The sequence below is a fragment of the Azospirillum brasilense genome, assembly GCF_003349955.1.
Lineage (GTDB): Bacteria > Pseudomonadota > Alphaproteobacteria > Azospirillales > Azospirillaceae > Azospirillum > Azospirillum brasilense_B.
This window is the reverse complement of sequence record NZ_QLKQ01000055.1, coordinates 1-49,873: the sequence shown is the minus strand read 5'-3', so window position 1 is coordinate 49,873 and position 49,873 is coordinate 1. Positions and strand designations below refer to the sequence as shown.

Below are 49,873 nucleotides of genomic sequence, written 5' to 3'. Positions count from 1 at the left end.
CGGCAGCGCTTCGATCGGGTTCGGCGGCTGGAAATACGCCTGGTCCAACGGAACATGGTCGGGGTGGGTCGCGGCGGGAGGGGCCTCGGGCGTCCGCAGGCCGGGGAACGGCTCCGCGCCGCGATTGACCTGGAAGGGGTCGCCGAAGGAATCCTGGAACACGCCCTCGTCCCAGGGGCTGACCGCCGCCGGAACCGCCGCCTGGGCGAGCGACACGGCCATTTCATAATCGCCCAGGACCAGCGAGTCGCCATCGGCCAGGGCGACCGAGCCGCCCCGCCCGATCGGATGTTCCGAGTGATTGTGGTAGACGCCGTTCGAACTGGTGTCGGTGAGCACATACTGCCCGTCGACCCAGGAAATCCTGAAATGCTGATTGGACAGGATGCACTCGGCGTCGGGAAGGATCCAGTCGCAGGAGTTGCCCCGGCCGGCGATCAGGCCCGTGCGGTCCAAAGTGCGCGTGGCCCCGCACATCCGACCCCTTGTGATACGCAGAGTAAGCATGAAGCGTGCCGCCCGGTCTCGCCTATTGCATGTGTGCGTTCGGTTGATCGCCGCTTATTGGTGCGGCGTTTCGTTAAATTCGCCAGAATTTATAGGCGATATTGACACCTGAGCGCCAGTGGTATTATGCCATTGAGCGTGAGGAGCGAATTCCAGGCAATATGCGCCATTTGTAATCACGGTGGATAACGGCCTTGGCCGCGGGGGTCGTGCGTTCTCATGTTTTCAAGCAACTGACGGCGTGTGGCCGGTCCTGAACACGCCCTGCGGGCGATCGATGGGCTTTCAGCGCCGTGCAAAAGTGCATGGAGAAGGTCTTGGGGACCGAATTCATTGACGTCGAGGCGCTGCTTCGGGAGGTCGATCCCTCGACGCCGGAAGGCGAAAACTGCGAATACGACCCGGTGTTCACCGAGCTTGAAAAGAAAGCCGAGGGACAGCCGGAGCGCCAGTTCGGCGACATCGTCCAGCCTGCCGTGCCGCCGGAATGGCGGGATGTCCTTGCCCTGACGACCGAGTTGTTCGGGCGCACCAAGGACATCCGCGTCGCCCTGCATCTGTGCCGCGCCCTGCTCGGCCTGCATGGGCTCCCGGGGTTGGCGCAGGGGCTGGACGTCTTCCACGGCCTGCTGGAGCGATTCTGGCCGACGCTCCACCCCCAGTTGGATCCGGACGACGACGACGACCCGACCATGCGGGTCAACATCATCGCCGGGCTGGCCCATCACGAGACGATGCTGCGCGGCGTGCGCGAGAGCATCGTCGTTTCCGCAAGAACGGTCGGACGGTTCAGCCTGCGGCAGGTGGTTGCGGCAAGCGCCGCCCACCCTCCGGAAGGCGCGCCCGATCCGTCGCTGGTCGAAGCGGCCTTTCAGGAATGCGGCATCGACGACCTGCGCTTCACCGCGGAGGGTGCAAAGCGCAGCTACGACCGCATCCGCCGCATCGAGATGTACGTCACCGATCAGGTCGGCGCGTCCAACGCCGTGGATCTGTCCGCCATCTCCGGTGTGCTGCGCGAGGCCTCGGCCCTCCTGAACGCCCGTCTGGCGGCGCGCGACGCCGGCGGCGGGGAAGCGCCGGCGGCGGGTGGAGCAGCCTCGCCGGCGGCGGAGGACGCGTTCACCGGCGCGTCCGTTGCCGTCGCCCCCACCCCCGCTCCCTTGCGGGTGGCCGGTCCCGGCGTCATCGCGTCGCGCGAGGACGTGACGCGGACGCTCGACAGGATTTGCGAATACTACGCGAACAACGAACCCTCCAGCCCGGTGCCGCTGATCCTGCAGCGGGCGCGCCGCTTGGTCGGTCTCGATTTCATGGATCTGCTTCGCGACCTGACTCCGGACGGGGTCGGCCAATTCGAAACCATCAGCGGCCTCCGCCGCGACGACTGACCGCGACCGTCCGGCGGGACGTTTCGCACCCGCACGACCGTCTCGAGCCTGATCGGCAAAGGACTGGAAGAGGAACCGAGGAATGGCGACACAAAGCAGTCAGAAATTCATTGCCCGCAACCGCGCTCCGCGTGTCCAGATCGAATACGATGTCGAGCTGTACGGCGCCCAGAAGAAGGTGCAGTTGCCGTTCGTAATGGGCGTGATGGCCGATCTCAGCGGCACGCCGGCCGAGCCGCTGCCCAGCGCCGCCGAGCGCAAGTTCCTCGAAATCGACGTCGACAACTTCAACGATCGCCTGAAGGCGATGAAGCCGCGCGTCGCCCTCCAGGTGCCGAACACACTGACCGGCGAGAACAACCTCAGCGTCGACATCACCTTCGAAAGCATGGACGACTTCTCGCCGGCGGCGATCGCCCGCAAGGTCGAGCCGCTGCGCAAGCTGCTGGAGGCGCGCACGCAACTGTCCAACCTGCTGACCTACATGGACGGCAAGGCCGGCGCCGAGGAACTGATCCAGAAGACGCTGAGCGACCCGACTCTGCTGAAATCCCTGGCGTCCGCCCCGAAGCCCGCCGACACGACCACCGAAACCTCGTCGGAGGGTTGATCTCATGACCGACACCAGCATTCTGCAGCAGGGTCAGGCGTCCCTCGGCGTTACGGAACTCGACGAGTTCTCGTCGCTCCTCCAGAAGGAGTTCAAGCCGCGCTCCGACAACGCGCGGAGCGAGGTGGAGAGCGCCGTCCGCACCCTCGCCGAGGAGGCCGTCCGTTCGGCCAACCTCCTGTCCGGCGACGCTGTCGGCACGATCCAGGCGATCATCGCCGAGATCGACAAGAAGCTGACCGAGCAGATCAACCACATTCTGCACCACAAGGACTTCCAGGCTCTGGAAGGCTCCTGGCGCGGTCTGCACTATCTCGTCAACAACACCGAAACCGACGAGATGCTGAAGATCCGGGTCATGAACATCTCCAAAAAGGAGGTTGGCAAGACCCTTAAGCGGTTCAAGGGAACGTCCTGGGACCAGAGCCCGATCTTCAAGAAACTCTACGAGGAAGAGTTCGGCCAGCTCGGCGGACAGCCCTACGGCTGCCTGGTCGGCGACTATCACTTCGACCACAGCCCGCCGGACGTCGAAATGCTGGGGCAGATGGCCCAGGTCGCCGCCGCCGCTCACGCGCCGTTCATCGCCGGCGTGTCCCCGGCCGTCCTGCAGATGGACAGCTGGCAGGAGCTGAGCAACCCGCGCGACCTGACCAAGATCTTCCAAACCCCCGAATACGCCTCCTGGCGGTCGCTGCGCGAGAGCGAGGACGCGCGCTACATCGGCCTCGCCATGCCGCGCTTCCTGTCGCGCCTTCCCTACGGCGCCAAGACCAACCCGGTCGAGGAGTTCAACTTCGAGGAGGAGGCCGAAGGGGCCGATCACGGGAAATACACCTGGTCCAACTCCGCCTACGCCATGGCGGCCAACATCAACCGCTCCTTCAAGACCTATGGCTGGGTGTCGCGCATTCGCGGCATCGAGTCCGGCGGCGCGGTCGAGGGCCTGCCCGTCCACAGCTTCCCGACCGACGATGGCGGCGTGGACATGAAGTGCCCCACGGAAATCGCCATCAGCGACCGCCGCGAGGCGGAACTCGCGAAGAACGGCTTCATGCCGCTGGTGCACAAGAAGAACACCGACTTCGCGGCCTTCATCGGCGCGCAGTCGCTGCACAAGCCGGCCGAGTACGACGATCCCGACGCCACGGCCAACGCCAATCTGGCGGCCCGCCTGCCCTACCTGTTCGCGACCTGCCGCTTCGCCCATTACCTGAAATGCATCGTCCGCGACAAGGTCGGCTCCTTCAAGAGCCGCAAGGAAACGGAGCAGTGGCTGAGCGAGTGGATCCTCCAGTACGTGGATGGCGACCCCGCCAATTCCAGCGAGACCACCAAGGCGGAAAAGCCCCTGGCCGCCGCGGAAGTGGTGGTCGAGGAGGTCGACGGCAACCCCGGCTACTACACGTCGAAGTTCTTCCTGCGCCCGCACTACCAGCTTGAAGGCCTGACCGTGTCGCTGCGGCTGGTGTCCAAGCTGCCGTCGGGCCGGGCGGCCTGACGCCGGACGGCGCTTCATCCTGATCGTTGCGTTTCAACCAGCCCATTGGAGTTCAAAACATGGCCTATGACGTTTTTATTGATATTGACGGCATTCCCGGCGAGTCGCTGGATGCCAAGTACAAGGACAAGATCGCCGTCCGCAGCTTCTCCTTCGGCGTCGCCCAGGCCGGGACTTTCGCGCACAACAGCGGCGGCGGCGCGGGCAAGGCGGATTTCACCCTGCTGAAGTTCCTGAAGCACACCGACAGCGCCACCCATCTGCTGTTCCTGCACTGCGCCAACGGCGCGCACATCAAGCAGGCCACCCTGATCGTCCGCAAGGCCGGCGGTGAGCAGCGCGAGTTCCTGAAGGTCGTGCTGACCGACGTGATCGTCCAGAGCTTCAACAGCGTCGGCGATCCGAGCGGCCCGGAAAGCCAGCCGCTGGAGGAGGTTGCGCTCGGCTTCTCCTCCATCAAGGTGTCCTACTCCAAGCAGAAGCAGGACGGCAGCATGGAAGCCTTCAAGGACGCCGGCTGGAGCCTCAAGGAAAACAAGAAGCTCTGATCCCGTTCGGCGGAAGGGGCGTCGCGTGGTTCTCGCGCCGTTCCTTCCGACCGCGAAGGAATCGTGAAACCGGCAGGGTGGGCGACGATGGGCGGGATGGAACTTGGCGCGGATGTCCGTCAGAGCCTGAAGGGCGGCGATCTCGCGAAAGCGTTGGAGCAGGCCAAGACCCTGGTGCGCAAGGACCCCGCGTCCGCGAAGCCGCGCATCCTGCTGTTCCAGCTGTTCGCGATCTGCGGCGACTGGGACCGTGCGCTCAACCAGCTCGCCGTGGCGGGCGACATGGCCGCCGACACGGCGTCGATGGTTGCCACCTATCGGGAAATGCTTCCCTGCGAGCCATTGCGCGCCCGGATCTTCGCCGGACGGGAAACCCCGGTCGTTGTGGGCACGCCGGAGGGCTGGATCGCCCTGCTGATCGAAGCGTTGCGTCTCGACGGGCTGGGAAAGGCCGAGGAGGCCGCGGCGCTGCGGGTGAAGGCGTTGGAGGACGCCCCGGCCACCACCGGAACCATCGACGGCGTGCCCTTTTCCTGGATTGCCGACGGCGACCAGCGGCTGGGACCGGTTCTGGAGGCGGTCGTCAACGGACGCTACGGCTGGATCCCGCTGTACCGCATCCGCAGCATCGAGGTCGCCCCCCCCACGGATCTGCGCGACTTGGTGTGGACGGCGGTCACGCTGACCTTCGCCAACGGCGGGGAGGTCGTCGGGCTGGTGCCGACGCGTTATCCCGGCAGCGCCGAAAGCGGCGATCCCCTTTTGAGGCTGGCCCGCCGCACGGACTGGGTGGAGACGCCCGGGGGCCTTTACACCGGGTTGGGCCAGCGCATGCTCGTGACCGACGCGGGTGAACACGCGCTGATGGACATCCGCCGCATTGACCTGGATGTGGCCGAGCCGGCGGGGGACGGCGGAGACGCGGCGGCCGGGATGGCCGAAACCCATCATGGCTGAACTGACGGTCCAGGAACGGCTTCAGCCATCGCTGCTCGACCGCCTGTTCGACGACGAACCGGATCAGCGGCAGGAATCCCGCGACCGCCGGGTTCTGTCGCTGCGCCGGCTGCGCGAAAGCGTGGTGCGCGACCTGGCGTGGCTTCTGAACGCCAGCAACCTGGGCGCCGAGCTGGACGAGGAGCGGCATCCGGAGGTCGCCCGCTCCGTTGTGAATTACGGGATGCCGCCGTTGGCCGGCCTGTCCGGGATCGGTGTGGAGCTGCCGGATCTGGAGCGGCGGATGTTCGACGCTATCCGCCGCTTCGAGCCGCGCATTCTGCCCAACACCCTCAACGTCAAACTCATCCTGCAAGGAGAAGAGCACAACAGCCGCGCCCTGACCTTCGACATCGAGGGCGAGTTGTGGGCGCAGCCGGTGCCGATCCGGATTTTCCTGCGCACCGAAGTGGACCTGGAAGTGGGCGCGGTGAGGGTCTCCGACAACGCGGGCTTCCGCTGATGCACCCCCAGCTTCTGCGCTATTACGACGACGAGCTGCGCCACCTGCGCGAGGTGGGGGCGGAGTTCGCCGAGGAGTTTCCCAAGATCGCCGGGCGGCTGGCGCTGGAGAAGTTCGAGTGCGCCGACCCCTATGTCGAACGGATGCTGGAAGCCTTCGCCTTCCTGACCGCGCGCGTGCAGATCAAGATGGAGGCGCAGTTTCCGCGCTTCATCAATCATTTGCTGGAGGCGGTCTATCCGCATTATCTGGCGCCGACGCCGTCGATGGCGGTGGTGCAGTTCCAGCCGGATCTGAGCGAAGGCGGGCTTGCGCAAGGTTTCCTGATCCCGCGCGGCGACACGGTGCTGCGCAGCGTGGCGGGCAAGGGGCAGGCCACCGCCTGTGAATACCGGACCGGCCACGATGTGACGCTGTGGCCGATCGAGCTGATCCGGGCCGATTATCTGCCCACGCCCGGCGCGGTCGCCGCGCTGGAGGTGCCCGACGTCCGCGGCGTGCGCGCCGGCCTGCGCCTGCGGCTGAAGACGACGGCCGGCCTGACCTTCGACCAGTTGGCGCTGGACCGGCTGCCGCTGTTCCTGTCGGGGGCCGGGGGCCTGCCGGTCGCCCTGTGCGAGCAGATTCTCGGCGCCGGCATCGGCATGGTGATCCGGCCGGCGCAACGCCCCGCGCCATGGCAGGAGGTCCGCCCCGCGGCCAGCCTGGCGCGCTGCGGCTTTTCCGAGCGGGAGGCGCTGCTGCCCACGTCGCCGCGCTCCTTCGAAGGGTACCGCCTTTTGCAGGAGTATTTCAGCTTCCCGGCGCGCTTCCAGTTCGTCGAACTGCGCGACCTGTCCGCTGCCGTGCGCCGCTGCGCCGGGCCGGAGCTGGAGATCGTCATCCTGTTCAACCGCGCCAACCCGCAACTGGACGGCGTGATCGACCGGCAGAACCTTCAGCTTTTCTGCGCGCCCGCCATCAACCTGTTTCCCAAGCGTGCCGACCGGATCCACCTGAACACCCGCGAGACCGAGTACCACATCGTGCCGGACCGCACGCGCCCGCTCGACTTCGAGGTGCATTCGGTGCTGTCGGTGGCCGGCTACGGCGCGGGCACGGAGGTGGCGCAGGAGTTCAAGCCCTTCCACGCCGCGCGCGACCAGCACACCGTCGGGTCGGATCACGCCTTCTACGCGCTGTCCCGGCAACCGCGCGTGCTGTCGGCCAAGCAGAGGCGCAACGGGCCGCGGTCGAGCTACATCGGGTCGGAGGCTTTCGTCTCGCTGGTGGACGGCGAGGAGGCTCCCTACAGCCACAACCTGCGCCAGCTCGGCGTCATGGCGCTGTGCACCAACCGCGATCTGCCGCTGCACGTGTCCTTCGGACAATTGAACACGGACTTCACCATGGACCAGGGGGCGCCGGTGGACTCCATCCGCTGCGTCGCCGGCCCGTCCAAGCCGCGCCCCTCGAACGCCGAGGGACCCACCGCCTGGCGGCTGATCAGCCACCTGTCCCTGAATTACCTGTCCCTGGCCGACAGCGACCCGCAGCGGGGTGCCCAGGCGCTCAGGGACCTGCTGAAGCTCTACACCGACCGGGAGGACGCCTCCGCCGCGAAGCAGGTGGACGGCGTCCGGCATGTCCGGACCGCGCCCATCGTGCGGCGCGTCCCCGGGCGCGGCCACATCGTCCATGCGCGCGGCCTGGAAGTGGCCGTCACGTTTGATGAGCACGCGTTCGACGGCAGCGGCATCTTCGTGCTGGGCGCCGTTCTGGAGGAATTCTTCGCCAAGTACGTGTCGCTGAACAGCTTCACCGAAACGGTGATCCACAGCCTTGACCGCGGAGAGGTGATGCGATGGCCAGCCCGGATCGGCCGCCGCGAGCTGCTGTAGATATGCTGGAGGCGATACGGGCCGAACCGCACGCGTTCGGCCTGTACCACGCCTTGCGCCTGATCGAGTGCGCCAATCCCCAGGCACCGCGGTTGGGCCGGCAGAAGAGCCGCGTGGCCGACGAGGCCGTGCGCCTGGGGCAGGAGCCGACGATGGGCTTCGCGCCGGCCACGCTGGCGGCCGTCGCCGGCGGTGATGATGGCCGGCCGCACCGTCTGCTGACGTACGGCTTCGGCATCTTCGGCCCGAATGGTCCGATGCCCCTCCACATCACCGAGACGGTTCTGGAGCGGCGGCTCTATCACGGCGACGACACGCTCGCGCGGTACGCCGACCTCTTCCACCACCGCCTGCTGTCGCTGTTTTACCGCGCCTGGGCGGACGCCGAACCGACCGTCAGCCACGACCGCCCGGACAGCGATCCGTTCGCCATCTATCTGGCGTCGCTGATCGGCCTGGGAATGCCGTCGCTGTCCGGCCGCGACGCGCTGCCCGATGGCGTGCGGCTGCATTTCGCCGGCCGGCTGGTGGGGCAGGCCCGCAACCCCGAGGGGTTGTGCGCCATGATCACCAGCTTTTTCGGCATCCCGGCGGCGGTGCAGGAGTTCGTCCGGGCCTGGATGGACCTGCCGCCGGAGTGCCGCTGGCGCCTGGGCGGCGATCGCAGGTCCGGCACCGCCCTCCCCGCGCCGACCTTGGGGGAGGGGCTGACGCTGGGCGCGCGGGTCGTGGACGCGCAACATCGCTTCCGCATCCGCCTCGGCCCCATGGGCATGGACGACTACGCGCGCATGCTGCCGGGCGGACGCAGCCTGGATCGGCTGGTCGCGCTCGTGCGGGGCCACGCCGGCGACGAATTCGCCTGGGATGTCCAACTCGTGCTGCGTGCGCCCGACGTGCCGCCCTTCCGGCTCGACGGGTCCAACCGGCTCGGCTGGACCTGCTGGCTGGGGCGGCGGCGCGCTGATGTTCAGGGCGCCGTTGACGACGCCGACGATCTCGTTCTCGACCCTTTCGCCGCGCGGCCCGCCAGGGCTGCGCCCGACCGTCCGCAGGAGTGTGACCATGGCAGGGATTAGCCGCGTTTCGCTGTTCGGCAAGCTCAACCCCGTGGCCTACCGAGCCATCGAAAGCGCGACCGTGTTCTGCAAGATGCGGGGCAACCCCTACGTCGAGCTGGCGCATTGGATCCACCAGATCCTCCAGCTGTCCGACAGCGACCTGCACCGGGTGGTCCGCCGCTTCGACCTGGACCCGTCGCGGCTGGCCCGCGATGTGATCGAGGCGCTGGACCGCCTGCCGCGCGGCGCCACGGCGATCAGCGACCTGTCTCCGCAGATCGAGGAGGCGACGGAGCGCGGCTGGGTCGCCGCCTCGCTGATGTTCAAGGCGCCGCGCGTGACGACCGGCCACCTCGTGGTCGGCATGCTGCAGACGCCGGGCCTGCGCAACGCTCTGCCCGCCCTGTCGCGCGAGTTCGCCAAGGTCAAGCTGGACGCTCTGATCGAGGAGTTCGCCGCCATCACCGCCGGCTCGCCGGAAGACGCCCCGGCGGACAACGCCGACTTCGGCGGCGCCGCGCCCGGCGAGGCGAGCGGCGCCATGGCTCCGGCGGCGATGGGCAAGCAGGAGGCGCTGGCCAAATTCTCCGTCGATCTCACGGAAAAGGCCCGCAAGGGCGAGATCGACCCGATCGTCGGCCGCGACGACGAGATCCGCCAGATCGTGGACATTCTGATGCGCCGTCGCCAGAACAACCCGATCCTCACCGGCGAAGCCGGCGTCGGCAAGACCGCCGTGGTGGAGGGCTTCGCGCTCCGCATCGCCGCCGGGGACGTGCCGCCGCCGCTGCGCGACGTCACGCTGCGTACGCTGGACGTCGGCCTGCTCCAGGCCGGCGCCAGCATGAAGGGCGAGTTCGAGAACCGCCTGCGCCAGGTGATCGAGGAGGTGCAGTCGTCGCCCAAGCCGATCATCCTCTTCATCGACGAGGCGCACACGCTGATCGGGGCCGGCGGGGCCGCCGGAACGGGCGACGCCGCCAACCTGCTGAAGCCGGCGCTGGCCCGTGGCAATCTGCGCACGGTCGCCGCCACCACCTGGGCCGAATACAAGAAGTATTTTGAGAAGGACCCGGCGCTGACCCGCCGCTTCCAGACCGTGCAGGTGGACGAACCGAGCGAGAGCAAGGCCATCCTGATGATGCGCGGCCTGTCCTCCACCCTGGAGACGCACCACAAGGTGCAGATCCTCGACGAGGCGCTGGAGGCGGCGGTCGGGCTGTCGCACCGTTACATTCCGGCGCGCCAGCTTCCGGACAAGGCGGTCAGTCTGCTCGACACGGCGGCCGCCCGCGTCGCCATCAGCCAGCACGCCGTTCCGGCCGAGGTGGACGACAGCCGGCGCCGCATCGAAGCGCTGCGCACGGAGCTGGCGATCATCGCCAAGGAGGCGGCGGTCGGCGTCGACACGGCGCGGCGCGCCGCCGAGGCGGAGGGAAAACTGGCCACCGAGACGGAGCGCCTGGCCGGGCTCGAAACGCGCTGGCAGAGCGAAAAGGCGCTGGTGGACCAGATCCTGGCCTTGCGCGGCCGCCTGCGCAGCGGCGGGGCGGCCATCGAGGGCACCGGCTCCGATTTGGAGGCCCGCGCCGCGGCCGCGGCGGAAGCGGCGCCGGCCCTGACCGACCCGGAACGCGCCGGCCTGCTGGCCGAGCTGAGGGCCCGGCAGGCCGAACTGGCCGAACTCCAGGGCGACGCGCCGCTGATCCTTCCGACGGTGGACGAGCAGGCCGTGGCGTCGGTGGTCGGCGACTGGACCGGCATCCCCGTGGGCCGCATGATCAAGAACGAGATCGAAACGGTGCTGAAACTGGCCGACACGCTGAACCAGCGTGTCATCGGCCAGTCGCACGGGCTGGCGATGATCGCCAAGCGCATCCAGACCTCGCGCGCCAAGCTCGACAACCCGAACAAGCCGGTCGGCGTCTTCATGCTGTGCGGGCCGAGCGGCGTCGGCAAGACGGAAACCGCGCTGGCGCTCGCCGAAACGCTGTACGGCGGCGAGCACAACGTCATCACCATCAACATGAGCGAGTTCCAGGAGGCGCACACCGTCTCCACGCTCAAAGGCGCCCCCCCGGGCTACGTCGGCTATGGCGAGGGCGGCGTGCTGACCGAGGCGGTGCGGCGCAAGCCCTACAGCGTCGTGCTGCTGGACGAGGTTGAAAAGGCCCACTCCGACGTGCACGAGATCTTCTTCCAGGTGTTCGACAAGGGCATCATGGAGGATGGCGAGGGCCGGCTGATCGATTTCAAGAACACGCTGATCCTGCTGACCTCCAACGTCGGCAGCGACCTGATCATGAACATGTGCCAGGATCCGGAGCTGCTTCCCGAACCGGAGGCCATCGCCAAGGCGCTGCGCAATCCGTTGCTGAAGGTGTTCCCGGCGGCCCTGCTCGGGCGCATCGTCACGATTCCCTACTACCCGCTCAGCGACGAGATGATCGGCAACATCATCCGCCTGCAGCTCGGCCGCATCCAGAAGCGCGTCCAGGCGACTCACCGCATCCCCTTCACCTACGACGACGAGGTCGTGAGGCTGATCGCCGGCCGGTGCGGCGAACTGGAGAGCGGCGGGCGCATGATCGACGCGATCCTCACCAACACCGTGCTGCCGACCATCAGCAACGCCATGCTGGAACGCATGCTGGAAGGGGGCGCCGTGCCGCGCATCCATGTCGGCGTGAAGGAACAGGAATTCGCGTATGATTTCGGCTGAGCCGGGAACCACCGGAGTCCGGCATCGGGGGCGTGAACCGGAATGCTGACGCAAGCCTACCGTGACATCGCCGTTTCGTCGCCGTTGGGCGAGGACGTGCTGGTCTTCCGCCGCATGACCGCGGTGGAGGGGATCAGCACGCTCTTCCGCTTCGACATCGATCTTCTGACCGCCCGTCCGAAGATCGACTTCGACGCCATGCTCGGCCAGAACATGACGGTGCGGCTGAAGCTCGACACAGGGGAGCGTCATTTCAACGGGTTCGTGTCGGCCTTCTCCCACGTCGGATCCGCCGGCCGGCATGGCCTGTACCGGGCGGTTCTGCGGCCGTGGCTGTGGTTCCTCACCCGCAACCGCGACTGCCGCATCTTCCAGGACAAGACGGTTCCGGACATCGTGAAGGCCGTACTGCGCGAGCATGGCTTCACCGACATCCAGGACCGGCTGTCCGGCAGCTACCGGGCATGGGAATATTGCGTCCAGTACCAGGAAAGCGACTTCGACTTCATCAGCCGGCTGCTGGAGCACGAAGGCATCTACTATTACTTCACGCACCAGAACGGAAACCACACGCTGGTGCTGGGCGACGGGGTTGGAGCCCACGACCATCTGACACCGACCGACCGGCTGCGCTACAACCCCGGAGCGCGCCACCGCGAGACCGTGCCATCCGTCGACGCCTGGACCGTCGGGCGGGAGGTGTCGAGCGGGGCCTACACCGTGGACGACTTCGACTTCGAACGGCCGAAGGCGGTGCTGCGCACCGGCCTGTCCATGGCGCGCCCGCACGCACTGTCGGGCATGGAGGTGTTCGAGTATCCGGCCGACATGGCCTATATGAAGACCGGCCAGCGCAGCAGCATGGGGTCGTTCTACGCCCGCACGCGGCTGGAGGAAATCCAGTGCCGGTATGAGACGGTCGAGGCCGCGACGACGGTCCGCGACCTGCGCTGCGGCCAGCTCTTCCAGCTGACGCACCACCCGGTCGACGATCAGAACCGCGAGTATCTGGTGCTGTCCTCCGTGTCGGAGATCGTGTCCGACGAGTTCGAGGGAGGCAGCGACTCCGCGTCGCCGGACGAACCGTACCGCTGCCGCTTCACCGTGCTGAACAGCCATGAGCAGTTCCGGCCGCCGCGTGCGACTCCCGTCCCGGTGATGCGCGGGCCGCAGACCGCCATCGTCAGCGGCAAGGCCGGCGAGGAGATCTGGACCGACAAGTACGGCCGCATCAAGGTGCGCTTCCATTGGGACCGCACGGGCAAGGCGGACGAGACCAGCTCCTGCTGGATCCGCGTGGCGCAGAGCTGGGCGGGCAAGCGCTGGGGCGCCCAGTTCCTGCCGCGCATCGGCCACGAGGTGATCGTCGACTTCCTGGACGGTGACCCCAACCGCCCCGTCGTCACGGGCAGCCTCTACAACGGCGACGCCACGCCGCCCTACGAGCTGCCCGCCAAGGCGACCCAGTCGGGTGTGCGCACCAACTCGGTCAAGGGATCGGGGGCCAACGAGCTGCGTTTCGAGGACAAGGCGGGCGGCGAGCAGATCCTGATCCACGCCCAACGCAACCAGGACAACCACGTCCGGAACGATTCGCTGGAACGGATCGGCCGGAACCGGCACCTGATCGTCGGCGGAAGCCAGTTCGAACGGGTCGATTCCGACAAGCATCTGACGGTCAAGGGCGACCAGAACGAGAAGGTCACCGGCACCGTGTCGCTGACCGTCGAGCGCGACCTGCACCAGACGGTTGCGCAGAACGCCGCCATGCAGTCAGGCATGGAAATCCACCTGAAGGCCGGTATGGACCTGGTGCTGGAAGCCGGGGTGTCCGTCACCATCAAGGCGTCCGGCAGCTTCATCACCATCGGCCCTTCGGGCGTCACCATCAGCGGCCCGATGGTGATGATCAACAGCGGCGGGTCCGCGGGGTCCGGCGGTGGCTCCCATCCGGACGCGCCGCAACCGCCGAAAGCCGCCGACTCGGACAGCCACGGCAGCGTGACGACGGTCGAGCCGAAACCCAAATACACGCCGCCGAAGCTGGCGCTCAGCTCGCACCCGGTCGCCCGGCAGCTGAAGGAAGCCTACGAAAACGGCACGCCCTTCTGCGAGCAGTGCGAGGCGGCCCGCAAGGCCGCGGCCATGAAGAACGGAGGCTCCTGATGATTGCGGAACCGGCGCTCCGGACATTGGCCGGTACGCTGTTCACCGATCGCGTGCCGGTCTACGCCGTGATCGACGGCGCCGGCTGCCCGGCGCTGCTGCCCATGCTGGACCGGCACGGGGTGCCATCCATCTGCCTCTATCGGGGAGAGCTGGAGCCCGAGCTGGCCGAGGCCGCGCCCTATCTCGCGGAACTCGTCCCGGACTCCCCCTTCACGCGCTGGTTCCTCGGCGAAGGGTGGGACCGGCATTGGGGCATCCTGTTGAAAACGGAGGCGGGGCTGGCCGAAATGCGGAGCCATCTGCGCCATCTGACCATGGCGCGGCTGCCCGACGGACGGGTGGTCTATTTCCGCTTCTACGATCCGCGCGTGATGCGCGTCTATCTCCCGACCTGCACGCCGGAGGAGGCGGCCCACATCTTCGGCCCTGCGGACTCGATGTTCATGGAAGGCGAATCGCCGGCCACGCTGCTGCGCATGGAGTCCGGTCCCAAGGGCGTGCTCGCGGCCCATGTGCCTCTCGGGGGGTGAGGCTCTCCGCCTCGACAAGACCCGTCCCTCCCAAAAGCCCGTGTCGAAGAGGAAACAGCCGACATGCCGATGCAGGTTGTGAACGGAGCCACGCTTCAGTGCAGTTTCGGCATGGCGCCGTCGACGCTCGTGGTGTTGCCGGTGCACCGGACGATGGCCGGCAACCAGCCGGCGGCCAACATCATGGATCACCAGCCCATGGTCAACATCCTGCCGTTCGGGATGTGCACCAGCCTCGCCAACCCGGCGGTCGCGTCGGCCACCGCCGCCGCCATGGGGGCTCTGACACCCATGCCCTGCGTTCCCAACACCCCGGCGCCGTGGGTTCCCGGCGCGCCGACGGTCATCCTGGACAGTGCGCCGGCCCTCGACCACCCATCCAAATGCATGTGCGTCTGGGCCGGCGTGATCTCCATCGCCAATCCAGGGCAGACGACCACGATGATTCCCTGATAGATGGCGGGTTTGCGGTTCGAAATCTCCTCTTATGGTTCGAAAAGCGTCCGGCACCAACTCTTCCGGGTGGAAATTCCAGCTAAATTGGATTAGAGTTTTTTCAAATTCTGGTCATGTCCACAAGAAAGAGACGGCCCAGCCATGTTCCACCGAAAAGGGATGCCGATGAAGGCCGCCGTTGTCGCGGTCATGATCGCTTGGTCGGGCGCTGCGCTGGCCGCCGGCGCCAACGATGCCCCGATGTCCGTCAACGGTATCGTGGACGCGTTGACGCTGAAGGAGCAGCCCGTGATCAGCAACGCCCGCGCCAAGCCAGGTGTGGAGCGCGGCCTGAATCTGGCGCGCGGCACCAACGACAAAACCGCGGTCGAGCCGTCGTCGCAGATCCGCAAGCTCGATTTCAAGGTCGAGTTCGAGTTCAATTCGGCGACCTTGCTTCCGTCCGCGACAGAGGTGCTCGATCTGCTTGGGCAGGCGCTGACGACGTCCGACCTCAAGGGCTATCGTTTCCGCATCGGCGGCCACACGGACGCCATCGGCAGCCCCACCTACAACAAGCAGCTTTCGGCTCGTCGCGCCAACGCGGTCAAGGACTACCTGAGCGACCGCTTCGGCATTTCGCCCGATCGTCTGGAGATCATGGGCTACGGGTCCGAGATGCCGCTCGATCCGCGCAATCCAAAGGACGGCAGGAACCGCCGGGTGGAAATCGCCAATCTCGGCCACCGAACGGCGGGCGTTGCAGATTAAGGAGTTTTTTGACCGTCGGGAGTCCCGCTTTGGCGAACTCCCGACGGTCAAACGTGTGAGTTCGCCGCGCACTCAACCAGTCAAGGTTATGAATGACCGAGCCGTCGCCTGCCTCGTCGGAACCGCAGGGCATCGCGATGCCCTTGTTCTACAACAGAGTGTTTTCTCTTGATCCAGCCCGAGACCAGGGGCTGCGCCTTGCTTCGACGCCGAACGCGGCGTTCGCGCGCCAAACCAGCCTGATCCCGCTGCTTGCCTCCGAATTCAGCGCCGCGCTCGCCGACTATCCGATCGTCTTCACGTCCGGGGCCGCCGTTGACGCCGTGGCGATCGTGGGCATCAAGGCTGACGAGAACCTGTTCGTCGACGCCGCCGGACGCTGGAAAGCAGGCTGCTACGTTCCAGCCTACGCGCGCCGTTACCCGTTCATTCTCATCGACCTTGCCGATGGCGACACCGCGGCCCTGGGCTACGATCCGGACAGCGCGCTGATCGGCCCGGACCAGGAGGTGCCGCTGTTCGATGGCGCCCAGCCGTCCGATGCGGCGCGCCAAGCGTTGAACTTCTGCGCCACCTACCGGAACGAAGCGCGGACGAGCGCCAGCTTTGTGAAGGCCATCGTCGAAGCCGGCGTGCTGACGGAAAAGGCGGCGCAGATCAGCTTGGACGGCGGAGCCCAGGCCCGCGCCGAGGGTTTCCAGGTGGTCGACGAGGAAAAGCTGCGCGCGTTGCCCGACGACACGTTGCTGGACTGGCAGCGCAAGGGCTGGCTCGCCTTGATCCACGCGCATCTTTTCTCTCTGCAGCGCTGGCCGGGACTGGTCGCCCGGTCGCGGGCCTGAAGCGCCGCGGGCCTGGAGCCATTCCACGCGGACATTCTTCGTTCAGGGCGTGAGATTTCAAGGCGTGAGACGATGCGGTGGACGGCCCCTCCGGGCTGATTTCCCCGACGGCATCGGCGTGCCACCGGTTCTCGACGGTGGACAGGCCGCGCACCGCATCGTCTCAGTTCAGCGTGCTTTGACAACGGTGAGGAAGGCGGGGTTGTCGAGGGCTTGGTCAATGGCCGCCTGCATGCTGTCGTTGGTCAGCTTGCTCAGCTCCTCAACCGAACCGAAGACGCCGGTTGCGAACAGGTTTCCCGTGTCCTCGCGGTTGTCCTCCACGACCTTGCTGTAGACCGGCTGTCCCAAGCTCTTATCCAGAACCGTGACACGGAACCGCGCGTGCGCCTCCTTGCGGACAAGCTGGCTGCAATCGAGCTTCTCGACCGTGATGTCCAGGCCGTAGTTCGCGCCGTTGGCCGAGGCGAGAAGCCCCCGTGCGCCGAGAGCGTCCTCGAAAGCCTTGCGCACCACGTCCTTGACCGGGCCTGACGCTTCAATGGTCTTCAAGGCATTGCCATAGCCGCCGCGGATCGCGCCCAGGTGCTTGCCGGTGCGCTTGCGCGAGTCGGTGACCGCGAGCACCTCGACGTCCGGCTTTGCCGACGGCGGTTTCTCCACGGCGGCGGGGTTGTAGGTCATCGGGATCTGATGCGTCGAGCATGCTCCCAGGACACTTGCCGCCATCAGCGCACACAGCGCGGCCTTTCGCATTCCAATTTTCCCTTTGGTTCGTGGGGTGGCTCATCATGCGAATCCATGCGTGGAAAAACCACCAGGGCGAGGATAGGCGCGGCTGCGGGAAAGAGGAACCGGAAATGGAAATCAATCCATTGACTGCAACCATTCAAACAGGAAGTATGCCGGCCTCGCGTGGCATCGACAAAGGACCGGCTCGTGCGCAACATTCTGGCGGCTGTCGTCATTCTCCTTCTGGCCGCTTGCCAGACCCGACCAATCACGACAACCCAGGAGCACGCTGTGCCTCCCGGGGCGCAAGCCCTGCCGCTGAACGACATCGAACTCGCGATTGTCGAGGCCGGCGCCCGGCGCGGCTGGCGTTTCCAGCACATTGCGGAGGGACAGGTCCGCGCCACCTACAGCAAATGGCCGTGGGTGGCCGAGGCCGACGTGCTGTTCTCCAACCGGAGCTACCGCATCCAGTACGTCAGCGCCAAGAACATGGAGCGCCGCAACGACGGGGTGGAGCGGGCCTACAACCGCTGGGTCGGCAACCTCGAACGCGACATTGCGGCCAGGCTGGACCAGATCGCCGCCCGCCGGTGAGTTCGCCCGCCGGTGAGTTCGGCCGCTTGACGCCGCGCCGACAACAGGGGTAGGAGGTCGCCTCCCCGACCGGTAAGCCCCATCCGGCAAGCCTCATGGAGACGGCATGAGCATCCGGGCCTGCGCCATCATCCCCAGCCACAACCACCACACGGCGCTCGGCGGAATCGTCGCGGCGCTGCGGGGGCATGGGCTGGAGGTCATCCTGATCGATGACGGCAGCGGCGAGCCGGCCCGCACCGCCATCGCGGCGCTGCACGCTCCCGCGGACGGGGTCGAGACGCTGCGGCTGGAGGTGAACCGGGGCAAGGGCGGCGCCGTCATGGCCGGCCTCCGGCGCGCCCATGAGCGCGGCTTCACCCACGCGGTGCAGGTGGACGCCGACGGGCAGCACGACCTTGGCGCCGTCGCCGATCTGTTGACCAGCGCGGCGGCGCATCCCGACGCGCTGGTCAGCGGCCGCCCGGTCTACGACCACTCCGTTCCCCGCTCGCGGCTGATCGCGCGCTGGGCCACCCATGTGTGGATTTGGGTGGAGACGCTGTCGCTGCGGGTGAAGGACAGCATGTGCGGCTTCCGCGTCTACCCGCTGGCATCCACCATGGCGGTGCTGGACAGCGAGCGGATCGGCACCCGCATGGACTTCGACCCGGAAATCGTCGTCCGCCTGTTCTGGCGCGGCGTTCCGCTGATCCACATCCCCGTGCGGGTCGTCTATCCCGAGGGAAACACCTCCAACTTCAACCTTCTGCGGGACAACGTGCTGCTGACGCGCATGCACACGCGCCTCGTGCTGACCATGCTGCTGCGCCTGCCCTCGGTGCTGCGCAACCGTCCGCCGAGAAGGGGAACCGACGCGCACTGGTCGACCATGGGGGAGCGGGGCGCCTGGTGGGGCATGAGGCTGGTGACGTTGGTCTACCGGCTGCTCGGCCGGCCGGGCTGCATCGCGCTCCTGTGGCCGGTGGTCAGCTACTTCTATGCGACCAACGCCGCGGGGCGGCGGCATTCGCTGGATTTCCTGGCGCAGGCCAACGCGGCGAAAGGCCTGCCCGCCCCGTCCTGGTGGGACGGGCTGCGTCACCACATGAGCTTCGCCGTCAAGGCGCTCGACACCTTCATCGCCTGGGCCGCTCCGGAGCGCACCGGCCCCATCGCCGTTGACGGCGCGGAGGCGCTGAGCCGCCTCGCCGCGGAGGGGCGGGGAGCGCTGCTGATCGTTTCGCACCTGGGTAACGCCGAGTTGTCGCGTGCCCGCCTGGGCACCCGGTTCGAGAAGGACATCAACGTGCTGCTGCACACGCGGCACGCCGTCCGCTACAACCGGTTGATCCGCTCCGTCCGCCCCGACGCCGCGGACCACACCATACAGGTCACCGAGATCGGCCCGCAGACCGCCATCGATCTCAAGGAGAGGGTGGAGCGGGGCGAGTGGATCGCCATCGCCGGGGACCGCACGCCGGTGGAGTTCAACGGCCGGGTCAGCCGGGTTCCGTTCCTCGGCCGGGACGCCGCCTTCTCGCAGGGGCCCTACGTGCTGGCGGCGTTGATGGGCTGCCCGGTCTATCTCCTGTTCTGCCTGCGCGAGGGGCAGGGCCACCGCGTCACCTTCGAGCCCTTCGCCGAGCGCATCGAGTTGCCGCGGCGCGGGAAAGATGAGGCGCTGGCCGCGCTCGCCGCGCGTTACGCGCAGCGGCTGGAACACCACTGCCTGCGCGACCCGTTGCAATGGTACAACTTCTTCGATTTCTGGGCCGACCCGAAGGCGGGGCCGCGGTGAGACCTCTCCACGCCATGATACAGCCTGGGACGGCATCGCGTGGGACGATGCGTGTGGAGTGTGCGCCCTCCGTCCTGCACCGGCGGGCTTTCCGTCCGTGACGCGTCGTCCCTCGCCCGGTCAGTCCTCGGCGTGGCCGATGCCGGTGTTCGGCCGTTGGCCGGCCGGGGAGCACGAGCACCACGCGGTGGTGGTCGGGGCCGGGATCGGCGGCTTGTCGGCGGCGGCGACGCTGGCGGCGCGCGGGCTGAAGGTGTTGGTGGTGGAGGCGCACGACCGGCCGGGGGGCTACTGCTCCTCCTGGCTGCGCAAGGTCCGCGGCCGGGACGGTTCGGTGGGGCGCTACGTCTTCGACGCCGGGGTGCAGGATTTCAGCGGGCTAGGGCCGCGTGGCCCGCTGCGGCGGCTGCTGGACGGCCTGGGCGTGGCGCAGCGCATGGACTGGCGCCGGGTCCGCCACCGCTATGTGCAGGACGGCCTGTGCCTGGACGTGCCGGACCAGCCGGCGGATCTGGTGACGCGCCTCCAGGCGCTGTTCCCGCAGGAGGCGCCGGGGATCGCCGCCTTCTTCGCGGAGATGGCGCGCGTCTACGCCGATCTCTACGCCGATGTGGACGAGACCGGCGGCGTGCCGATGCCGCCCGCCACGCTGGAAGCCATGCGGTCCTGGACCGCCCGCCGGCCCGACGCCTGGCGTTGGATGCACCGCCCCTACGCGGAGATGCTCGACACCCATCTGCGCGACCCTCGGCTGAAGGCCCTGCTGACCACCATCAGCGAGTATGTCACCGACCGCCCCGAGCTGCTGCCGGTGCGTGAGATGGCCCCGCTGTTCGGCTATTATCTGGAAGGCGGCTGGTACCCGGCCGGCGGCTCGCAACGGCTGGCGGAGCTGCTGTGCGCGGTGGTGCGGGAGCGGGGCGGCGCCGTCCTTCTGCGCACCCGCGCCGAACGCATCCTGACCGAGGACGGCCGGGCCGCCGGCATCGCCACCACCGACGGAACGGTGCACCGGGCGCCGCTGGTGCTGGCCAATTCCGACGTGGTCGGCACGTTGACCCGGCTGATCGATCCGGCGCTGCTGCCCAGGCGCTACGCCCAGCGTGTGAAGGGTCTGAAGCGCGGCCCCACGGCGGTGCTGGTCAGCCTCGCCGTCGAGGGCGTCCCGGACCTGCCGGCCCGCGTGTTCGTCGGGGCGGACGGCCTGCATTTCGGAATCGGCAACCCGAGCGCGGTCGATCCGTCCCTGGCTCCGGAAGGCCACGCCGCCGTCACCATGCTCTGCCTGCGGCCCGAACCGGAGGCCGCCGAATGGTTCGCCGCCGGCAAGGCCGCCAACCGCCAGCGCAAGGAAGCCTTCGCCGACCGTCTGGTCACCGCGGCGGAGAGCGTGCTTCCCGGGCTGCGGGGGCGCATCCTCTACCGCCAGACGGCCAGCCCGACGACCTTCACCCGCTACGCGCTCGCCGACAATGGCGCCATCTACGGCGCCGCCCGCGGCCAATGGTGCCCGCCGAACAAGACGCCGCTGCCGGGGCTGATGCTGGTCGGCGCCGGCTGCCAGAGCGGTCCGGGCGTCGAGGCGGTGGTGATCTCCGGCGTGAGCGCGGCGAACCTGGCGACGGCGGTCCCGGCAGAGTGCCCGGCGGAGTCCGAGGCGGCAGAGTCCGAGGCGGCGGAGTAGGCGCCCGTCTACCCGCGCCGGAATACCAGCGACGTGTTGATGCCGCCGAAGGCGAAGTTGTTGGACATCAGGAACTCGGTGTCGATCCGCCGGCCCTCGCCCATGATGTAGTCCAGCTCGGCGCAGCGTTCGTCCACATGGTCCAGGTTGGCGGTGGGGGCGAACCAGCCCTCGCGCATCATCTCGATGCCCAGCCACGCCTCCAGAGCGCCGCAGGCGCCCAGCGAATGGCCGAAATAGCTCTTCAGCGAATGGATGGGCGCGCGCGGGCCGAAGACGGCGTGGGTCGCCGCGGTCTCGGCGATGTCGCCCCATTCGGTGGCCGTACCGTGGCCGTTGACGAAGCCGATGGCGTCCGCCGACAGCCCGGCGTCCTCCAACGCCATGCGCAGGGCGATCTCCATGGTCCCGGCTTGCGGCTGGGTGACGTGGTTGCCGTCGGAGTTGCAGGCGAAGCCGACGATCTCCGCGTGGATGTTGGCGCCGCGGGCGAGGGCGTGCTCGCGTTCCTCCAGGATCAGGGTGGTGGCGCCCTCGCCGATCACCAGCCCGTCGCGGTCGCGGTCGTAGGGGCGGGGGCTGGTGTGCGGGCGGTCGTTGCGGGTGGAGGTGGCGAACAGCGTGTCGAAGACCGCCGATTCGGTCACATCCAGTTCCTCGGCGCCGCCGGCGATCATGGCGTCGGCCTTGCCCCACTTGATCGCCTCGTAGGCGTAGCCGATGGCCTGGCTGCCGGAGGTGCAGGCGCTGCTGGTCGGGATGATGCGGCCGGTCACGCCGTAGAACAACCCGATGTTCACCGCCGCCGTGTGGCTCATCATCTGGATGTAGCTGGTGGCGTTGAGGGTCTTCGACGCGCCCTGGGTCATCAGCTCGGCGAAGGCGATCACCGGGGCGGGGCTGCCGAACGACGATCCGTAGGCGATGCCCACGCGCCCGCCGCGGACGAACGGGTCGTTCAGCAGCGCCGCGTCGTTCAGCGCCCTCTCGGTGGCGTAGACCGCCATCCGGGACACCGGCCCCATGGTCCGCGTCTTCTTGCGCGGGTAGCGGTCGTCCACCGAGAAGCCGGTCACCGGGGCGGCGAGGCGCGTGTTGATCCCGTGGAAGCGGTCCCACTCCGCCATGGTGCGGACGGCGGTCTCGCCCTTCGCCATGCGGGCGCGAATGGTCGGCCAGTCCCCGCCCAGCGCGCTCACCCCGCCCATGCCCGTGACGACAACCCTGCGCATCACACCATACCCCCGTTCACCGCGATCACCTGCCGCGTCACGTACGCCGCCCCGTCGGAACACAGGAAGGACACCACCGACGCCACCTCCTCCGGCCGTCCGGCCCGGCGCATGGGAACCAGCTTCAGGGCCTCCTCCATGGGCAGCCCGTCGGTCATCTGCGTTTCGATGATGCCGGGCGCCACGCAGTTCACCGTGATGTTCCGTTTCGCCAATTCGATCGCCAGCGCCTTGGTGGCGCCGATGATGCCGGCCTTGGCGGCGCTGTAGTTGACCTGCCCGCGGTTGCCGATCAGCCCCGACACCGACGACAGCGTCACGATCCGTCCGCCCCTGCGGGCCGAGACCATCGGCATCACCAGCGGCTTCAGCACGTTGTAGAAGCCGTCGAGGTTGGTGTTGAGGACCGAATCCCAATCGTCGTCCGCCATGGCGGGGAAGGCGGCGTCGCGGGCGATGCCGGCGTTCAGGACGGCGCCCCAATAGGGGCCGTGCGCCTCCATGTCGGCCTCCAGCGCGGCGCGGGCGGCGGCGCGGTCGGCGATGTCGAAAGCGAGCAGCCGGCCCTCGCCGCCGGCGTCGCGGATGTCGGCCAGCGTCGTCTCGCCGCCGGCCGCGTCGCGGCCGTAATGCACCACCACCGTGAAACCGTCGGCGGCCAGCCGTGCCGCGACCGCGCGGCCGATGCCCTTGCTGGCCCCGGTGACCAGGATCGTCTTCTTCATCGTTTGACCTGTACCCCTTGGCTGGCGAGCAGCGCGGCCGTGTCCTCGGGCTGGTAGACGGTGAGCTGGGCCTTCGCCAGTTCCTCGCCGGTGCCCGCGCGCGTCACCACACAATCGAAAGACCCGATGTTCTCGTCCCGGAAAACCGGCGCCACCGACACCTCCAGCCGCTCGCCGATGGCGAACCAGGGAACGGAGGCGCGGAAGTCGCGCGTGCCCAGCAGCAGCCCGAGACGGACGTCGCCGCCGGCTTCCCTGGCCTCGGCTCCGACCTGGGCGCCGCAGGTCTGCGCCATCCACTCCACGGCGACATGGGCCGGGGCGCCGCGCCCCGTCACCACGAAGGGCGCCCCCTCCCGCACGGTCAGCGCCGACACGAAGCGGCCGTCCACCCGTCCGACCGCCTCGTCCAGCAGGATCATCGGCCGGGCGTGCGGCAGCAGATCCTCGATGGGCCACGGACACGCGCTCATCGCCATTCCCCCCGGCCCAGCACCAGGGCCACGTTGCTGCCACCGAACGCGAAGGAGTTGCTGAGCATCGCCGCCGGCCCGGCGGGAAGCCCGCCGGAGAAGGTGGCACCGGGGCCGATCAGGTTCAGCGGCGGGATCTCCGGGTCGGGCGCGCCGTCCCACAGGTGCGGGGGCAGCCGGCCGTCCGGGTTGTGGGCGGGGTTCAGCGCCAGCCACAGGAAAGCCGCCTCGCAGGCTCCGGCGGCGCCCAGCGTGTGGCCGGTCATCGCCTTGGTGGAGCTGCACGGGGTCGCGTCGCCGAACAGCGCGTGCACCGCCTTGCCCTCCATGGAATCGTTCAGCGCCGTCGCGGTGCCGTGCAGGTTGACGTAGGCGATGTCCGCCGGCGTCAGCCCGGCGTCGTCCAGCGCCGCCCGCATGGCGGCGAGGGCGCCGTGGCCCTCCGGGTCGGGGGCGCTGACATGGTGCGCGTCGGAGCTTTCGCCGACACCCAGCAGCCGCACCGGAGCGTCCTCCGCGGTCAGCAGGAAGACCGCCGCCGCTTCGCCGATGTTGATGCCGTCGCGATTGGCGCTGAAGGGATTGCTGAGGCCCGCCGACACCGCCTCCAGCGCGCTGAAGCCGCCGAGCGTGGTGCCGCACAGCGTGTCGGCGCCGCCGACGACAGCGGCGTCGCACAGCCCGGCGCGGATCAGCCGCCGGGCGGATGCGAACACCTTGCCGCTGGACGAGCAGGCCGTCGCCACCGTGAAGGCCGGCCCCGGCAGGCCGAGAGCGCGCGCCGCGAATTCCCCCGGCCCGCCGGTGGCGAGCTGGTCGTAATGGAACGGACCCGTCCACGCGCCGTCGCGGCGCATCGCCGTGAAGCCGGCCTCCGCCTCGGCCATGCCCGAGGTGCTGGTGCCGATGACCACAGCGATCCGGTGCCGGCCGTGGCGCGCGGCCGCCGTTTCGACGGCGTCGCGGATCTGCTCCAGGGCCAGCAGCAGCAGGCGGTTGTTGCGGCAGTCGTAGGTCCCCAGCCCCGCCGGCACCGGCGGCAGCGGCGCGTCCACCGAACCCACATGCACGGCGCGGCCGGGGACGAAGCCGGAGCGCGGGCGCAGGCCGTCGCGGGTGCCGGCAAACAAGGCGTCGGCGACCGTGTCCGTTCCGGTGCCGATGGGGGTGGCGAGGCCCAGGGCGGCAAGTCCGAGCGGACGGCTCATGGCGCCGCCGCCTTGGATGCTGCCGTGGATGCCGCCATGGACTGCACTTCGATCTCGTAGCCCCAGGCGAGGTTGGCGTAGCGCAGCGTGCCGGTCCACGGCGCGCCGTCGGCCCAGCTGCGTTCGGCGTGCAGCACCTCCTTGCCGTCGATGCGCACGCTGCGCCGGTGCGCGTCGGCGCTCAGCGTGCCGCCCGCGGGGGCGAGCGCCCGCCGCACGACCGCTTCGGGCCAGTACAGCACGACGATGTCGGCCAGCATGCTGCCCGGCCGCAGGGCCGGGGGCAGCCAGGGTGCGGTCTCCACCTCCAACCCGGCATCGCTCCAGGTGACGGTCATGGCGCGGCGGCCCAGGCTGTCCACCCCGACCAGCAGGAAACGCTCCGGCGTGACGCTGATCCGGCCCTCGAAGACGAAGGTCTGGCCGTCGCGGCTGGCGGTGATGAGCTGCGCCGCCTCGACGCTCTGCCCGAGATCGGACGGGCGCGGCAGGGCCAGCGGCTCGCCGGGGGCGAGCAGCGGCGTGCTTGGGTCCGCCGGGCCGCCGCCGGGCACGGAGGCGCACGCTCCGAGCAGGAAGAGGAGCGCGACCCACCCCTTATGCATGGTCATGACGTGAGGCGATTTCCCGGAAACGAATCTGACGTAGAGCATACACCAATCAGAGTAGCCGCGCATCGTTTGTGGTTTCATTGTGGCGTGTGCCGCGCGCGGCCAGCGGTGCGAAAAGAAAGGCAATCGAGATTCCGACCAGCATGGTCACGCCGAAGCTGTGCACCGCCGGCACGGCGCTGAAGGTCAGCATTCCGAAGGACAGCAGGGTCGTCAGCGTCGCCAGCCACACCGCCAGCATGGTCACCGGCTGCTCCTCCACGCCGCTCTCCGCGCAGAAGACGGCGTAGTCCACGCCGATGGAGAGGATCAGCACCAGCGCCATGGCATGGAAGAAGGTGAAGTCCTGGCCCATCAGCCCGACCACCGCGGGCGCCAGGATGAGCGCCGCCCCGGGTGGCAGCAGCGCCCACAGCCCCCCGCGCCAGCCGTAGCGCCATATCAGCACGGGCAGCATCAGCAGCCCCGCCAGCCCGGTCAGCAGCAGCGCCCGGTGCCGGTACTTGGCGAGCAGCGCCGAGAAGTCCGCCGTCGGATCGACCAGCCGGACGCCGGCCGTGCCGGCCACCGCGGCGCGCACGGCGTCCGGATCGCTCAGCCCCTGCAAGGCCACCACGTGCAATCCCGGCCCGAGCACGAGTTCGCGCAGGAACGGCACGCTGTCCGCCGCCAGCGCATCGTCCAGGGTCAACACCCCCTCCGGCGCCTTGTTCGGCCCCTTATCATTCGGATCGGCCGGCGGCAGGCCGAGGCTGGCGCGCTGCGCCGCCAGCAGCGGACCGTCGAGCGCCGTGGCGACCAGCGTACGGTTTTCCCGCTGCGTCCGGGCGGACGGCACAAAGGCGGCCGGCATCTGGTAGCCGGCGATGCTTCCCTTCGCCTTCAACCCGGCCAGCGTGGCGGCGAGGTCCTCCTGCCGCCGCAGCGCCGCCTCGTCGTCCGCGGCCTGCACCAGCAGGAACTGCGCGGCGGTGGTGGCGCCGATCAGCCGTTGGATCTCGTCCTGCTCGTGCTTCAGTTCCGCGGAGACCGCCTGCAACCGCCGGACATCGTCGTCCGCCGACAGCCGCGCCAGCCCGACCGCTCCGGCCAGCGCGCAGCCCAGCACGAGAACGAGGCGCACGGCACGCCAGCGCCGCGCCTCCCAGAAGCTCCACAGGCCCGCCGCGGCGCGCAGCATCCAGGCGCCGTGCGTCAGCCGCCGCGCCCGGTCGAGCGACGGCAGCCACAGCACCACCGTCAGGAAGGCGCCCACCAGCCCGATGATCGAGAAGGCGGCGATCTGCCGGAGCCCCGGAAAGGGCGCCAGCATCAGCGCCGCGTAACCGATCAACGTGGTGACCAGCCCCAGCGCGATGCCCGGCAGAACGTGGCGCAGCCGGTCGCTCGGGCTTCCCGACAAGGGGTCGAACAGGCTGGCGCTGTAATGCAGGCTGTAGTCCACCGCCACGCCGATCAGGCTGGACCCGAACAGCAGCGCCGCCACATGCAGCTCGCCGAACAGCAGCAGGCTGCCGCTCAGCCCGACCGTCATCCCGACGCCCAGGGCCAGCAGATTGTGCAGCAGCGGCCCCGGCCGGCGGAACGCCAGCCCCACCAGCAGTATGGTGCCGACCAGCGACAGCGTGCCGAGCGTGGACGCCTCGGTGATCGCGGTCTTGGAGCCGGCGTGCGCGAAGAACACGGCGCCCAGCCGCTTCACCGTGACGCCCGGCATGTCCCGAACGGCGGCGTCGAAGGCGCCGACCAGCCGGTCCTGCAAGTCCAGCTCGAACGGTTCGCCGGCAAGCACGGCGCTGACCAGCACCCAGGTCGTGCCGTTCTCGGTGACGCTGAGCATGCCCTCGTCGGGGGTGAGGCGCGACAGCGGGAAGGGCAGGTTGGTGAGGAAGGAGGGCAGCAGCAGGAACGGGTCGTTGCGCAGCAGCCCGGCGTCGACGAGCCCGGCGAAGCCGAACGCCTGGGACAGCGCGCGGGTGGCGACCTCCTCCCCCTTGCCGGCCGCCAGGAGCGCCCGGTCGCCATCGCTGAGCAGGCTTTGGCGATGGGGGAAGTAGAGAGCCCCCAGCCGCTTCAGCCGGTCGACGTCGATGCCCTCGCCGATCCGTTCCACCTGCCCCGTGGCCAGAAGCGCGTCGCCAAGCGTCGTCGCCGCCTTGCGGGCGGTTTCTCGGTCGGCGTGCCCGACCAGGGCCAGCACCCGGCGACCCAGCGCCTTGGTCACCGCGTCGTTGGCCCGCTGCAGGACGGGGTCCTGCTCCTCGCGCGGCAGCAGGGCCAGCAGATCGGTGCGGAAGCCCAGCCCGTCGTGAAGGCGCAGCGCGAGATAACCGCTGGCCAGCAGAACGAGCGCGAGCCAGAGCAGCGCCCCCAGCCGTCTCACGAACGGCCCGCCGAGGCCAGCAGCGCCGCCTCGTCCGCCGTCGGCGGCTCCGCCTTCAGGAGTTGGTCGCGGAAGGTCAGGCGGTCGCGGTCGCCATCGGGCTTGACGATCTCCACCTCGTCCACGAACCGCCCGCCGCGCACGTCGATGGCGCGGATCGGCATGGTCGGGTCGTCGGCCCGGCGCGGCGTCAGGTGGAGGGTCCAGGCGTCGGCGCCGCCCCCGCGCTCCACCGCGAACATGTCCTCCAGCGCCTTCCAGTCTCCGGTCAGCGCGCCGCCCAGCATGGTGTAGAGCTTCGACATGAAGGGCAGGCGCGCCGCGGGCAGGCGCATGGTCTCGTTGCCCTTCACCTCCTGCACGAGCCCGGCGGGGCTCATGACGGTGGTGACGGCGAAGGGGATTTCGGTGCGCCAGATCAGCCCGCGGCCGGGCGCCAGGGCGAAGCGGCCCTCGCTCTTCAGCGGCGCCTGGAAGCCCTTGAGGAAACGCTCCTGCACGAAGGCGCCGCGCAGCACCTGTCCCTCGCTCAATGTTTCGGTGGCCAACGCTGGGAAGGCGGCCAGCAGCGCCAGGAGGAAGACGACGATGCGCGTCACAGCAGAGCCCTCACCTTGTCCGTGAACACCGCGGGGCATTCGAAGCACAGCTCCGCCCCGTCCTCCTTCACCGCGAGCTGCACGGTGCGCGCCTTGGTCAGCAAGTCGCCGCCCGGCTCGTCGTGGATGCGGTAGTCGATGCGGATGCGGTTCTCGTACTCGACCAGCGTGGCGGTGATCCGGATCGACTGGCCGAAGCGGATCGGCCGCACGTACTTCACATGGAGGTCGACGATGGGGAACACGTATCCCGACGACGCCATCTCCGGATAATTGTAGCCGATGCGGTCGAGCAACGCGCAGCGCGCCTGCTCCAGATACCGGGCGTAGTTGCCGTGCCAGACCACCTGCATGGGGTCCAGGTCGTAGAACTGCGCGCGGGTGATGACCTCTGCCGAAATCATGGGGCGATCCCCTCCACGCCGATGGAGCCGGAGGACAGCGTCTCGTCCCCGCAGCGGTACTCGAAGGTCAGGCGCCGCCGTGCCGGGGCGTGGCGCAACGCCAGCGTCACCAGCGTGTCCGGAACGGTGACGCGCCGGAATTTCACCTGGAACGCCTGCGCCGCCTCGATCCCGAGGCCGAGATGGGTGTTGGCGAAGGTCACCGCCCAATCGATCTGCGCCACGCCCGGCACGATCGGCATTCCGGGGAAATGACCGTCGAGTTGCGCAAGGTCGCCGGGAATGAAGAGGTCCAACTCCACCCCGTCGGCGAGCGGCCGGACGGCGCGGACGTCGGGGGCGGTCGGCCGATGTGTGGCGATCTCAGGCAAGGCGATCTCAGGCGGGGCGATCTCAGGCAGGGCGCTCTCCTCGAACAGGGCGGCGATGTCGGCATGGCGACGCTTGCCCAGCGCGCCATCCGGCAGACGGCTCACGAAGCGCCAGCGGCGCGGCAGGCCGGCGGGTTCCTGAACGGCGGACAGTTCCCGCCGCAGCAGGCGGCCGAAGCGGAAGGCGCCGATGTCCGTCAGGCGCGCCGCGCCCTCGGCGCTCGGCACCACGACGGCGCAGAGCTGCTCCAGCGTCAGCACGGCGGCGTCGGCCACCAGGGGGGACCGGCGCAGCTGCGCCTCCACCTCCGGCAGGCTGACGCGCTTGCCCTCCACCTTCGCGATCCGGTCGGCGCGGCCAAGAAGGCGGAAGCCGCCGTCCCCGGCCATCTCCACAAGGTCGGAACCGACATGCTCCCCACCCTCGACATGGGGCGCCCCGACCCGCAGGCGGCCATCGGGGGTGCGTCCGGCGACGACGCCGGGCAGCGGGTGCCAGGAGGGATCGCCGGCCTCGCGGCGGCGGTGGGCGATGGCTCCGGTTTCGGTGCTGCCGAAGATCTCGGTGACCGGTGTGCCGAAGATCGCCGCCGCCTCGCGCGCCGCCGGTTCCGGGAGAGGGGCTCCGGCCGACAGCACCAGCGCCGGACGCCGCGACGGCGGCAGCGGCGCGATCCCCGCCAGCCGGGTCAGGTGCGCCGGGCTGGTGACCAGCACGGACTCCGCGTCGAGCGCGGCCAGCGCCGTCTCCCACAGCTCGTGCATGGTGCGGGCGAAGGGGCGGCCGGTGACCAGCGGCCACAGCAGGCGGAAGTTCAGACCGTAGACGTGCTGGTGGGGGACCGTGGCGTGCACGCGAGCGGTTGGCCCGGCGAGCCGTCCGAGCACGGTCTCGGTCGCCAGCGCTTCGGCCTCCAGCATGCCGAGGGTGCGGACCACCCGCTTCGGCTCGCCGGTCGAGCCGGAGGTGAAGAAACTCAACGGCGTCTCGGGATCGAGCGGCGCCAACACCATCCCCGCGCCGCCCGGCTCCAGGTTGCCGCCGAAATCGCCGTCGAGATCGCTGCCGAGATCGCCGCCAACCAGGATGGCCCCGTCAGCGGTCAGGGCGGACAGCGTTCCCGGCTGGGCGTTGGGCGGTATCGTCACCTCGGCGCCGGCGTGCAGCAGCGCCAACAACCCAACCGCACCCCAGTAACCGTCCGCCGCGACCAGAAGTCCGCGCCGGCATCCCTTCAGCCGCGCCGCGTTGCCGGCCACGTCGGCGCGGAAGCGGGCGAAGGTGACGCCGTCGGCAACCGGCGCGTCGTCCGGCCGCCCCACGGCGAACAGGCGGGAAAGCGGGATGGCCGTCATGCCCCGGCGCGCCTCCGGCGCATGGAACGGCGGACCAGGACTTCGCCGCCGAACAACAGGCCCATGACGAGGTAGGCGATGAGTCCGGTCCACAGCGCCCACGCCTCGTCGCTGCCCCACAGGGCCAGCGCCCCGGCGACGGCGGCGTTCGACACCAGCCAGACCGTCCACACCACGGTGACGGTGCGGCAGTAGGCCTGACCCGCCGGCGGCAGGTCGGGCTCCTGAAGACGGGCGAACCGTTCGACGAGGCTGGGCGGGCGCAGCAGCGAGGCGCCGAACACCGCCGCGGTGCCGAGGCTGAGCGCCACCGGATAGGCCTTGGCGGCCAGCGCGCCATCGAGCGCGGCGAGCGCGCCGATCAGCACCGCCGCCGCCGCCAGCGGCAGCCGCCAGACCCGTGCCACGGGCGAGGAGCAGACGGCGATGCGCGCGCCGATCAGCGCCAGGGCCACCGCCACGAAGGCCAGCGGCGGCACCGAAGCCCGCCCGCCATAGACCAGCACGGGATAGAGGGCCCCGACGGCGACCAGAGCCGTGACGCCGAACGCGGGCAGCCTATTCCTGGAGGAGGGCATGCACACGGTCGAGAACGTCGCCGACCGTGCGGACGCTCTTGAATTCCTCGGGCTTGAACTTGCGGCCGGTCAGTTCCTGCAGCTTCACCACGAGGTCGACCGCGTCGATGCTGTCGAGGTCGAGATCCTCGAACAGCCGCGCCTCGCGGGAAATCTTCTCGGGCGGAACCTCGAACATGTCTTCGAGATAGCTCTGCAGGCGGGCATAAATCTCATCGGGCGTCAGCATGGCCTTTACTCCGCACGCTGAGATTGAATGAAGAGGGCAAGAGAACGCACGTTGGCAAAGTGTTGCTTCACGTCGTCAGTCACCGACTCAATCTTGATGCCGTAAGCCTTGCGCAGCGCGACCCCCAATTCCAGTGCATCGATGGAATCGAGGCCCAGCCCGTCATTAAAGAGCGGTTCCTCGCTGTCAATCTCTTCTGGGGCGATATCTTCCAGCTTGAGCGCGTCAACAATCAAAGCCTTCAACTCACGTTCAAGCTTTTCCATCGGCCAACCGTTCCGCAAAATAATCTTCCAGGCTGCGCACCAGCTTCCTGGCCGCCAGCGAGCGGTACTGATAGCCGAGCAACCCCGTAACGTCCAGACGATCCCCTACCATGACGCGAAAAATCGGGCGCCGCGGTGGGATCATCCACCATTTTTCGCCCTTTATGAGCGTGGGCGGATCGCAGGTTATCGTGACCGGTTGCACCTCGGCTTCCAGCAGAGTGGCCAGATTGGCGAAGCCGCGGCGGAAGCGGACCGGCTCGCCGGGGACGGTGCGCGTGCCTTCGGGGAAGATGATGAGTCCGTCCCCGGCCTCCAGCGCGGCGCGGCAGGCGTCGAGCAGCGCCTCCGGTTCGAGGTCGTTGCGGATGTAACCGGCGCCGCGCACCATGCCGCCCAGCCAGCGGCTCTCCCACAGTTCCTTCTTCACGATGCACTGGGCGCGCGGCATCAGCGCCATCAGAAGCACCACGTCGAGCAGCGAGGGGTGGTTCGCCACCACCAGCTTGCCACGCCCGTCGCGCAGGCGCTCGGCGCCCTCGACCTTCAGGTCGATGACGCGCAGCACGCGCAGCATGCGGATGTAGAAGCGGAAGATCAGATGGACGAGGTGTTGGCAGCGCTGGCGCCGGACCGCGCCCGCCGGGCTGGTCAGCGCCACCAGCGGAAAGACGGTGGGCGCCAGGATCGCGCCGCCGCCGAACAGGAAGGCGAAGGCGAATCCGGTGGCCGCGCGCCGCCACAGCCTGTCCAGAAACCTAGCCGTCACGGCGCCACACCCAGTCGAGCCGCGCCCCGCGCGAGGTTGCCCGGGGCGCTCCGGACAGCAGGAACCGCATGAAATCGAGCGCCGTGGACTCCGCGGCCGGCCCGCCGGCCGCCGGCGCGCACCGCAGCGCAAGCCCCTCGCCCTCTCCATCCGCGGGGCCGAGCGCCAGGGCGACCGCCAGGGGCAGGGCTTCGTCGGCTGCGGTGTGGAACGGCGCGTACTCGTCGGGCATCGGCGCGTCGGCGTAGAGCAGAAGCACCGGCTCCGACGGGGTTTCGGCCAGGCTGGCGGCGGCCTCCAGGAGTCCGAAGGCGAAGCTGTCGGGACCGGCGGCCAGCGCCGTGTGGCCGCGGCGGTTGCCGGTGTGGATGGACAACAGCCCGGCCAGACCGTGATGCACGGACAGGCTGAACTCGGCCGGCGACGGCAACTCGTCCCGCCGCAGCGAATCGATGATGCCGACGGTCCGCGCCAGTTCCCCGTGGCCGGAGGCGAGGACGTAACGCGCCGTCTGCGCCGCGTCGCCGCAGGCCAGAGCGGCGGCGATCAGCTTCTGCCCGATGGGCGAGGCGCGACGGCGCAGCATCATGGGGAGCGCCGGCGGCGGGTCATCGTCTGGCATGGCGGGCGCGCCCGCCCAGTCCCGCCACGCGGCGCGGGTGCTGCGCTCCGGCGCCCAGGCACACCAGTCGCGGATGGCGACACGCAGGGTTTCCGTCATGGCGTGGGCGGGACTCGGGGTTCGGCTTGGCGCAGGCGCCGTTCGATCTCGTCTTGCAACGCGCGCACCAACTTGTTGTAAGCGTGATGAACGGTTTCGCCACGCTCCCGCAGGTTGGTCGTGGACACATGATCGATGGTGTAACTTTCCTGCGAATAGCGGATTTCGACGACCGCCTCGTGATCCTCCCATGCCTTCGTCGCCAGAATCTCACCGGGCGCCTTCCACTCCGCGGACCAGCCGCGGTCGATCGCCGCCTCCATGATCGTCCGCTGGAGCGCCGCGGCGGGCAGGGTGCGCGATGCCGCCGGAATGGGCTGGTCGGTTACCCGGTAGATGGGCTGCCGGCGGCTGCAGCCGCCGAGCACGGCGACCGTCGCGAGAATGAGGAAAAGCGTGCGGATGCCGGTCTTCGAAGTCATGTCCTGCCGTTTCCGGACGCCATGCGGGGCGAGTGGGGACCCTATCATGGCAGGGTCACGTTGTGGATAGAGGCGTGCATCAATTTTGCGGTGCGGTGGCCGGGGTGGGCAGGCGATTGCCGGTCTTGCCGTCGATGGCCGGCTTGCGGGCGGGCGGCGCGGGCACCGGCCGGGGCGGGGGGCAGGCGCGCTGAGGCCTGGTCATCAGGGCCGGGCATGCCTGGGCGCGCGCGTCGGCGCCGCTCGGCAGGGGGCGCCGCGTGTCTGACACCCACGCGGCCACATCCTGCGTCACCCGGTCGCCGTCCAACGTGCGCATCAGCAGGTGTCGCCCTTTCGGGTAGAGCGCGATGCGCGTGTCCGGCGGCAGGGACCTGGCGAGTGCCGCCACCCCGTCGCGCGGCACATGCACATCCAGGTCGCCCAGCATCAGCAGCACCGGAACCTCCACCTTGCGCGCCTCGAAGCGGGCGTCATGCATCAGGTCAACGATGCCGGCCAGGGTCTGGAAGCGCGTCCGATGGATGATCAGAGGGTCCTCGCGCATGCGCCGCAGAACCATGGGGTCGTCGGTGGAGGGGTTGGCGACCCGAAGCGGCGGCACGGTCATGTCCGGCACCAGCGAGCCGAGGATCATGGCCGCATCCAGAGTCACCGCCGCCCGGAAGCCGGTGCCCCAGACCGCCGGAGCGGACAGCACGATGCCGGACAGCAGCCCCCGCTCCGCCCGCGCCGCCGCCAGCACGACGACCGCACCGCCCATGCTCTCGCCCAGCAGATAGAGGGGCACGCCGGGATGGCGTTCGCGCGCCAGCCGGGACAGCGCGACGATGTCGTCGGCCATGCGCTCGCCGCCGTACCAGCGACCGCGCTCCATGGCCCTTCCGAAGCCACGCTGGTCGATGGCGTAGGTGGCGATGCCCGCCTGAGCCCACAGCCGCGCCGGCCGATCGAACGCAAGCCCGTAATCGTTCATGCCATGGGCGGCGACGATCACCGCCCGCAACGGGCTCTCCGCCGGCCAGCTGTGAAGCGGTATCGGCGCGCCGTCATCGGCGATCATCGCCTCGCCCGTCAGCACCGGAGTGGCGGTCACGGCCGGCGATGGCGGCGGCGGATCGGCCGTGCAGGCGCCGGTCAGCACCGTCGCGGCAAAGGCCACCGCCAGCATCAGCCGACGCGGCATCGCTCGCTCCCCGTCTTCCGAATCCGTCCGGACACCGCTGCCGCCGCCAGGCCCATGACGGTCGCCCTATTTCTTGGCACCCAGTTTGACCACGGTTCCCTTAAGCGCCACGCCCGCCATGATGTTGCCAGCGCCGCACATGTATTCCGTGCTGCTGTTCGTCTCGGTGTTCTTGTAATTGCTTTTGATGTTGATCACCGCATCGCCGCCCTGCTTGCGGGCGCGCTCCTGCAGTTCCAGAACGGCACTGAGGAAGACCCATTCACAGGCTTCCTGATCGGACTTGTTGAAGGCGTTGGTCTTCTTGTTGGTCGCCCATTCGCCGAGGTTGGCCGCCGGCTTGGGGTGCTTCTGCCCACCGAAATAGAGCCTCACGCCCTTGTCCAGCTTATCCTGGGCGGCGGCTGTGCGGAGCGCCGCCTCCACCGGGAACATGAGGCGCTCATCGCGGGCCAGTGCCGGAAAACTGGCGGTGACGAGTGCGGCAATCAGCGCTGATGCGGCGGTGCGGTTCACGAATCCTCTCGGGGCGGGAGACTGTCACAAGGCGCTCTATTTTAAGGAGAACCATCGGCCATGCAACCGCTTTGGCGGCGGAGCGTGAACGTGACGGTTCTCCGCAACGTTCGCCCGTTTCAGCCGCCGCCGTGCCGAGCGGACCCGTTTCGCGGCGCGGCTTTCCGGTGTGGCCTACGGTGCGGGCGGTGGGGTGGTTCGCACGGGGCGGCCCTCGATGGGGTAGGCAGGGTCGTTGTAGCCTGGAGACGAGGGGTGTCCGGTCGTCACCAGCCGGTCGATCAGCGCTTCGTCCTCGGCGGTGAAGGCATAATCCAGTGCGCCGAGGTAGGCGTGCCATTGCTCTTCCGTGCGCGGCCCGGCGATCGGAGCGGTCACGAAGCGGTTGTTGAGCACCCAGGCAACGGCGAATTGCCCCGGCGTGATGCCGCGCGCTTCGGCGTGGCGCTTGATCTCCTGGGCGATGTCCAGGCTTTCCGGGCGCCATTCCGTGTTCATCATGCGCCGATCCTTGCGGCCGGCGCGGGTGTCGGCGGATGGTTCATCCCCCGGGCGATACTTGCCGGTGAGCACGCCGCGGGCGAGCGGGCTGTAGGGGACCACGCCCAGGCCGTAGTGGCCGCAGGCGGGCAGGATCTCGACCTCCGGCATGCGGTTGAGGGCGTTGTAGTAGGGCTGGCAGGCCACCGGCCGGTCGATGCCCAGGCGGTCGCACAGGCGGCAGATCTCGGCGATGCGCCAGGACCGGAAGTTCGACACGCCGAACGCGCGGATCTTGCCGCCGCGGATCAGATCGCCCAGCGCGGCAACGGTCTCCTCCAGCGGGGTGTCGGGGTCCTCGCGGTGCAGATAGTAAAGGTCGATCCAATCCGTGCTCAGACGCTGGAGGCTCGCGTCACACGCCACGTTCAGCCGGCGCCGGGAGAGGCCCCGCTGGTTCGGACCGGGACCCGTGGGATTGCCGACCTTGGTCGCCACCACCCAGCGCTCGCGGTCGCTCCTCACGGCGCGGCCGACGACTTCCTCCGACCGGCCTTCGTTGTAGACGTCGGCGGTGTCGATGAAGTTGATGCCCGCCTCCGCGGCATGCGCGATGATGCGCCCCGCCGTCGGCTCGTCGGTGGGGCCGCCGAACATCATGGCGCCAAGGCACAGCGGCGACACCTTCACGCCACTGCGGCCAAGCTTGCGGTAGTTCATCCTCGTCACCCTCCCGTTGTGCCGTTTTGGCTGTGCCGTTCTGGCCGGATCAGCCCGCCATCCCGGCCGTGGGTTGAACCCCGCCGCCATGGCGACGTCGTCGGTTCCGGCATAGTAGCGCGCTTCGGCCCCGGCAAGCCAACAGGTGCCACCCGCGATGCTTCCGGCAGCAGCGCCGCCGGAACCTCCTGGTGACAGACGGGTCGCAGGAACGGCGGATCGCCCGTCATCGTCATGGCATGTTCCTGTCAGGGGTTGCTGGACCCGCAGCGCGGAGGGCCCCGGGGAGTCATCCGCGCGTGGTCACGACAAGGAGCGGCACCGCGTCACGTCAGGACAGGGCGCGCCTTGGCCGCGTCCACGAGCTTCAGGACACCCGCCAGCGCCCAGGAGCCGAGGGTCACCACCGCGAGGGCGATGGCGAGCGGCCGGTCGAAGAACACGGACACCTCTCCGCCGCTCTTCAGCATGGACGTCATGAAGGTCTGCTCGATCACAGGCCCGAGAATCAGGCCGAGGACCGCCGGAGCCATGGGGATGTCGTTGGCTTCCATGAAATAGCCGAGCAAACCGACAACGGCGATGATCCCGACCGCGAACAGCGTGTTTTCGACCGAAAAGGCCCCGACGATGCAGAAGAGCAGGATGATCGGCGTCAGATAGGCCCTCGGCACCTTCAGGATCAGGCCGAAGGTGCGGATGCACAGGATGCCCAGCGGAATCATCAGAAGGTTCGCGACGAAGAAGATCGCGAAGATCGAGTAGATCGCCGTCGGGTTGTTGAGGAAGATGGTCGGGCCGGGGTTGAGGCCCTTCAGGAACATGACGCTGATCACGATGGCGGTGATCGCGTCGCCGGGGATTCCGAACACGGTCGCCGGGATGTAGGCTCCCCCCAGGGCGGCGTTGTTCGCCGCGCCGGCGGAAACGAGGCGTTCGACCTTCTGGTCGAGGGCGTTCGGGTCCTTGCCCTTTTGCGACCGCCGGGTGACCGCGTAGGAGATCCATGCGGCGATGTCCGCGCCGGCCCCCGGCAGAGCGCCGACGAGCGTTCCCAGCGTGCTTCCGCGCAGGACCTCGCGGCGGTGTCGCCACATCAGGCGGCCCATGCCGGCGCTGACCGAGCCGACCGCCGCTTGCGCCCGCCGTTCGTCGGTTGGCGGAAGCGTCACGGTGCGCAGAAGCTCGGAGATCGCGAACACGCCGATGAGCAGCGGAATCAGGCCGAGGCCGCCAAGCAGATTGGTGACGCCGAAGGTGAAGCGGGGGGTTCCGGAGACCGGATCCATGCCGATGGTCGACAGCCCCAGCCCGAACAGCAGGGCCGCCACCCCTTTGAGCAACGACGAGCCGCCGACGAACGTCGCGCAGCTGAGGCCCAGGACGGCGAGCCAGAAATACTCCACGCTGCTGAACTGAAGCGCCAGTTCGGCCAGGTTCGGAGCCGCCAGGGTCAGAACCAGGGCGCTCAGCAGGCCCCCCAGAACCGAGGAGAACAGGCCGGCGCCGAGGGACAGCCCGGCCTTGCCCTCGCGGGTCAGGCTGTACGCGTCGTCGGTGTAGGCCGCCGATGCCGGCGTGCCCGGCATGCGCATGAGCGCGCCCGGTATGTCGCCGGCAAAGATGGCCATGGCGGAGGAGGTGATGATGGCCGCGATCGCCGGCACCGGTTCCATGAACATGACGACCGGCACCAGCAGGGCCGTGGCCATCAGCGCGGTAAGGCCGGGGATCGCGCCCAGCACCAGCCCGTAGATGGCCGAAGCGACGATCACCAGCAGCAGGTGGACGTCGAGCAGGACGCCGAGAACGTCCGTTAGGATCACCATAGCAGCCACCCCGAAATGGTCTGAAGCGGTCCCCACGGCAGGGGGACGTGGAGCACGGAGGCGAAGATCGCCGTCAGCACGACGGCGGTGACGGCTCCCGCCGGCACGCCACGGCGCAGGGGCACGCCGGATACGGCCAGCACGAGGACCATCACCAGAATGGCCGTGAGCAGGAACCCAGCCGCGTCGACGATCAGCACGTAGAGGGCGATCGCGGCGGGGATGGAGCAGAACCGCACCCAGCCCTGCCGGGTCCGCGACCACTCCGGCCGGTGCCAGAGGGGTTCGGTGCGCAAGGTGCGGAGGCCGAGCAGCGCGATGATCCCGCCGACGAGGATCAGCCCCGAACCGATGATCAGCGGGAAGAACCCGGGGCCGAACTTGAGGTGGCGCGGCGGCTTCAGGTCGGCCGCGTACTCGATCATCAGGATGCCGATCGCGATGAAGAACAGGCCGACGAGGACGTCTTGAACTTTCATGGCGGGTAGCCTTCACCGTCAGAAGGAATGCATGGTTTGCCCGGCCCCCCGCCGCTCACTTGCCGTAGCCAAGGGCGTCCATGACGCGGGCGGTGTCCTTCTCGTGCCGCAGCATCAGCTCCTCAAGCTGCTTGCCGTTGAGGTACTTGACCCCGAAATTCGCCTTCGCCATGGCGTCCTTGTACGCCGTGCTCTGCGTCGCCTTGGCGACCGCGGCGTCCAGCTTCGCGACCACATCGGCCGGCATTCCGGCCGGACCGCCGATGGCCCGCCACGTTCCGCCATCGACGGCGACGCCGATGGTTTGCGCGGTCGTGGCCACGTTGGGGAAACCGGGCACCGGCTCGGGGCTCAGAACGGCCAGGGGACGCACGCGGCCGGCCGACATCAGGGCGGACGCCTCCGGCAGGGAAGCGGTCTGGAAATCCACGCCACCCGCGGCGAGTTCGATGAGGCCGGGTGCCGCGCCCTGGCCCGGCACCCATTTGATCGCGGCGACGTCGATCCCATAGTCGAGCATCATGCCGGCCACCGGGATGTCCCACACGCTGCCGCAGCCGCCGCTGCAATGGACCTTGAAGGAGCCCGGGGCGGCCTTGATCGCCTCCAGGGCCGTCTTCAGGTCCTTGAAGCGGGACCCGGAACCGACCAGGAGGGACGAGGAATCGCCGTTGAAGTTGGCGATCGGCGTGAAGTCCTTGGCCGAGAAGTCGGCTTGTCCCGTCGCCTTGTACCCGGCGTACGGGAAGAGCAACCCGACGGTGTAGCCGTCCGGCGTGGCGTTCTTGATCGCGGTCAGGCCAACCACGCCGCCGCCCTGACCCTGGTTGACGATGGTGATCGGCTGCCCAAGGATGTCCTTCAGTTCGCGCGCCAGGATGCGGGTCGTCGTATCGCCGCCCCCGCCGGCCGCCGCCGGAACGATGATGGTGACCGGGCGCTCGGGATAGTCGGCCTGCGCCGTGCCGGCCAGACCGGCGAAAGCCATCAGAACGGATGCAAGAACGCTGATGCGCATGGATTTCCCTCCCGTTGCCGTCCGAGGCGCGCACGCCATCGGATCGATGTCTTACTTGTTGTACCCGACGGCGTTGATCGCGCGTGCGGTCTCCTGCTCGTGCTGCTCCATGAAGGCCTTCAGCTCGGTCCGCCCCAGCCAGGCCGCCCCGAACCGGCGCGCCTTCATCTCGCGCTGGAATCGGTCGCTCTCGAACGCGTCCTTCACCGCGGATTCGATCCGCGCCACCAGCGCGGGGTCCATGCCGGGGGGGCCGGCCAGACCGCGCCAGGTGCCGCCGCTGTACGGCTTCCCGACCTGTTCGCCGACGGTGGCGACGTCCGGGTAGCCCTCAACGCGCGTGTCGCTCATCACGGCGATGCTGCGGACCCGGCCCGCGTCGCGCAGCGCGTCGACCTCGGGAAGCGAGCACAGCACGACATCGACGCCGCCGGAGGCCAGTTCCTGCAGTCCTGCCGCCGACCCGGCGGCGGGAATCAGATGGAGCCGTTTGACATCGACGCCCTGGTCGAGAAGCAGGGAAATGAAGGGAATGTCCCAACTGGCATTGCACGTGCCGCCGCACGAGATGCGGAGCGAGCCGGGGTCCGCCTTCAGCTTGGCCACGATGTCCGCCACGCTCTTCAGCGGGGAATTCTGCGCAACGTGCACCGCCGCGGGATCGGCGTTGAACTGGGCGATCGGGGTGTAGCTCGCCGATGTGAAATCGGCTTGGCCCAGCAGCCTGTACTGGGCGAACGGGGCGATCTGGCCAAGCGTGTAGCCGTCGGGTTTGGCCGTCGTATAGGTCGTCATCCCGACGACGCCCGACGCCTGAGGCTGGTTCACGACGGTGAAGGGGCGGCCGAGATTGGCTTCGAGTTCCCTGGCGAGCAGACGCATCGTGTAGTCGCTGCCGCCTCCGGCCCCGGCGATGACGATCAGCGTCACCGGCCGCTCGGGCCATTCGGCAAGAGCCGGAGCGGCCCCCGCAAAGCACGTCAACATGGCAACGGCGGCCGCCGTCCCGCGGCCGAGCCGGCCTATGGCCAGTCCCATCATGAGCGTCTCCTCCAAGACATGCCGCAGGGCGGTTCGATGCCCTGCCTTTTCTGTCGTATCCCACGATACGGGATGTTCGTCAAGCGAACATACCTTTACAACCAGCATTGACAACGACAAAAGGCGTTGGCAGGTTATGAGCGCTGAACGTAAATACCGCATTGTGGGACAAACAAAGAGGAAACGTCCAAATGTCAACATCGCTGAGCGGCATCATCCCCCCCCTGGTCACGCCGTTCACGGCCGACGGGGAGATCGATGAGGCGGCGTTCCGCGCCCAGGTGCGGTTCATGCTGCAAAAGGGCGTCCACGGCGTCTGCGTCGGAGGAAGCACCGGCGAGGGGCATACCCTTTCGACCGAGGAGCTGACCCGTCTCGTCGCCATTTCCTGCGAGGAGGTCGACGGCGCCGTTCCCGTCGTGGCGGGCATCATCGTCAACAGCACCCGCGACGCCATCGCCAAGGCCAAGGCCATGGCGCACCTGCCGGTGGCGGCCCTGCAGGTGACGCCCGTCCACTACGTCTTCAAACCCGACGAGGACGCGACGCTGGCGCATTTCCGCGCGCTCGCGGGCGAGACGCAGGTGCCGATCGTCATCTACAACGTGGTGCCCTGGAACTACCTGTCGCCGTCGCTCCTGGTGCGCATCATGACGGAGATCGACAGCGTCATCGGCGTCAAGCAGAGCGCGGGCGATCTCAAGCTGATGGCCGATCTGCTGAACCAGCAGGTGCCGGGCAAGCTCGTCTTCACGGCGGTCGACGCGCTCCTCTACCCGTCCTTCGCGCTGGGGGCCCATGGCACCATCGCGGCGAACCCGGCCGCGGTGCCCGGCGTGACCGTCGCGCTGTGGAACGCCGTGCAGGCCGGCGACCATCCGCGCGCGCTGGAAATCCACCGGAGTCTGCTGACCTTCTGGAACACGATCAACGGCGACAACCTGCCTGGGTGCGTCAAGCATTCGCTCAGCCGGCAGGGATGCGAGGTCGGCGTCCCGCGCCAGCCGATGCCCGCCGCCACCGAGGCGCAGAAGGCGCGCATCGATGCCGCCCTGCGGGAGGTGCTTCGTTACGAGGCCTCGCCGACGACGGCCGCGGCGGAATAGCGGCGTCAGCCGAAGCCACGGGATGCCGGCCACCCTCGCAGGCGCGCTTGCGGGGGTGACATCCCCAGGGAGGGACGCCAGGGAGGGACGATGAGCGCGTCGACACGACTTGACCCCGGAGGGCCGGTTGGCCGATCTTTGCTCCGCCCTGCGCCTGAAGCGGGCGGAACCGGGCTCCACGACCACGCCCGGTACGCCTGCCCGGCAGGGGAGCAGAAGGAACAGGCATTCTTGAAGACGAACAACATCAAGTCAGCTGGAAAGATGCTCAGCGTCCTTGAATGTTTTTCCACCGTGGACCGCCGGCTGTCGCTCGCCGACGTGGCCCGCCGGACCAAGCTTCCGCGCAGCACGGCGCACCGCCTTATCCTGACGCTCAAGGAAATCGGCTTCCTGGAACAGGACCACAGCCGCGACGAGTACCGGCTCGGCATCAAGCTCTTCGAGCTGGGATCGATCGTTCTGGCCAACATGGACGTGCACCGCGTGGCGAAGCCGTATGTGGACGCGCTCAGCGCCCTGTCGCGGGAGACCGTCCACCTGTGCGTCTTCGACGGCATGAAGATGGTCTTCATCGAGCGGGGCGCAGGGGGCCGATCCGGCTCGAACAACGCGACGACCACCATGGAGGCATCGCCCTGCCATTGCACCGGTGTCGGCAAGGCGACCCTGGCCTTCCAATCCGACCTGGTCATCGACCGCGTCCTTGGGGTTGGGCTCCCGGCCTACACACGCAACACCCTCACCGATCCCGACCGGCTGAGGGAGGACCTGGCGGCGATCCGCCAGCGCGGATACGCCATCGACGACGGTGAGATCGACATCGGCGTGCGCTGCGTCGCCGCGCCGATCCGCAACACCAGCGGGCATGTTTTCGCCGCGGTGAGCGTGAGCGGCCCCGCCACGCGCATGACGCACGAACGGGTGCAGAGCCTCGCCCCGGTCGTCATGAGCCACGCGGAGTCGATTTCGCTCCAGCTGGGCTACAGCAACGGTGACGGCGCCGCGGCGCCCGCACCCAACGCACCCATCACGTAACGGGCGGGGCCGGCCCCCGGCGTCCGGCCCCAAGCCCCACAAGCCTGCATCCGGCCATCGAGCCCTTTCAGCGACCGACGCGCCGGAGCGCGGCGGGCTGCCATGGCGCGCGGACGCGGCGCAACGGGAGGACTCCATCGTGAAGAAGCTGATCAACGATCCCGCGCACTATGTGGACGAAATGCTCGACGGGCTGTGCGCCGCCCATCCGTCGCTCATGCGCGACGGACCGGCGGGCCGGGTGATCCGCCGCGCCGAAGGCGCCCGGGCGGGCAAGGTCGGCGTCGTGACCGGCGGCGGGTCCGGACACCTGCCCCTGTTCACCGGCTATGTCGGTCCGGGACTCGTCGACGCCTGCTCGATCGGCAACGTCTTCGAAGGCCCCACCGTGGATTCCTGCATGGCCGCGATCAAGGCGGCGGACGGTGGGCGCGGTGTCCTGCGCCTGTACGGGAATTACGGCGGCGACCGCATGAACTTCGACATGGCGGGAGAGTTCCTCGAGGACGAGGGCCTGGAACTGAGCACGGTGCTCGGCACCGACGACATCGCCAGCGCCGCCCCCGAAGAACGCAGCAAGAGGCGCGGCGTCGCCGGCATCGTCTACGCCTACAAGATCGCCGGCGCCCGGGCCGACGAGGGCGCCTCGCTGGCCGAGGTGACCGCGGCGGCGGCGAAGGCCGTGGAGCGGACGCGGACCATCGGCTGCGCCCTTTCGTCCTGCCAGATCCCCGGTGCGGCGGAGCCGTCGTTCCGCATCGCCCAAGGCGACATGGAAATGGGCATCGGCATCCATGGCGAGCCCGGCATCTGGCGCGACACGCTCAAGCCGGCGGATGCCGTCGCGGACGAGATGGTCGACCGCCTCCTGGCGGAACGTCCCGAAGGAAGCGGAAACCGCGTGTCGGTCCTGGTCAACAGCCTCGGCGCCACCCCCCTGGAAGAGCTTTTCATCCTCTACCGGCGCATCGCGGAACGGCTGGACAAGGCCGGGCTGGCGGTCGTCCAGCCCCTGGTCGGGCCTTACGTGACCTCGATGGAAATGGCCGGCGTCTCGCTCAGCCTTTGCTTCCTCGACGATGAGCTGGAACGGCTTCTCGCCGCTCCGGCGTCCTGCCCCTTCTGGAAGGTTGGTTGACCATGGGTCTGACCGTCACGCAGATCGCCGCCGGTGTCGCGCTTGCGCACGCGCGCATGGCAACCCTTGAACAGGAACTCAACGCGGCCGACTCCCGGCTCGGCGACGGGGACACCGGCGGCATGTTGCGCCGGGTTCTGGATGTCATGGCCGAGCAGCGGATGGACGAGATTGAGGATGTCGGGGTGAGCCTGGGCATCCTCGCCAGGGCCGCGGCCTCCGCCACGGGATCGAGCCTCGGCACCTTGTTCGCGACCGGGCTCCTGACACTGTCGAAGAGGACGAGGGGGCGGGCCGACATCCCCTGGAGCGAACTGGCCTCCCTTCTCGAACAGGCGCGCGATGCCATCATGGCGCGCGGCGGCGCAAAGCTTGGGGACAAGACCGTGGTCGATGCGCTCGATGCGGTCTCTTCGGCCCTGGCCGGCGCCGGGGATCAGGCGGCCGTCCGTGCGCGAGCGGTCGCCGCCTGCGACGAAGCGCTTGTCCGCTTCCGGAATGAACCGTGCCGCATGGGACGAGCCCGCATGTATGCCGACAAGAGCGTCGGCATGGATGATCCCGGCATGCTCGCCTTCGCGCGCCTCACCGAGAGCGTCTGTCGGCGAGGCTCGTGACGCCGGGGGCCGGGGTGCGGGATGTTCCGTTCATAAGCCGGCACTGGCTGCGCTTTTGAAACGGCACCCTCAACCCGGCAAGGGTGGCTTCCTGAGGGAGCGCGGCGCGGGCGTGCGGACGCTTGGTGCGGGCGCCCGGCACACCCCTGACCGCGCCGGCCCCGCAAGTTGCGCCGATGGCGCTCAACGACTGGATTTCCCGCCAGATAGTCCCACCCGTGTCGCCTAACTGCGATCGTAAGCCGCTGTCGCGACCGGCAAAGCCTGGATCACGGCGTTGCCGACCGCGGGAAGACCCGCCAGCACGGCGCTGACGACCTCGTCGCGCGTGGCGCCCAATCGCTTGGCTTCGGCGACATGGAAGGGCAGACCGCTCTCAAGACGGGCGGCGGACAGAATTCCGATGTAGACGAGCGCAGCGGTTTTGGCGTCCAGGGCGGAGGCCACCCCCAGCTTTTTCACCGCTTCGAGCCACGCCTGCTGGTGGGCCGGTGCTTCTTTCATAAACGTTTGGAAGGCATTGCTTACGTGTGGCGTGTCGGTCATCGGTTCATTCCGCGTTTGTCATAGGCTCCTTCGGGATTTCCGCCGGTCGGTGCCTGCGACACAATGATCTGGATGTGTTGTCTGGGATCTGGATGTGTTGTCTGGCGCCTCGGAACGAAGAGGAGCGATCTATATCCGATTATCGTGCGCAGCTCAGACGACGGTCAAGTCGACGCTCGGGCTGAATTGTGCCGGGTTTGTCGGAGGCCATTCGGCTTGGGGCCGGGACTCATAACCAGCAGGCGGTGGTTGCCGCGATGTGGATGGCGGTCATGAAGCTGGCGGCGGACCGGTCGTACCGGGTGGCGATGCGCCGGAAATCCTTGAGGCGTCCGAGCACGCGCTTGATGACGTTGCGGTTCCGGTAGAGGCAGGGAGAAAAGCAGTTTTCCAGCGCGTGTTGGCGCGTGGCGGGATGTTGGGCGCGGCCCCCGCCTCTTCGATCTTCCGGCGAACAGCGGCACTGTCGTATCCCTTGTCGCCGTGCGGGAGATCGGTGGCGCGCATCGGGTCGAGCAGACGGTCGGCGGCGGTGCAGTCGGCAACTTGACCGCCGGTCAACAGGAAGGCGAACCATCCTCCCACACGTCCTTGGGAGACAAGCAGAAGTAACTGATAAGTGAGATGTGCCGTCAGGCGTGGGGCCAAGCTCAAGCTCGGCAAGAAGTAAACATTTTTGTCGATACGTAGACTTTCTTTTTAATGTGAAAACGGTTTTGTTCGGCTGAAGTTGCCAGTTTATGTCACAGGAATCGGCGTCGTTAGTAAAATCTTTACCACGATTCTTATTTTTCCGTTAAGCCGGGCACCTCAACCTTTGGGCTAAGACATTGGTCTAGAGTTCCATGAGGTCCGAGATGGCTGCCGAAACTACCGAACTGATGGACGTCACCTTCACGGTGAACGCCTGGGGCGCTCCCGCTGGCGGAAAATGGCCGCATTTCGTGTTGCGGCTGGATGGGGTTGAGATCGGGCAGGCGACCGTCGCGTCGGCGTCGCTGGGCCGCTACACCTTCAACGCCCGCGTTCCGGCCGACAAGGCCCACAAGCTTCAGCTTCAGTACGACAACGACGGCTTCGTGAACGGGGAGGACCGCAATCTCTTCGTCAAGTCGTTCGAGGTGAACGGGAAACCGATCCTCAGCATCGACCCGCTGGTGACCTATGACACCGGCGACATCGACGGCAAGAACGTCATCGCCGGGCAGACGGAGATGTACTGGCGCGGCGCGCTGAACGTCGATCTGCCCAAGACCATGTTCGCCAGCGCGCAGGAGCCCGAGCCGGAGGCGCCGGCCACCATGACGACCGAGATCGTCGTGAAGGCCTGGGGCGCCGCCGCCAACGGCACGCCGCCGCATTTCAAGCTGCTGGTGGACGACAAGGTGGTCGGCGACGCCTGGGTCAGCGCGACCAGCCCGACCGGCTACACCTTCAAGGTCGATGTGGACCCCCACGAGGCCCACAAGATCCAGATCCACTACGACAACGACGCCACCGTCAACGGCCAGGACCGCAACCTGTTCGTCCAGGGCATCACCATCGACGGGCAGGAGATCAAATCGACCTCCCCGATGGCCTCCTACGACAAGGGTCCGGTGGACGGCAAGTTCGTGGTCGCGGGCCAGGAAGGGCTGTTCTGGGGCGGTGCCCTGACCTTCGGCGTGCCGGAGGAGTATTTCGACGGCCCCTACGTCCCGCCGCCGCCCCCGCCACCGCCGGCCAAGCTGACGCCGACGGACATCGTCGTCAACGCCTGGGGCCAGTCGGCCGGCGGGGTGCCGCCGCACTTCAAGCTGCTGGTCGACGGCAAGGTGGTCGGCGAGGGCCGCGCCACCTCCGGCGACCCGCAGCCCTTCCGCTTCACCGTCGATCTGGACGCCAAGGAAGCCCACAAGATCCAGATCCACTACGACAACGATTCCGTGGTGAACGGGCAGGACCGCAACCTGTTCGTCAAGTCGGTGTCGATCAACGGCCACACCGTCGCGGCGACCGACCCCATCGTCACCTATGACAAGGGCGCGGTGGATGGAAAGGACGTGGTGAAGGGGCAGGAGGGGCTGTTCTGGGGCGGCGCTCTGAACGTGGACGCCCCGGCGTCGCTGTTCCAGCCTGCGGCCGAGCCGCCCCCCGCGCCGCCGACCGGCCCGGCCTTCTACGTCGCGGCCAACGGCAAGGATACGTGGTCGGGCAAGCTGTCCGCGCCCAACGCCGACGGCACCGACGGCCCCTTCGCCTCGCTGGAGCGCGCCCGCGACGCCATGCGCGACAGCGACGTGGACACCACCTATGTGCGCGAAGGCACCTACCGCCTGACCAAGACGCTGGAGCTGACCAGCGCCGACAACGGCCACAGCTTCCGCAACTATCCCGGCGAGACTCCGGTCCTGAACGGGGCGGAGAAGGTCACGAACTTCGTCAGCGAGGGCAACGGGATCTATTCCGCGAAGCTGTCGCAGGCCACCGACCTCGACCTGACCATCGGCGGGGTGCGCCAGACCCTGGCCAGCAAAGGCATCGTCGACGCCGACAACCCGACCACCACCGGTTGGTACTTCGCCGACGCGGCCAGCAACGGCCCCAGCGGCTGGTCGGTGCGCTACCACACCGGCGACATGTCGTCGGGGGACATCATTCCCGGCATGAAGATCCAGCTGATGGACGCCGAGCGGCTGTCCGACACGCTGACCGAGATCGCCGGAGTCAACGACGCCACCCGCACCATCACGTTGAAGAACGGCACCTCGTTGCCCTTCGCCGAGGGAACCACCTACAAGCTGCTGAACAACCCGTCCTTCGTCGACCAGGCGGGCGAGTTCGCGTGGCGCGCCTCGGACAAGTCGCTGGTGTTCAAGCCGGACCATCCCGCCACCTTGGCGCAGGACGGCGTCGAGGTGGCCCGGCTGGGCACGCTGATCCGCCTGACCGGCAGCAGCGATGTGACCATCGAGGGGCTGGGTTTCACCAACACCACCACCTGGGGCTACGCGGTGGAGCTGAAGGGGGCGTCGGGCAACAGCATCGGCAACAACAGCTTCCTCAACGTCGGCACGGCGATCAAGCTGACCGCGGCGTCCTCCAACAACCTGGTGGGCGGCAACACGCTGGAGCATCTGGCGGTCAACGGCATCGAGCTGGACGGGCGCAGCAACGGCAACACCATCTACGCCAACGACATCTCCCACGTCGGCGAGGTGCGCAAGGGCGTGGCCGGGATCATCGGCACCGGGGTGGACAACAACCTGATCGCCCACAACGACGTGGACTCCAGCGCGCGCTACGGCATCTCGCTGAAGAACTGGGACTCCACCAACATCAACCGCAACAACGTCATCGAGTACAACCGCGTCACCAACACCAACCTGGAGACGGCGGACGGCGGCGGCATCGAGGTGCTGGGCCGGTCCAGCGTCGACACCGGAACGATCATCCGCGGCAACTGGGTGGAGCATGTCGGCGGCTTGGCGACCAGCAACACCGACCAGTGGCTGACCAACCACAAGGGCTTCGGCATCTATCTGGACGACATGGCCGGCGGCGTCACGGTGACCGGCAACTTCCTGAAGGACACCGGGCTGGCCGGGGTGCACATCCACGGCGGCGACAACAACCTCGTCACCAACAACTTCTCGATCATCGCCAGCAACGCGGAGGAGTTCATCCGCGTCGGCTGGGCGCCCAAGCACGGCGACCCCGGCCTGCCGCGCAACAACACCATCACCGGCAACCTCGTCAGCGGGACCCTGCCGCTGGACGACTACATGGAACTGCTGACCGCCGGGAATCCGGTGATCGACCGCAACCTCGTTTACAACGTGCCGCGCTACGGCGACAACGACGTGACGGGCAAGCCGCTGTTCAACAACCCCTATTGGGGCGACTACTCGCTGCAGCCGAACTCCCCGGCGCTGGCCATGGGCATCCATGACCTGGACTGGGCACTCATCGGCCAGAGCGGCTACACGGCGTCGGACGGCATGCCGCATTTCTGGGACGCCTGATCCCCGGCCCGGCCATAGCCTGAGTGGGATCAAAAACGGGTGGAGGCTTGTTCTTCCGGGATAGGTTCCCGGGGAAGGAGGCTCCGCCCGTGCTCCCGCATCCACACGCCTTGCGGCGGTCCGCCGCCGTCCTTCTGCTTGCCGCGGCCGGGGGGCTGGCGGGGTGCGCCGACCCCAGGGCCGACGTCGCGCTGGCCGCCCAGAGCGCCCTGGTCGGCATGCCCAAGGGAACGCTGCTGTCCTGCGCCGGGGTGCCGCACCGGCAGGCGGCCAGCGGCCCCCTGGAGTTCTTCGCCTACCGGACGGGCTCCGTCGATTACTACGCGCCGCCACCCCCGCCGGTGGGCTATGGCTGGGGCTATCCGTGGGGCTATCCCGGCTGGCGCCATCGCGGGCTCGACTACGACCCGTGGGACTACTATCCTCCTAGCGCTGGCAACGTGGTGGACAACCGGTGCGAGGCGACCTTCACCTTGAGGAACGGGGCCGTCGAGCGGTTGGTCTACCGGACGTCGTCGCTGGGCGCCTGCGCCGCGGTCGTGCAGAATTGCATGGCGCTCGTGCCGCAGAGCCTCCCGCCCCGCCCAAC

The 49,873-nt window shown here is 68.4% G+C and carries 48 protein-coding genes and 1 pseudogene; 23 read left to right on the top strand and 26 right to left on the bottom strand.

Annotation, left to right across the window (positions count from 1 at the left end):
- The coding region (locus DXK32_RS21965; protein WP_114860454.1) for an FHA domain-containing protein at positions 1 to 477 on the bottom strand (477 nt) is incomplete at its 3' end.
- Between the two features lie 347 nt (positions 478 to 824).
- On the opposite strand from DXK32_RS21965, the gene tssA reads away from it, so the two are divergent.
- The 14 genes from tssA to DXK32_RS21895 all read left to right on the top strand — a co-directional run bounded on the left by tssA (position 825) and on the right by DXK32_RS21895 (position 16,426).
- On the top strand, positions 825 to 1,898 hold the full coding sequence (gene tssA / locus DXK32_RS21960) for a type VI secretion system protein TssA (RefSeq protein ID WP_162801304.1): 1,074 nt from the start codon (positions 825 to 827) through the stop codon (positions 1,896 to 1,898).
- An 82-nt stretch (positions 1,899 to 1,980) separates the two neighbouring features.
- Positions 1,981 to 2,508 carry a type VI secretion system contractile sheath small subunit gene (gene tssB, locus DXK32_RS21955; RefSeq protein WP_114860452.1) on the top strand — a complete coding sequence of 176 codons (528 nt, stop codon included), beginning with the start codon at positions 1,981 to 1,983 and terminating at the stop codon, positions 2,506 to 2,508.
- Positions 2,509 to 2,512: 4 nt separating this feature from the next.
- Complete coding sequence (tssC, locus tag DXK32_RS21950) at positions 2,513 to 4,009, top strand: type VI secretion system contractile sheath large subunit (RefSeq protein ID WP_114860451.1); 1,497 nt, start codon at positions 2,513 to 2,515, stop codon at positions 4,007 to 4,009.
- A 59-nt stretch (positions 4,010 to 4,068) separates the two neighbouring features.
- Complete coding sequence (locus DXK32_RS21945) at positions 4,069 to 4,557, top strand: Hcp family type VI secretion system effector (RefSeq protein WP_114860450.1); 489 nt, start codon at positions 4,069 to 4,071, stop codon at positions 4,555 to 4,557.
- Between the two features lie 96 nt (positions 4,558 to 4,653).
- Complete coding sequence (locus DXK32_RS21940) at positions 4,654 to 5,514, top strand: type VI secretion system accessory protein TagJ (protein WP_114860457.1); 861 nt, start codon at positions 4,654 to 4,656, stop codon at positions 5,512 to 5,514.
- Positions 5,507 to 6,016, top strand: coding sequence for a type VI secretion system baseplate subunit TssE (gene tssE, locus DXK32_RS21935; protein WP_114860449.1), 510 nt, complete (start codon positions 5,507 to 5,509; stop codon positions 6,014 to 6,016). The genes DXK32_RS21940 and tssE overlap by 8 nt, the downstream gene beginning before the upstream one ends.
- Positions 6,016 to 7,896, top strand: coding sequence for a type VI secretion system baseplate subunit TssF (gene tssF / locus DXK32_RS21930; RefSeq protein ID WP_114860448.1), 1,881 nt, complete (start codon positions 6,016 to 6,018; stop codon positions 7,894 to 7,896). The genes tssE and tssF overlap by 1 nt, the downstream gene beginning before the upstream one ends.
- The gene (tssG, locus tag DXK32_RS21925; RefSeq protein WP_114860447.1) at positions 7,860 to 8,975 is read left to right on the top strand and encodes a type VI secretion system baseplate subunit TssG; all 1,116 of its coding nucleotides are present in this window, start codon (positions 7,860 to 7,862) and stop codon (positions 8,973 to 8,975) included. Before tssF ends, tssG begins: the two co-directional genes overlap by 37 nt.
- Positions 8,962 to 11,679, top strand: a complete 2,718-nt coding sequence (gene tssH / locus DXK32_RS21920; RefSeq protein ID WP_114860446.1) for a type VI secretion system ATPase TssH — start codon at positions 8,962 to 8,964, stop codon at positions 11,677 to 11,679. The genes tssG and tssH overlap by 14 nt, the downstream gene beginning before the upstream one ends.
- Before the next feature lie 42 nt (positions 11,680 to 11,721).
- Positions 11,722 to 13,845 (top strand): type VI secretion system Vgr family protein, encoded by a 2,124-nt coding sequence (locus DXK32_RS21915; protein ID WP_114860445.1) that lies wholly within the window; start codon positions 11,722 to 11,724, stop codon positions 13,843 to 13,845.
- Positions 13,845 to 14,378, top strand: a complete 534-nt coding sequence (locus tag DXK32_RS21910; protein ID WP_114860444.1) for a DUF4123 domain-containing protein — start codon at positions 13,845 to 13,847, stop codon at positions 14,376 to 14,378. Before DXK32_RS21915 ends, DXK32_RS21910 begins: the two co-directional genes overlap by 1 nt.
- Before the next feature lie 63 nt (positions 14,379 to 14,441).
- A complete protein-coding gene (locus DXK32_RS21905; RefSeq protein WP_114860443.1) occupies positions 14,442 to 14,831 on the top strand; it encodes a DUF4280 domain-containing protein in 390 nt (129 codons plus the stop codon).
- A 168-nt stretch (positions 14,832 to 14,999) separates the two neighbouring features.
- Positions 15,000 to 15,584, top strand: a complete 585-nt coding sequence (locus DXK32_RS21900; RefSeq protein WP_162801303.1) for an OmpA family protein — start codon at positions 15,000 to 15,002, stop codon at positions 15,582 to 15,584.
- Positions 15,585 to 15,676: 92 nt separating this feature from the next.
- Entirely contained in the window at positions 15,677 to 16,426 is a 750-nt protein-coding gene (locus DXK32_RS21895) for a SapC family protein (RefSeq protein ID WP_114860441.1), read from the top strand.
- Between the two features lie 168 nt (positions 16,427 to 16,594).
- Here the strand turns inward: DXK32_RS21895 and DXK32_RS21890 are convergent, their stop codons facing one another.
- Positions 16,595 to 17,182, bottom strand: coding sequence for a YajG family lipoprotein (locus DXK32_RS21890; RefSeq protein WP_114860440.1), 588 nt, complete (start codon positions 17,180 to 17,182; stop codon positions 16,595 to 16,597).
- 267 nt (positions 17,183 to 17,449) lie between these two features.
- Between DXK32_RS21890 and DXK32_RS21885 the strand changes: the two genes are divergently transcribed.
- From DXK32_RS21885 to DXK32_RS21875, 3 genes are all read left to right on the top strand, one after another.
- On the top strand, positions 17,450 to 17,755 hold the full coding sequence (locus DXK32_RS21885) for a hypothetical protein (RefSeq protein WP_114860439.1): 306 nt from the start codon (positions 17,450 to 17,452) through the stop codon (positions 17,753 to 17,755).
- A gap of 106 nt (positions 17,756 to 17,861) precedes the next feature.
- Positions 17,862 to 19,535 (top strand): glycosyltransferase family 2 protein, encoded by a 1,674-nt coding sequence (locus tag DXK32_RS21880; RefSeq protein ID WP_114860438.1) that lies wholly within the window; start codon positions 17,862 to 17,864, stop codon positions 19,533 to 19,535.
- 97 nt (positions 19,536 to 19,632) lie between these two features.
- Positions 19,633 to 21,219 (top strand): phytoene desaturase family protein, encoded by a 1,587-nt coding sequence (locus DXK32_RS21875; RefSeq protein ID WP_162801302.1) that lies wholly within the window; start codon positions 19,633 to 19,635, stop codon positions 21,217 to 21,219.
- Between the two features lie 8 nt (positions 21,220 to 21,227).
- Here the strand turns inward: DXK32_RS21875 and DXK32_RS21870 are convergent, their stop codons facing one another.
- From DXK32_RS21870 to DXK32_RS21770, 22 genes are all read right to left on the bottom strand, one after another.
- Complete coding sequence (locus DXK32_RS21870) at positions 21,228 to 22,451, bottom strand: beta-ketoacyl-ACP synthase (protein WP_114860436.1); 1,224 nt, start codon at positions 22,449 to 22,451, stop codon at positions 21,228 to 21,230.
- Entirely contained in the window at positions 22,451 to 23,176 is a 726-nt protein-coding gene (locus DXK32_RS21865; RefSeq protein WP_114860435.1) for a 3-ketoacyl-ACP reductase FabG2, read from the bottom strand. Before DXK32_RS21865 ends, DXK32_RS21870 begins: the two co-directional genes overlap by 1 nt.
- The gene (locus DXK32_RS21860; RefSeq protein ID WP_038529210.1) at positions 23,173 to 23,649 is read right to left on the bottom strand and encodes a hypothetical protein; all 477 of its coding nucleotides are present in this window, start codon (positions 23,647 to 23,649) and stop codon (positions 23,173 to 23,175) included. Before DXK32_RS21860 ends, DXK32_RS21865 begins: the two co-directional genes overlap by 4 nt.
- Positions 23,646 to 24,857 (bottom strand): beta-ketoacyl-[acyl-carrier-protein] synthase family protein, encoded by a 1,212-nt coding sequence (locus DXK32_RS21855; protein ID WP_114860434.1) that lies wholly within the window; start codon positions 24,855 to 24,857, stop codon positions 23,646 to 23,648. Before DXK32_RS21855 ends, DXK32_RS21860 begins: the two co-directional genes overlap by 4 nt.
- Positions 24,854 to 25,468 (bottom strand): DUF3261 domain-containing protein, encoded by a 615-nt coding sequence (locus DXK32_RS21850; protein ID WP_162801301.1) that lies wholly within the window; start codon positions 25,466 to 25,468, stop codon positions 24,854 to 24,856. The genes DXK32_RS21855 and DXK32_RS21850 overlap by 4 nt, the downstream gene beginning before the upstream one ends.
- Before the next feature lie 49 nt (positions 25,469 to 25,517).
- On the bottom strand, positions 25,518 to 27,851 hold the full coding sequence (locus DXK32_RS21845; RefSeq protein ID WP_114860432.1) for an MMPL family transporter: 2,334 nt from the start codon (positions 27,849 to 27,851) through the stop codon (positions 25,518 to 25,520).
- A complete protein-coding gene (locus tag DXK32_RS21840) occupies positions 27,848 to 28,450 on the bottom strand; it encodes a LolA family protein (RefSeq protein WP_114860431.1) in 603 nt (200 codons plus the stop codon). The genes DXK32_RS21845 and DXK32_RS21840 overlap by 4 nt, the downstream gene beginning before the upstream one ends.
- Complete coding sequence (locus DXK32_RS21835; RefSeq protein WP_114860430.1) at positions 28,447 to 28,854, bottom strand: acyl-CoA thioesterase; 408 nt, start codon at positions 28,852 to 28,854, stop codon at positions 28,447 to 28,449. The genes DXK32_RS21840 and DXK32_RS21835 overlap by 4 nt, the downstream gene beginning before the upstream one ends.
- Positions 28,851 to 30,581 carry an AMP-binding protein gene (locus DXK32_RS21830; protein WP_114860429.1) on the bottom strand — a complete coding sequence of 577 codons (1,731 nt, stop codon included), beginning with the start codon at positions 30,579 to 30,581 and terminating at the stop codon, positions 28,851 to 28,853. The genes DXK32_RS21835 and DXK32_RS21830 overlap by 4 nt, the downstream gene beginning before the upstream one ends.
- On the bottom strand, positions 30,578 to 31,159 hold the full coding sequence (locus tag DXK32_RS21825; protein ID WP_205215792.1) for a hypothetical protein: 582 nt from the start codon (positions 31,157 to 31,159) through the stop codon (positions 30,578 to 30,580). Before DXK32_RS21825 ends, DXK32_RS21830 begins: the two co-directional genes overlap by 4 nt.
- Positions 31,140 to 31,388: an acyl carrier protein gene (locus tag DXK32_RS21820; protein WP_104675341.1), complete on the bottom strand. Its 249-nt coding sequence runs from the start codon at positions 31,386 to 31,388 to the stop codon at positions 31,140 to 31,142. Before DXK32_RS21820 ends, DXK32_RS21825 begins: the two co-directional genes overlap by 20 nt.
- A 5-nt stretch (positions 31,389 to 31,393) precedes the next feature.
- Positions 31,394 to 31,654: a phosphopantetheine-binding protein gene (locus DXK32_RS21815; protein WP_114860428.1), complete on the bottom strand. Its 261-nt coding sequence runs from the start codon at positions 31,652 to 31,654 to the stop codon at positions 31,394 to 31,396.
- Positions 31,641 to 32,423, bottom strand: coding sequence for a lysophospholipid acyltransferase family protein (locus DXK32_RS21810; protein ID WP_114860427.1), 783 nt, complete (start codon positions 32,421 to 32,423; stop codon positions 31,641 to 31,643). Before DXK32_RS21810 ends, DXK32_RS21815 begins: the two co-directional genes overlap by 14 nt.
- The gene (locus DXK32_RS21805) at positions 32,413 to 33,144 is read right to left on the bottom strand and encodes a beta-ketoacyl synthase chain length factor (RefSeq protein ID WP_162801300.1); all 732 of its coding nucleotides are present in this window, start codon (positions 33,142 to 33,144) and stop codon (positions 32,413 to 32,415) included. The genes DXK32_RS21810 and DXK32_RS21805 overlap by 11 nt, the downstream gene beginning before the upstream one ends.
- Positions 33,141 to 33,566: a hypothetical protein gene (locus DXK32_RS32300; RefSeq protein WP_162801299.1), complete on the bottom strand. Its 426-nt coding sequence runs from the start codon at positions 33,564 to 33,566 to the stop codon at positions 33,141 to 33,143. Before DXK32_RS32300 ends, DXK32_RS21805 begins: the two co-directional genes overlap by 4 nt.
- 79 nt (positions 33,567 to 33,645) lie before the next feature.
- Positions 33,646 to 34,752 carry an alpha/beta fold hydrolase gene (locus tag DXK32_RS21800; protein WP_114860425.1) on the bottom strand — a complete coding sequence of 369 codons (1,107 nt, stop codon included), beginning with the start codon at positions 34,750 to 34,752 and terminating at the stop codon, positions 33,646 to 33,648.
- A 66-nt stretch (positions 34,753 to 34,818) separates the two neighbouring features.
- A complete protein-coding gene (locus DXK32_RS21795) occupies positions 34,819 to 35,268 on the bottom strand; it encodes an excinuclease ABC subunit A (RefSeq protein WP_114860424.1) in 450 nt (149 codons plus the stop codon).
- A gap of 174 nt (positions 35,269 to 35,442) precedes the next feature.
- Positions 35,443 to 36,468 carry an aldo/keto reductase gene (locus DXK32_RS21790; protein ID WP_114860423.1) on the bottom strand — a complete coding sequence of 342 codons (1,026 nt, stop codon included), beginning with the start codon at positions 36,466 to 36,468 and terminating at the stop codon, positions 35,443 to 35,445.
- Positions 36,469 to 36,794: 326 nt separating this feature from the next.
- Complete coding sequence (locus DXK32_RS21785; protein ID WP_114860422.1) at positions 36,795 to 38,297, bottom strand: tripartite tricarboxylate transporter permease; 1,503 nt, start codon at positions 38,295 to 38,297, stop codon at positions 36,795 to 36,797.
- Positions 38,291 to 38,776: a tripartite tricarboxylate transporter TctB family protein gene (locus tag DXK32_RS21780; protein ID WP_114860421.1), complete on the bottom strand. Its 486-nt coding sequence runs from the start codon at positions 38,774 to 38,776 to the stop codon at positions 38,291 to 38,293. The genes DXK32_RS21785 and DXK32_RS21780 overlap by 7 nt, the downstream gene beginning before the upstream one ends.
- A 55-nt stretch (positions 38,777 to 38,831) precedes the next feature.
- The gene (locus DXK32_RS21775) at positions 38,832 to 39,794 is read right to left on the bottom strand and encodes a tripartite tricarboxylate transporter substrate binding protein (RefSeq protein WP_114860420.1); all 963 of its coding nucleotides are present in this window, start codon (positions 39,792 to 39,794) and stop codon (positions 38,832 to 38,834) included.
- 51 nt (positions 39,795 to 39,845) lie between these two features.
- A complete protein-coding gene (locus DXK32_RS21770) occupies positions 39,846 to 40,835 on the bottom strand; it encodes a Bug family tripartite tricarboxylate transporter substrate binding protein (RefSeq protein ID WP_114860419.1) in 990 nt (329 codons plus the stop codon).
- Between the two features lie 191 nt (positions 40,836 to 41,026).
- On the opposite strand from DXK32_RS21770, the gene DXK32_RS21765 reads away from it, so the two are divergent.
- From DXK32_RS21765 to DXK32_RS21750, 4 genes are all read left to right on the top strand, one after another.
- A complete protein-coding gene (locus DXK32_RS21765) occupies positions 41,027 to 41,941 on the top strand; it encodes a dihydrodipicolinate synthase family protein (RefSeq protein ID WP_114860418.1) in 915 nt (304 codons plus the stop codon).
- 231 nt (positions 41,942 to 42,172) lie between these two features.
- Entirely contained in the window at positions 42,173 to 42,979 is an 807-nt protein-coding gene (locus DXK32_RS21760; RefSeq protein WP_114860417.1) for an IclR family transcriptional regulator, read from the top strand.
- A 139-nt stretch (positions 42,980 to 43,118) separates the two neighbouring features.
- Entirely contained in the window at positions 43,119 to 44,117 is a 999-nt protein-coding gene (locus DXK32_RS21755) for a dihydroxyacetone kinase subunit DhaK (RefSeq protein ID WP_114860416.1), read from the top strand.
- Between the two features lie 2 nt (positions 44,118 to 44,119).
- Positions 44,120 to 44,734, top strand: a complete 615-nt coding sequence (locus tag DXK32_RS21750; RefSeq protein ID WP_114860415.1) for a dihydroxyacetone kinase subunit L — start codon at positions 44,120 to 44,122, stop codon at positions 44,732 to 44,734.
- Between the two features lie 225 nt (positions 44,735 to 44,959).
- Here DXK32_RS21750 and DXK32_RS21745 read toward each other — a convergent pair whose 3' ends face one another.
- Positions 44,960 to 45,280: a carboxymuconolactone decarboxylase family protein gene (locus tag DXK32_RS21745; protein WP_114860414.1), complete on the bottom strand. Its 321-nt coding sequence runs from the start codon at positions 45,278 to 45,280 to the stop codon at positions 44,960 to 44,962.
- 229 nt (positions 45,281 to 45,509) lie between these two features.
- Positions 45,510 to 45,850 (bottom strand): annotated as a pseudogene (locus DXK32_RS21735) (transposase); the annotation flags it as partial.
- A gap of 287 nt (positions 45,851 to 46,137) precedes the next feature.
- On the opposite strand from DXK32_RS21735, the gene DXK32_RS21730 reads away from it, so the two are divergent.
- Entirely contained in the window at positions 46,138 to 49,284 is a 3,147-nt protein-coding gene (locus DXK32_RS21730; protein WP_114860412.1) for a carbohydrate-binding domain-containing protein, read from the top strand.
- A gap of 89 nt (positions 49,285 to 49,373) precedes the next feature.
- Positions 49,374 to 49,873, top strand: a 500-nt coding sequence (locus DXK32_RS21725) for a hypothetical protein (protein ID WP_114860455.1), incomplete at its 3' end; no start/stop codon positions are given.

Excerpts from the sequence above, each read along its gene's own strand:
- DXK32_RS21765 (WP_114860418.1), top strand. The coding sequence starts at position 41,027 with ATGTCAACATCGCTGAGCGGCATCATCCCCCCCCTGGTCACGCCGTTC.
- DXK32_RS21915 (WP_114860445.1), top strand. The coding sequence starts at position 11,722 with ATGCTGACGCAAGCCTACCGTGACATCGCCGTTTCGTCGCCGTTGGGC.
- DXK32_RS21780 (WP_114860421.1), bottom strand. The coding sequence starts at position 38,776 with ATGAAAGTTCAAGACGTCCTCGTCGGCCTGTTCTTCATCGCGATCGGC.
- tssC (WP_114860451.1), top strand. The coding sequence starts at position 2,513 with ATGACCGACACCAGCATTCTGCAGCAGGGTCAGGCGTCCCTCGGCGTT.
- DXK32_RS21865 (WP_114860435.1), bottom strand. The coding sequence starts at position 23,176 with ATGAAGAAGACGATCCTGGTCACCGGGGCCAGCAAGGGCATCGGCCGC.
- DXK32_RS21850 (WP_162801301.1), bottom strand. The coding sequence starts at position 25,468 with ATGACCATGCATAAGGGGTGGGTCGCGCTCCTCTTCCTGCTCGGAGCG.
- tssE (WP_114860449.1), top strand. The coding sequence starts at position 5,507 with ATGGCTGAACTGACGGTCCAGGAACGGCTTCAGCCATCGCTGCTCGAC.
- DXK32_RS21790 (WP_114860423.1), bottom strand. The coding sequence starts at position 36,468 with ATGAACTACCGCAAGCTTGGCCGCAGTGGCGTGAAGGTGTCGCCGCTG.
- DXK32_RS21775 (WP_114860420.1), bottom strand. The coding sequence starts at position 39,794 with ATGCGCATCAGCGTTCTTGCATCCGTTCTGATGGCTTTCGCCGGTCTG.
- DXK32_RS21785 (WP_114860422.1), bottom strand. The coding sequence starts at position 38,297 with ATGGTGATCCTAACGGACGTTCTCGGCGTCCTGCTCGACGTCCACCTG.
- DXK32_RS21730 (WP_114860412.1), top strand. The coding sequence starts at position 46,138 with ATGGCTGCCGAAACTACCGAACTGATGGACGTCACCTTCACGGTGAAC.
- DXK32_RS21820 (WP_104675341.1), bottom strand. The coding sequence starts at position 31,388 with ATGCTGACGCCCGATGAGATTTATGCCCGCCTGCAGAGCTATCTCGAA.
- DXK32_RS21905 (WP_114860443.1), top strand. The coding sequence starts at position 14,442 with ATGCCGATGCAGGTTGTGAACGGAGCCACGCTTCAGTGCAGTTTCGGC.
- DXK32_RS21855 (WP_114860434.1), bottom strand. The coding sequence starts at position 24,857 with ATGAGCCGTCCGCTCGGACTTGCCGCCCTGGGCCTCGCCACCCCCATC.
- DXK32_RS21900 (WP_162801303.1), top strand. The coding sequence starts at position 15,000 with ATGAAGGCCGCCGTTGTCGCGGTCATGATCGCTTGGTCGGGCGCTGCG.
- tssB (WP_114860452.1), top strand. The coding sequence starts at position 1,981 with ATGGCGACACAAAGCAGTCAGAAATTCATTGCCCGCAACCGCGCTCCG.
- DXK32_RS21910 (WP_114860444.1), top strand. The coding sequence starts at position 13,845 with ATGATTGCGGAACCGGCGCTCCGGACATTGGCCGGTACGCTGTTCACC.
- DXK32_RS21825 (WP_205215792.1), bottom strand. The coding sequence starts at position 31,159 with ATGCCCTCCTCCAGGAATAGGCTGCCCGCGTTCGGCGTCACGGCTCTG.
- DXK32_RS21750 (WP_114860415.1), top strand. The coding sequence starts at position 44,120 with ATGGGTCTGACCGTCACGCAGATCGCCGCCGGTGTCGCGCTTGCGCAC.
- DXK32_RS21770 (WP_114860419.1), bottom strand. The coding sequence starts at position 40,835 with ATGATGGGACTGGCCATAGGCCGGCTCGGCCGCGGGACGGCGGCCGCC.
- DXK32_RS21880 (WP_114860438.1), top strand. The coding sequence starts at position 17,862 with ATGAGCATCCGGGCCTGCGCCATCATCCCCAGCCACAACCACCACACG.
- DXK32_RS21835 (WP_114860430.1), bottom strand. The coding sequence starts at position 28,854 with ATGATTTCGGCAGAGGTCATCACCCGCGCGCAGTTCTACGACCTGGAC.
- DXK32_RS21745 (WP_114860414.1), bottom strand. The coding sequence starts at position 45,280 with ATGACCGACACGCCACACGTAAGCAATGCCTTCCAAACGTTTATGAAA.
- DXK32_RS21895 (WP_114860441.1), top strand. The coding sequence starts at position 15,677 with ATGACCGAGCCGTCGCCTGCCTCGTCGGAACCGCAGGGCATCGCGATG.
- tssF (WP_114860448.1), top strand. The coding sequence starts at position 6,016 with ATGCACCCCCAGCTTCTGCGCTATTACGACGACGAGCTGCGCCACCTG.
- DXK32_RS21805 (WP_162801300.1), bottom strand. The coding sequence starts at position 33,144 with ATGACGGAAACCCTGCGTGTCGCCATCCGCGACTGGTGTGCCTGGGCG.
- DXK32_RS21945 (WP_114860450.1), top strand. The coding sequence starts at position 4,069 with ATGGCCTATGACGTTTTTATTGATATTGACGGCATTCCCGGCGAGTCG.
- DXK32_RS21860 (WP_038529210.1), bottom strand. The coding sequence starts at position 23,649 with ATGAGCGCGTGTCCGTGGCCCATCGAGGATCTGCTGCCGCACGCCCGG.
- DXK32_RS21830 (WP_114860429.1), bottom strand. The coding sequence starts at position 30,581 with ATGACGGCCATCCCGCTTTCCCGCCTGTTCGCCGTGGGGCGGCCGGAC.
- DXK32_RS32300 (WP_162801299.1), bottom strand. The coding sequence starts at position 33,566 with ATGACTTCGAAGACCGGCATCCGCACGCTTTTCCTCATTCTCGCGACG.
- DXK32_RS21890 (WP_114860440.1), bottom strand. The coding sequence starts at position 17,182 with ATGCGAAAGGCCGCGCTGTGTGCGCTGATGGCGGCAAGTGTCCTGGGA.
- tssH (WP_114860446.1), top strand. The coding sequence starts at position 8,962 with ATGGCAGGGATTAGCCGCGTTTCGCTGTTCGGCAAGCTCAACCCCGTG.
- DXK32_RS21815 (WP_114860428.1), bottom strand. The coding sequence starts at position 31,654 with ATGGAAAAGCTTGAACGTGAGTTGAAGGCTTTGATTGTTGACGCGCTC.
- tssG (WP_114860447.1), top strand. The coding sequence starts at position 7,860 with ATGGCCAGCCCGGATCGGCCGCCGCGAGCTGCTGTAGATATGCTGGAG.
- DXK32_RS21870 (WP_114860436.1), bottom strand. The coding sequence starts at position 22,451 with ATGCGCAGGGTTGTCGTCACGGGCATGGGCGGGGTGAGCGCGCTGGGC.
- DXK32_RS21800 (WP_114860425.1), bottom strand. The coding sequence starts at position 34,752 with ATGCCGCGTCGGCTGATGCTGGCGGTGGCCTTTGCCGCGACGGTGCTG.
- DXK32_RS21940 (WP_114860457.1), top strand. The coding sequence starts at position 4,654 with ATGGAACTTGGCGCGGATGTCCGTCAGAGCCTGAAGGGCGGCGATCTC.